General features: G+C 67.5%; 39 protein-coding genes and 3 pseudogenes (1 of these 42 running past the window's edge). 17 read left to right on the forward strand and 25 right to left on the reverse strand.

Annotation, left to right across the window (positions count from 1 at the left end):
- A pseudogene (locus BT264_RS39615) lies at window positions 1-311 on the forward strand (transposase); the annotation flags it as partial.
- Window positions 312-490: 179 nt separating this feature from the next.
- Window positions 491-1,486 (forward strand): NAD(P)H-quinone oxidoreductase, encoded by a 996-nt coding sequence (locus BT264_RS20575; RefSeq protein ID WP_072440634.1) that lies wholly within the window; start codon window positions 491-493, stop codon window positions 1,484-1,486.
- Between the two features lie 176 nt (window positions 1,487-1,662).
- Here the strand turns inward: BT264_RS20575 and BT264_RS20580 are convergent, their stop codons facing one another.
- Window positions 1,663-1,827, reverse strand: a complete 165-nt coding sequence (locus tag BT264_RS20580) for an FmdB family zinc ribbon protein (protein WP_072440632.1) — start codon at window positions 1,825-1,827, stop codon at window positions 1,663-1,665.
- A gap of 201 nt (window positions 1,828-2,028) precedes the next feature.
- Between BT264_RS20580 and BT264_RS20585 the strand changes: the two genes are divergently transcribed.
- A complete protein-coding gene (locus tag BT264_RS20585; RefSeq protein WP_072440630.1) occupies window positions 2,029-2,763 on the forward strand; it encodes an ABC transporter substrate-binding protein in 735 nt (244 codons plus the stop codon).
- A 74-nt stretch (window positions 2,764-2,837) separates the two neighbouring features.
- Here BT264_RS20585 and uvrA read toward each other — a convergent pair whose 3' ends face one another.
- From uvrA to BT264_RS20600, 3 genes are all read right to left on the reverse strand, one after another.
- Window positions 2,838-8,741, reverse strand: a complete 5,904-nt coding sequence (gene uvrA, locus BT264_RS20590; protein WP_072440628.1) for an excinuclease ABC subunit UvrA — start codon at window positions 8,739-8,741, stop codon at window positions 2,838-2,840.
- A gap of 251 nt (window positions 8,742-8,992) precedes the next feature.
- The gene (locus BT264_RS20595; protein WP_072440626.1) at window positions 8,993-9,655 is read right to left on the reverse strand and encodes an OmpA family protein; all 663 of its coding nucleotides are present in this window, start codon (window positions 9,653-9,655) and stop codon (window positions 8,993-8,995) included.
- 89 nt (window positions 9,656-9,744) lie between these two features.
- Complete coding sequence (locus tag BT264_RS20600; protein ID WP_072440624.1) at window positions 9,745-13,737, reverse strand: YadA-like family protein; 3,993 nt, start codon at window positions 13,735-13,737, stop codon at window positions 9,745-9,747.
- A gap of 1,468 nt (window positions 13,738-15,205) precedes the next feature.
- Here BT264_RS20600 and BT264_RS20610 point away from each other — a divergent pair.
- Window positions 15,206-16,039, forward strand: a complete 834-nt coding sequence (locus BT264_RS20610; RefSeq protein ID WP_072440622.1) for a response regulator transcription factor — start codon at window positions 15,206-15,208, stop codon at window positions 16,037-16,039.
- On the forward strand, window positions 16,032-18,383 hold the full coding sequence (locus BT264_RS20615; RefSeq protein ID WP_072440669.1) for a sensor histidine kinase: 2,352 nt from the start codon (window positions 16,032-16,034) through the stop codon (window positions 18,381-18,383). The genes BT264_RS20610 and BT264_RS20615 overlap by 8 nt, the downstream gene beginning before the upstream one ends.
- Before the next feature lie 185 nt (window positions 18,384-18,568).
- On the opposite strand, the gene BT264_RS20620 is transcribed toward BT264_RS20615, so the two are convergent.
- The 12 genes from BT264_RS20620 to BT264_RS20680 form a co-directional block, all read right to left on the reverse strand.
- Window positions 18,569-19,846 (reverse strand): NAD(P)/FAD-dependent oxidoreductase, encoded by a 1,278-nt coding sequence (locus BT264_RS20620; protein WP_072440667.1) that lies wholly within the window; start codon window positions 19,844-19,846, stop codon window positions 18,569-18,571.
- Window positions 19,847-20,248: 402 nt separating this feature from the next.
- Window positions 20,249-21,151: a GNAT family N-acetyltransferase gene (locus BT264_RS20630; RefSeq protein WP_072440618.1), complete on the reverse strand. Its 903-nt coding sequence runs from the start codon at window positions 21,149-21,151 to the stop codon at window positions 20,249-20,251.
- A gap of 373 nt (window positions 21,152-21,524) precedes the next feature.
- The gene (locus BT264_RS20635; RefSeq protein ID WP_072440617.1) at window positions 21,525-22,709 is read right to left on the reverse strand and encodes a M20 aminoacylase family protein; all 1,185 of its coding nucleotides are present in this window, start codon (window positions 22,707-22,709) and stop codon (window positions 21,525-21,527) included.
- Window positions 22,710-22,777: 68 nt separating this feature from the next.
- On the reverse strand, window positions 22,778-24,235 hold the full coding sequence (locus BT264_RS20640; RefSeq protein WP_072440615.1) for an aldehyde dehydrogenase family protein: 1,458 nt from the start codon (window positions 24,233-24,235) through the stop codon (window positions 22,778-22,780).
- Window positions 24,232-25,509 carry an NAD(P)/FAD-dependent oxidoreductase gene (locus tag BT264_RS20645; RefSeq protein ID WP_072440613.1) on the reverse strand — a complete coding sequence of 426 codons (1,278 nt, stop codon included), beginning with the start codon at window positions 25,507-25,509 and terminating at the stop codon, window positions 24,232-24,234. The genes BT264_RS20640 and BT264_RS20645 overlap by 4 nt, the downstream gene beginning before the upstream one ends.
- Window positions 25,510-25,642: 133 nt before the next feature.
- Window positions 25,643-26,968 (reverse strand): NAD(P)/FAD-dependent oxidoreductase, encoded by a 1,326-nt coding sequence (locus BT264_RS20650; protein ID WP_072440611.1) that lies wholly within the window; start codon window positions 26,966-26,968, stop codon window positions 25,643-25,645.
- Between the two features lie 2 nt (window positions 26,969-26,970).
- On the reverse strand, window positions 26,971-27,705 hold the full coding sequence (locus tag BT264_RS20655) for a cupin domain-containing protein (protein ID WP_072440608.1): 735 nt from the start codon (window positions 27,703-27,705) through the stop codon (window positions 26,971-26,973).
- A gap of 308 nt (window positions 27,706-28,013) precedes the next feature.
- Window positions 28,014-28,469 (reverse strand): helix-turn-helix domain-containing protein, encoded by a 456-nt coding sequence (locus BT264_RS20660; RefSeq protein WP_072440665.1) that lies wholly within the window; start codon window positions 28,467-28,469, stop codon window positions 28,014-28,016.
- A gap of 468 nt (window positions 28,470-28,937) precedes the next feature.
- A complete protein-coding gene (locus tag BT264_RS20665) occupies window positions 28,938-30,809 on the reverse strand; it encodes an ABC transporter ATP-binding protein (RefSeq protein ID WP_072440606.1) in 1,872 nt (623 codons plus the stop codon).
- Complete coding sequence (locus tag BT264_RS20670; RefSeq protein WP_072440664.1) at window positions 30,809-31,765, reverse strand: ABC transporter permease; 957 nt, start codon at window positions 31,763-31,765, stop codon at window positions 30,809-30,811. Before BT264_RS20670 ends, BT264_RS20665 begins: the two co-directional genes overlap by 1 nt.
- A gap of 30 nt (window positions 31,766-31,795) precedes the next feature.
- Window positions 31,796-32,749 (reverse strand): ABC transporter permease, encoded by a 954-nt coding sequence (locus BT264_RS20675; protein WP_072440604.1) that lies wholly within the window; start codon window positions 32,747-32,749, stop codon window positions 31,796-31,798.
- 79 nt (window positions 32,750-32,828) lie between these two features.
- Window positions 32,829-34,415 carry an ABC transporter substrate-binding protein gene (locus BT264_RS20680; RefSeq protein WP_072440602.1) on the reverse strand — a complete coding sequence of 529 codons (1,587 nt, stop codon included), beginning with the start codon at window positions 34,413-34,415 and terminating at the stop codon, window positions 32,829-32,831.
- Between the two features lie 495 nt (window positions 34,416-34,910).
- Here BT264_RS20680 and BT264_RS20685 point away from each other — a divergent pair, with 495 nt between their 5' ends.
- Window positions 34,911-35,255 carry a cupin domain-containing protein gene (locus BT264_RS20685; RefSeq protein WP_072440600.1) on the forward strand — a complete coding sequence of 115 codons (345 nt, stop codon included), beginning with the start codon at window positions 34,911-34,913 and terminating at the stop codon, window positions 35,253-35,255.
- 53 nt (window positions 35,256-35,308) lie between these two features.
- Here BT264_RS20685 and BT264_RS20690 read toward each other — a convergent pair whose 3' ends face one another.
- The 3 genes from BT264_RS20690 to BT264_RS20700 all read right to left on the reverse strand — a co-directional run bounded on the left by BT264_RS20690 (window position 35,309) and on the right by BT264_RS20700 (window position 38,147).
- Window positions 35,309-36,847, reverse strand: coding sequence for a methyl-accepting chemotaxis protein (locus BT264_RS20690; RefSeq protein WP_072440598.1), 1,539 nt, complete (start codon window positions 36,845-36,847; stop codon window positions 35,309-35,311).
- A gap of 209 nt (window positions 36,848-37,056) precedes the next feature.
- Complete coding sequence (locus tag BT264_RS20695) at window positions 37,057-37,725, reverse strand: haloacid dehalogenase type II (protein ID WP_072440596.1); 669 nt, start codon at window positions 37,723-37,725, stop codon at window positions 37,057-37,059.
- A 65-nt stretch (window positions 37,726-37,790) separates the two neighbouring features.
- Complete coding sequence (locus BT264_RS20700) at window positions 37,791-38,147, reverse strand: hypothetical protein (protein WP_072440594.1); 357 nt, start codon at window positions 38,145-38,147, stop codon at window positions 37,791-37,793.
- Window positions 38,148-38,169: 22 nt separating this feature from the next.
- Between BT264_RS20700 and BT264_RS20705 the strand changes: the two genes are divergently transcribed.
- From BT264_RS20705 to BT264_RS20740, 9 genes and pseudogenes are all read left to right on the forward strand, one after another.
- Window positions 38,170-39,030: a GNAT family N-acetyltransferase gene (locus tag BT264_RS20705; RefSeq protein WP_072440592.1), complete on the forward strand. Its 861-nt coding sequence runs from the start codon at window positions 38,170-38,172 to the stop codon at window positions 39,028-39,030.
- 12 nt (window positions 39,031-39,042) lie between these two features.
- Window positions 39,043-39,969: a 2-hydroxyacid dehydrogenase gene (locus BT264_RS20710; protein WP_072440590.1), complete on the forward strand. Its 927-nt coding sequence runs from the start codon at window positions 39,043-39,045 to the stop codon at window positions 39,967-39,969.
- Window positions 39,970-40,129: 160 nt separating this feature from the next.
- A complete protein-coding gene (locus tag BT264_RS20715; protein WP_072440589.1) occupies window positions 40,130-41,530 on the forward strand; it encodes an aspartate aminotransferase family protein in 1,401 nt (466 codons plus the stop codon).
- Between the two features lie 97 nt (window positions 41,531-41,627).
- Window positions 41,628-42,119 carry an Lrp/AsnC family transcriptional regulator gene (locus BT264_RS20720; protein ID WP_034182400.1) on the forward strand — a complete coding sequence of 164 codons (492 nt, stop codon included), beginning with the start codon at window positions 41,628-41,630 and terminating at the stop codon, window positions 42,117-42,119.
- An 88-nt stretch (window positions 42,120-42,207) separates the two neighbouring features.
- Window positions 42,208-43,680, forward strand: coding sequence for an NAD-dependent succinate-semialdehyde dehydrogenase (locus BT264_RS20725; RefSeq protein WP_072440587.1), 1,473 nt, complete (start codon window positions 42,208-42,210; stop codon window positions 43,678-43,680).
- A 46-nt stretch (window positions 43,681-43,726) separates the two neighbouring features.
- Window positions 43,727-43,903: pseudogene (locus tag BT264_RS38465) on the forward strand (succinylglutamate desuccinylase); the annotation flags it as partial.
- Window positions 43,904-44,066: 163 nt separating this feature from the next.
- Window positions 44,067-45,587: a sensor domain-containing diguanylate cyclase gene (locus tag BT264_RS20730; protein ID WP_072440585.1), complete on the forward strand. Its 1,521-nt coding sequence runs from the start codon at window positions 44,067-44,069 to the stop codon at window positions 45,585-45,587.
- A gap of 427 nt (window positions 45,588-46,014) precedes the next feature.
- On the forward strand, window positions 46,015-47,601 hold the full coding sequence (locus BT264_RS20735) for a methyl-accepting chemotaxis protein (RefSeq protein WP_072440663.1): 1,587 nt from the start codon (window positions 46,015-46,017) through the stop codon (window positions 47,599-47,601).
- Window positions 47,602-47,806: 205 nt separating this feature from the next.
- Window positions 47,807-49,765, forward strand: a complete 1,959-nt coding sequence (locus BT264_RS20740) for an autotransporter-associated beta strand repeat-containing protein (protein ID WP_072440583.1) — start codon at window positions 47,807-47,809, stop codon at window positions 49,763-49,765.
- Window positions 49,766-49,929: 164 nt separating this feature from the next.
- On the opposite strand, the gene BT264_RS20745 is transcribed toward BT264_RS20740, so the two are convergent.
- The 5 genes from BT264_RS20745 to BT264_RS20765 form a co-directional block, all read right to left on the reverse strand.
- Entirely contained in the window at window positions 49,930-50,805 is an 876-nt protein-coding gene (locus BT264_RS20745; RefSeq protein ID WP_072440579.1) for an amidohydrolase family protein, read from the reverse strand.
- Window positions 50,802-51,818: an aldo/keto reductase gene (locus BT264_RS20750; protein WP_072440577.1), complete on the reverse strand. Its 1,017-nt coding sequence runs from the start codon at window positions 51,816-51,818 to the stop codon at window positions 50,802-50,804. The genes BT264_RS20745 and BT264_RS20750 overlap by 4 nt, the downstream gene beginning before the upstream one ends.
- Before the next feature lie 73 nt (window positions 51,819-51,891).
- Window positions 51,892-52,839 carry an ABC transporter substrate-binding protein gene (locus BT264_RS20755; RefSeq protein WP_072440575.1) on the reverse strand — a complete coding sequence of 316 codons (948 nt, stop codon included), beginning with the start codon at window positions 52,837-52,839 and terminating at the stop codon, window positions 51,892-51,894.
- 38 nt (window positions 52,840-52,877) lie between these two features.
- Complete coding sequence (locus BT264_RS20760) at window positions 52,878-53,909, reverse strand: ABC transporter permease (RefSeq protein ID WP_072440573.1); 1,032 nt, start codon at window positions 53,907-53,909, stop codon at window positions 52,878-52,880.
- The gene (locus BT264_RS20765; RefSeq protein ID WP_072440571.1) at window positions 53,902-55,446 is read right to left on the reverse strand and encodes a sugar ABC transporter ATP-binding protein; all 1,545 of its coding nucleotides are present in this window, start codon (window positions 55,444-55,446) and stop codon (window positions 53,902-53,904) included. Before BT264_RS20765 ends, BT264_RS20760 begins: the two co-directional genes overlap by 8 nt.
- A 233-nt stretch (window positions 55,447-55,679) precedes the next feature.
- Between BT264_RS20765 and BT264_RS20770 the strand changes: the two genes are divergently transcribed.
- Window positions 55,680-56,381 carry a FadR/GntR family transcriptional regulator gene (locus tag BT264_RS20770; RefSeq protein ID WP_072440568.1) on the forward strand — a complete coding sequence of 234 codons (702 nt, stop codon included), beginning with the start codon at window positions 55,680-55,682 and terminating at the stop codon, window positions 56,379-56,381.
- A 10-nt stretch (window positions 56,382-56,391) separates the two neighbouring features.
- On the opposite strand, the pseudogene BT264_RS40535 reads toward BT264_RS20770, so the two are convergent.
- Window positions 56,392-56,739 (reverse strand): annotated as a pseudogene (locus BT264_RS40535) (3-(3-hydroxyphenyl)propionate hydroxylase); the annotation flags it as partial.
- A gap of 315 nt (window positions 56,740-57,054) precedes the next feature.
- Here BT264_RS40535 and BT264_RS20780 point away from each other — a divergent pair.
- Window positions 57,055-57,671, forward strand: partial view of a TonB-dependent siderophore receptor gene (locus tag BT264_RS20780; RefSeq protein WP_072440566.1) — the beginning only. Its footprint extends 1,489 nt past the window's final position; only the first 617 of its 2,106 coding nucleotides appear in the window; the start codon lies at window positions 57,055-57,057; the stop codon falls past the right edge of the window.

Here is a 57,671-nt window from a genome sequence, read left to right on the forward strand (position 1 = left end):
TCCCGCACACGTGGCGCAGCCGGCAAGATCCGTTTGAGCACACGTGGCCGACGATCCAGCAATGGCTCGAATTCGAGCCCGGCATCACAGCAAGGAAACTGCACGAGCGCCTCGTCGCGCTGGCACCCGCGATGTATTCAAGTGCTCAGCTACGCACCCTGCAGCGCCGAGTGAAGGCATGGAGATCGAACCGTGCACGAGAACTGGTGACCCGGATACTAGACGACGCCGATGTGATGAAGGCTGGCGCCGCTACGCAGCGCCAGCCTTCATCACAGAACAATCGGAAAACGACAATTAGGCTGGAGTAACATCTTCCCGTGAGGCAACACGCGCATGAAGAGCTCTCTGCGGCAATCACGCACCTCGCGTTCTATGCGGGGTTCCCCGCGGCCATCTCGGCATCGGCTGCGGCGCAGGCAACACTCGGCGCGCAAACGCAACCCGAAGATCACGCCACAAATCCATCTACGACGCAGGAAGGTTTGAAATGAAAGCCATCACATTCATGGAATTCGGCGAGGCCGAGGTCCTCCAACTCGCCGACGTTCCGGTGCCCGACGTTCGCTCGAACGATCTGCTGGTGCGCGTCCATGCCGCAGGCGTGAATCGCGCAGATCTTACACACCGGCGAGGAGGCTATGGCCGTCCGAACTTCGGCGACTCGACGATCATGGGGCTCGAAATCGCTGGCGAAGTGATCGAGACCGGAAGCGGCGTGCAGGGTTACAAGGTCGGTGATCGCGTGATGGGCGTGGTCGGCGGCGGGGCCTATGCAGAGCTCGCGCGTATCGACTGGCGAATGGCGATGCCCATTCCGGGCACACTCGACTATGTCCACGCTGCTGCGATACCGGAAGTTTTCGTGACGGCGCATGAAGCGCTGTTACACCTTGGGCGCTTGCAGCGTGGCGATTCGGTGCTTATTCACGCTGCGGCGGGCGGGGTAGGCTCCGCTGCTGTTCAACTGGCTTACGCGACTGGTGCGACGATTTTCGCGACAGCCGAAGCTTCGAAGCTGGAACGCATCGTTCAACTCGGTGCGGACCATGCGATCGACTACAAGACAGAAGATTTCGCAGAAGTCGTTGCCGGCAGGACGGACAAACGAGGCGTCGATATTGTTATCGACTTCGTGGGCGCGCCATATTTTTCTCGCAACGTCGCGTCCCTGTCAAACGGAGGCCGGCTGGTGCAGGTGGGCATCCTGGGCGGAGGCGGTGAAGTGAGCGTTGGTCTCGAACAGATCCTGTATCGTCATCTGCAGATCATCGGCACCGTGATGAAGTCGCGCGAGCAGGACGAGAAACACGCAATGGTTCGGCGCTTCCGCGAACATTGGCTCGAACGCTTTGCGGGCGGTGCAGGCCTGGAACCGGTCGTCGATAGTGTTTTTCCCCTGAAGAATGCCGCAGATGCGCATCGACGGATGGAGTCGTCCGTGAACGTAGGAAAGATCATCCTTACGATGAGCGAGCACACTTGAAGTGAAGCTTCCTCGATCTGTGCGCATATGCGTCGACGCACTTGGCTGTGACACGGGTCAAAGCGGCCATTCGCGGACGTTGCGCGAGTGACCGCATGTGAATCCCCCGGGCAGGCGTCTCTCGCTTCGGGAGGGATCACCGCACAAAAAAGTGAATTGATGCTGGCGAACCGTGCTCAACTCTTGCTCGACGTCTTAGCTACAAATGACGTGGGCGCATGCTGAACCTGTTCGCTTCCACATTTCGGGCATTGCGGGTGAGCGGTTTCATGCTCCGCGAGATGTTCAACATGTTCGAACGTCTCGCCACACTTCTCACAACGGTATTGGTAAGTAGGCACGGCATCCCTCCGGCACGAAGCTTGCAAGTGTCGCCACGGACGAAGCCCGGACGGCGTCCAGCACCCCAGATGAAGAATTGTAGTGCAGGACATGTGCAGACACTAATCCTCCATCACCACAACACGCTGCTCCCCGCACGGCCCGGTGATAAGCTCAACGTCGATGCACCATCGCCCATCCGCCCCCAAACGAGCCCCCTCATGCCCCTCGCCCCAGCCATCCTCTCCGCCTTCACCCCAACCGGCAAGCTGCGCGCGTCGATCAATCTCGGCAACCCGATCCTCGCGAACCGCGATCCGGCCACCGGCGAACCGTTCGGCGTGTCGATCGACCTGGCACGCGCGTTCGCCGAGCGCCTGTCCGCCGAGCTGGAACTCGTCGTGTTCGACACCGCCGGAAAATCGGTGCAGGCGCTGACCGAAGAGCGCGCCGATTTCGGTTTCTTCGCGGTCGATCCGCTGCGCGGCGAAATGGTCGCGTTCACCGCGCCGTACGTGCTGATCGAGGGTTTCTATCTCGTGCGCGACGCTTCGCCGATCCGCACGAACGAGGACGTCGACCAGCCGCACAACCGCGTGACCGTCGGCAAGGGCAGCGCATACGACCTGTTCCTCACCCGCGAACTGAAGGCCGCGCAGATCGTGCGCGCGCCGACGTCGCAGGCCGTCGTGCAGACGTTCGTCGAACAGCAACTGGAAGTGGCGGCGGGTGTGAAGCAACAACTCGAAGCCGACGCAGCGAAGACAACGGGCCTGCGCCTGCTCGACGAACGGTTCATGGTGATCCGGCAGGCGATGGGCGTGCCGAAGAGCCGCGGCGAGGCCGCCGCGGCGGCGCTGAACGAATTCGTCGAGGACATGAAGGCGTCGGGCTTCGTCGCGGATTCCCTGCGGCGGCACGGCATCACCGGCGCGTCCGTCGCACCGCCAGCCTGACCGAAAACCGCGTGAAATAAAAACGGCCCCGGTGTCTGAACCGACACCGGAGCCGTTCATTCGACACGCCGCATTCAACCGACCCGCGCTTCCCCCTGCCGCTCGGCTTCACGCTCATCCGCCGCCGTGCGCGCGAGCACCGGCTTCAGCGCCTGCCCCGTATGGCTCGCGCTCACCTTCGCGAGCGCCTCCGGCGGCGCGGCCGCGACGATCGTGCCGCCGCCCACGCCGCCTTCCGGCCCGAGATCGATGATCCAGTCGGCTTCCGCGATCACGTCGAGGTCATGCTCGATCACGACGACGCTGTGCCCCGCGTCGACCAGCCGGTGCAGCACGCGAATCAGCTTCGCGACGTCCGCCATGTGCAGGCCGACCGTCGGTTCGTCGAGCACGTACAGCGTGTGCGGCGCCTTCTGGCCGCGCCGCGTGATGTCGTCGCGCACCTTCGTCAGTTCGGTGACGAGCTTGATGCGCTGCGCCTCGCCGCCGGACAGCGTCGGCGACGGCTGGCCGAGCGTCAGGTAGCCGAGGCCGACATCCTTCATCAGCTGCAGCGGATGCGCGATGTTCGAGATCGGCGCGAAAAATTCCACCGCTTCGTCGATCTCCATCGTCAGCACGTCGCCGATGTTCCGGCCGCGCCACGTGACCGCGAGCGTCTCCGGGTTGAAGCGCTGCCCGTGGCACACGTCGCACGGCACCTTCACGTCCGGCAGAAAGCTCATGCCGATCGTGCGCACGCCTTGCCCCTCGCACGCGGGGCAGCGTCCGTCGCCGGTATTGAACGAGAAACGCGACGCCGTATAACCGCGCGCACGCGCTTCCAGCGTATCCGCGAACAGCTTGCGGATCGTGTCCCATACGCCGATATAGGTGGCCGGGCACGAACGCGGCGTCTTGCCGATCGGCGTTTGATCGACTTCGAGCACGCGATCGATCTGTTCCCAGCCGCTCAACGACTCGCAGCCCTGCCACGCATGCGTAACGTTCAGCGACGGCCGCGGCGCGCTGCGCGCGAGCACGCTCGAACGGCGGTTGGCCGCCGGTGCGTCCTGCTGCGCGGCCTTGCGCGCGCGCCGCGTGGCCGGCGACGACAGCACCGAGCGGCCGACCGCGTCGAGCAGGTTCGTCATCAGCACGTCGCGCGCGAGCGTCGACTTGCCCGACCCGCTGACGCCCGTCACCGCGACGAGCCGCGCGAGCGGAATGCCGACCGTGACGTCGCGCAGGTTGTGCAGCCGTGCCCCATGCACGGTCAGCCAGGCTTCCGGCACCGCGGCACCGCCCTTCTTGCCCGGCACGCTCACGCCGCGGCGCGTTTGCAGCGGATGCGCCATCGGATGCGCGAGCAGGCGCCCCGTCACCGAATCGGACTGCGCGGCGAGATCCGCGACCGCGCCTTGTGCGACCAGCGTGCCGCCGCGCTTGCCGGCGCCCGGGCCGACGTCGATGATGTGATCGGCGCGGCGGATGGTGTCTTCGTCATGCTCGACGACGACCAGCGTATTGCCCTTGTCGCCGAGCTTGCGCAGCGCGTCCAGCAGGATCTGGTTGTCGCGCGGATGCAGGCCGATCGTCGGCTCGTCGAGCACGTAGCAGACGCCCTGCAGGTTGCTGCCGAGCTGCGCGGCGAGCCGGATGCGCTGCGCTTCGCCGCCCGACAGGCTCGGCGCCGCACGGTCGAGGCTCAGGTAGCCGAGCCCGACTTCCTCGAGAAACGCGAGGCGGCTGCCGATCTCGCTGACGATGTCGCGCGCGATCTGCGCGTCGCGCCCGGTGAGTTCCAGCCCGTCGATCCAGCGCCGCGTATCCGACACCGTCCACTGCGCGACCTCGACGATCGGATGCGCGTCGAACGTGACCGCGCGCGCGGACGGATTCAGCCGCGTACCGCCGCAATCCGGGCACGGCTCGTTGCCGACGCCATCCGGTTCCTGCTCGTCCGACGGCAGCGTCTGCTCGCGGCCGCGGCCGTCCTCGGCAAGCACCGTGTCGTCGTACGCCGCGCGCTGTTCGCGCGTGAGCGTGACGCCGGTGCCGACACAGGTCGTGCACCAGCCGTGCTTGCTGTTGTACGAGAACATCCGCGGGTCCAGCTCCGGGTAGCTCGTGCCGCACACCGGGCACGCACGCTTGACCGACAGCACCTTGACCGCACCGACGCGCGCGGTCGAACGATCGTTCTGCATCGCATCGTGCAGCCCGTCGAGCGGCGCGAGCAGATGCATCACGCCCTTGCCGAGTTCGAGCGTCTCGTCGAGCACGCGCCGCAGCTCGGCCTCGTTGTCCGGCGATACGACGATATCGGCGACCGGCAGCTCGATCGTGTGCTCGCGGAAGCGGTCGAGCTTCGGCCACGGATCGACCGTGACGAACTCGCCGTCGACGCGCAGATGCGTGCTGCCGCGCGCCTTCGCCCACTTCGCGAGATCGGTATACACGCCCTTGCGGTTGACGACGAGCGGCGCGAGCAGCCCGACGTGCTCGCCGCGATGATCGCGCAGCAACTGCGCGGCGATCGATTCGACGGATTGCGACGTGACCGGCGTGCCGTCGTGGATGCAATGCTGCAGGCCGAGCTTCACATACAGCAGCCGCAGGAAATGCCAGACTTCGGACGTCGTCGCGACGGTGCTCTTGCGGCCGCCGCGCGACAGCCGCTGCTCGATCGCGACGGTCGGCGGAATGCCGTACACCGCGTCGACTTCGGGGCGCCCGGCCGGCTGCACGATCGAGCGCGCATACGCGTTCAGCGATTCGAGGTAACGACGCTGGCCTTCGTGGAACAGGATGTCGAACGCGAGCGTCGACTTGCCGGAACCCGACACGCCGGTGATCACGTTGAACTTGCCGTGCGGGATATCGACGTCGAGCGACTTCAGGTTGTGCTCGCGCGCGTTGACGATCCGCACGACATCCTCGCCTTCGATCGCGCGCCGTTCGCGCGCGGCGTTCAGCACGGCCTGCAGCGGCACGCCTTCGTCGCCGAGCGGTGCTTCGGCATCCATTGTACGATCGTACTGCAGCAGCGCCACGCCCGTATGCGACTCGGCGCAGGCCTTCACGTCGTCGGGCGTGCCCGCGCACAGCACGAGGCCGCCGCCGTCGCCGCCTTCCGGGCCGAGATCGATCAGCCAGTCGGCCGCGCGGATCACGTCGAGGTTGTGCTCGATCACGATCAGCGAATGGCCGGCTGCAAGCAGCTTGCCGAACGCCTGCATCAGCTTCGCGATGTCGTCGAAGTGCAGCCCGGTGGTCGGTTCGTCGAACATGAACAACTTCGCACGCGCGACGCGCGCCTCTTCCGTGACGACCCGGCGGCCGTTGACCGCCGCCGCGGATTCGGCGAGGAAACCGGCCAGCTTCAGGCGCTGCGCTTCGCCGCCCGACAGCGTCGGCACCGGCTGGCCGAGCTTCACGTATTCGAGCCCGACGTCGACGATCGGCTGCAGCACGCGCAGCACCTCGGCGTCGGTCGCGAAGAACGCGGCCGCTTCGCTGACGGTCAGGTCGAGCACGTCGGCGATGTTCAGCGCGCGGCCGTCGCGCTCGATGCGCACTTCGAGAATCTCGGCGCGGTAGCGGCTGCCGTCGCAGTCCGGGCAACGCAGGTAGACGTCGCTCAGGAACTGCATCTCGATGTGCTCGAAGCCCGAGCCGCCGCAGGTCGGGCAACGGCCGTCGCCCGAGTTGAAGCTGAACGTGCCGGCGCCGTAGCCGCGTTGCAGCGCGAGCGGCGCCTTCGCGAACAGCTTGCGGATCTCGTCGAACGCGCCGACATAACTCGCCGGGTTCGAGCGCGTGGTCTTGCCGATCGGCGACTGGTCGACGAACACGACGTCGCCCACCTGGTCGGCGCCCGTCAGGCTGCGATATGCGCCCGGCGACTCGGTCGCCTTGCCGTGGTGCCGCGCCATCGCCGGATAGAGCACGTCCTGCAGCAGCGTGGATTTGCCGGAACCCGACACGCCGGTCACGCAGACGAGCCGCTGCAGCGGAACCTCGACCGTCACGTCGCGCAGGTTGTGTTCGCTCGCGCCGCCGAGCACGATCCGCGGCGTATCCGCGTCGACCGGCCGGCGCGCCCAGTTCGACGCATGCGCGACATGCTTGCGGCCGCCGAGATACTCGCCCGTCAGCGTGTGTGCCGAACGGATGTCGGCCGGCGTGCCGTCGTAGACGATCGTGCCGCCGCGCTCGCCCGGGCCGGGGCCCATGTCGATCAGCCGGTCGGCCGCGAGCATCACCGACGGATCGTGCTCGACGACGACCAGCGTATTGCCCGCGTCGCGCAGCCGCTGCATCGCCTCGACGATCCGCGTGAGATCGCGCGGATGCAGCCCGATGCTCGGTTCGTCGAGCACGAACAGGGTTTTCGTGAGCGACGTGCCGAGCGCCGTCGTCAGGTTGATCCGCTGCACCTCGCCGCCCGACAGCGTGCGGCTCTGCCGGTCGAGCGTCAGGTAGCCGAGACCCACGTCGCACAGGTATTTCAGGCGCGTGCGCACTTCGGCGAGCAGCAGCTTCAGCGCGTCGTCGAGCAGCGCGCTCGGCAGGCTGACTTCGTCGAAGAAGCGGCGGATGCGCTCGATCGGCAGCAGCATCAGGTCGTGCACGGTCAGGCCCGGCAGCGCTTCGAGCTGCGCGCGGCTCCAGTCGACGCCGCGCGGCATGAAGCGGCCGGCCGGCGCGAGCACGCCGTCGGCATTCTCTTTCGAGCCGAGCCGCCATTGCAGCGATTCCGTCTTCAGGCGCGCGCCGCCGCACACGTCGCACGGCGTGTAGCTGCGGTATTTCGACAGCAGCACGCGGATATGCATCTTGTACGCTTTCGATTCGAGGTAGCCGAAGAAGCGCTTCACGCCGTACCACTGGCTCTGCCACTTGCCGTTCCAGTCCGGCGAGCCGTTGACGACCCAGTCGCGCTCGGCGTCCGTCAGCTCGGCCCACGGCACATCGCGCCGGATGTCGGCCTTCGCCGCGTAGCGCATCAGGTCGTCCTGGCACTCCTTCCACGCGGGCGTCTGCATCGGCTTGATCGCGCCGCCGCGCAGCGTCTTGCGCGCGTCGGGAATCACGAGGCCGAGATCGACGCCGATCACGCGGCCGAAGCCGCGGCAGGTTTCGCACGCGCCGTAGGCCGAGTTGAACGAGAACAGCGCCGCCTGCGGCTCCGCGTAGCGCAGGTCGCTGTCGGGATCATGGAGCCCGGTGGAGAAGCGCCACACCTGCGGCTCCGCGGGCGTGCCGACCGCGTTTTCCGGCTCGGCCGCGAGCACGTAGACGTTCACGCGCCCGCCGCCGCGCTTCAGCGACGCCTCGATCGCCTCGACGACGCGCACCTTGTCGGCCTGCTGCACGCGGAACCGGTCGGCCACCACGTCGAGCACCTTGCGCGGCCCGGTGGGCGATGCGACTTCGCGCTGCGCCTGCACGCGCGTATAGCCGCTCGCGGACAGCCATTGCGTGACTTCTTCATCGGATGCCGAGTCCGGCAACTCGACCGGAAACGTGACGACGACGCGCGGGTCGTCCGCCTGCGTGCGCGCGACGAGCTCCGCGTAGATCGTCTCCGGCGTGTCGTGCCGCACCCGCCGCGCGGTCTTGCGGTCGAACAGCTCGGCCGCGCGCGCGTACAGCAGCTTCAGGTGATCGTTCAGCTCGGTCATCGTGCCGACGGTCGAGCGCGAGCTGCGCACCGGGTTGGTCTGGTCGATCGCGATCGCGGGCGGCACGCCGTCGACGCGGTCGACCTGCGGGCGGTCCATCCGGTCGAGAAACTGCCGCGCATACGCGCTGAAGGTTTCGACGTAGCGACGCTGGCCTTCCGCGTACAGCGTATCGAACACGAGACTCGACTTGCCGGAGCCCGACGGGCCGGTGACGACCGTCATTTCGCCGGTGCGCAGGTCGAGATCGAGATTCTTGAGGTTGTGCTGACGTGCTCCGCGAATGCGGATCAGATTGCTGGATGACAATTTGCCTGCCCGTCGAATGAGTTAGCCAGGGTTCACGGTGCCGGAACGCTGCGGCGAATGCCCGCAGGCGCGGCGCGCGTGCCGCCCGGATCATGCCCGAGCGGCTCGAGTTCGACGGATACTATACTGTATATTCATACAGTTTTCCATGACGGGATCGCGATCCCGCCACCGGGCAGGCCGGCAAAGCAGCGGCGGCACGCGCGCCGCCGGTTGCGACGCTCGCGCGTGCCGATGCCGTGTCGCCGCGGCTACTTCTGCAGCAGGATTTCCACACGCCGGTTGCGCGCGCGCCCTTCCGCCGTATCGTTCGACGCGGCCGGATCGGCCTCGCCGCGCCCCGTCGCCGCGAACGAATCCGCCTTCAGCCCATGCTCGCGCAAATAGGCCGCGACCGCCTCCGCACGCCGCCGCGACAGCGACAGATTGTGCGCATCCGAGCCGGTCGAGTCGGTATAGCCGGTCACGTCCACGCGCGAGTAATGCTTGTCGCCCTGACGATTCAGCAACGCGTCGAGCGCAGCCTGCGCGGTGGGCGTCAGCGCGGCGGAGTCGGTCGCAAAGTACGCATCGCCCGTCAGGCTGACTTTCTCGGCGGCCGCCGGGGCGGCCGGTGCAGCTGCCGGGGCCGGCGCTGCCGGCGCGCCGCACTGGAACACGAGCGAGCGCGGGTCCGCGCCATCGCGGAACGGCGCCGCGGAATCGACCGTGCGCACGGCATCGCTGCCGCACATGCGCGTCGCGACTTTCATGCAGGTCTTCTCGCTCGACAGGATGCCGTGGCAGTCCACGCGGAAGGTTCGAATGCCGTCGCGCGGCTGCAGTTCGTACGCGTTGAACGTCGGCCCCGATGCGCTCGAACACGCAGCCAGGGAAACGACGGACGCCAGCAATGCAAGATGGTGTTTTTTCACTTGATGACTCCGAAAATGCGATGGGCGCAGCGAATGCGGTGCGCGCGGCGCAGCCGCATTCGCGTGCGTTCCGTGTGGTTCGCGCTCGATCACTTCCACTGATACAACATACCGGCGCCGACGACGCGCTGACTGCCGGCGAAACCGCCGTTCAACGTCGCCTTCAGGTTCTCCGTGATGCGCGCCTGCACGCCGACCGCCATGGCCTTCTGACCGAGGAACGTCGAAGTACCGACCCCCATCGCGAAATTGGAGTCGCGATCCATGTGCGGAATCGACGCGATCGCGGCGGTTGCGGCAATCCCTTGGCGCGCCATCGAGTCGGTCTGCTGGATCTGCTGCTGCATCTGCGTGAGCTGGTTGTTGACCGTGTTCAGCGACTGCGTGAACTGGTTCGATACGGCATTCAGCTGATTGACGTTCACCGCGTCGGTGCCCTGCGTGCCCGCCGCGACGTTAGCGACCTGCCGCGGCGCATCCGCCGAGCCGACCGCGACCACGTTCGACCGGCCGCCGTCGTTGCTGCCGGCGCCGATCGCGGTCGAGTTGTTGCCCGACGACACCGCGCCGACGCCGATCGCGGTCGAGCCGCTGCCGGACGCCGTCGAACTGTTGCCGACCGCCGTGCTGTTCGAGCCCGATGCCACCGCGCCCGAGCCGCCCGCCGACGAATTCGAGCCGGCCGGCAGCGGCGCGGTCTTCGTGCCGGTCGGATTCGTCGAATACGAGCCGTTCGCGGTGCGCTGATCGATCAGCGTCGTCAGCTGGTTGGCGACCGCATCGAGCTGCGACACGTTCACCGCATCGGTGCCGTTCTTGCCGGCCGCGAGGCTGGTGATCTGCCGGTTGCCGACGTTCACTTCGCCGGCCGACGATTGCGGGCTGCTCAGGCCGTACGCGATGTAGTTCGTCAGCGCGCCGACCGTCGTCAGCGAACCGGCGCCGAGCGCGACGCTGTTCGCGAACGTCGACGTCGCGCCGGCCCCGAGCGCGAGCGCATCGGTCGCCGAGCTGCGCGCGCCCGAGCCGAGCGCGACGCTGCCCACGCTGACCGCGACCGCATTGGCGCCCTGCGCGACGGACTGCGCGCCGGTTGCCGTCGCGCCGCTGCCGAGCGCGATCGCGTCGGCTTGCGCGGAATGCGCGGCCTGCCCGATTGCAACGCCGCCGGGAGCGGTCTGGTCGACGATCGCGCCGTTGCCGATGCCCACGCCGTTATCGCCGTTCACCACCGTCGTCGGCCCCACCGCGACCGATTCCGCGCCGACCGCGAGCGAATCCGCCGCAGTCGAATTCGCATGGAAGTACTTCTGGGGCGTGACCGCGAACGACTGCAACGCGCCGGTCAGCTGCCGCAGCGTCACCGCGTCGTGCTGCCCCGTGCCGTCCGCGACGTTGGTGATCTGGCGATAGGAATTGCCCGCCGCACTGCCGACGGATACCGCGCCGAGCAGCGTCGCGTCGGTCGTATCGAACGGAATCGACGCGCTGCCGTTGCGCATGATCCCGGATGACTGCACGATCGGACGATCGGACACCGAACCCGAGCCGAGCGCGATGCCGCCGTCCACCTGCGAGATCGCCTTCGGCCCGATCGCCACGCTGTCGAGGCCCAGCGCCTGGCTGTCCGGCGCGGTCGAGTTCGCGTGGAAGTACTTGATGCCGTTCGCGTTGATGTTGTCGATCGCCGAGCCGACGTTGTTGTTGATCGTCGTCGAGCCGTCGCGGTTGTACGTCACGTACGACGGCGCCGAGATCGTGCCGGTCGTCGGATCGTAGGTCGAACCGCCGCCGATCGCGCCGGCCGTGCTGTTGCCAAGGTTGTTGTTGTTCGACGCGATCGAGCTGAGACCCGTGGACAACGAGCTGATGCCCGTCGACGTGGCCGTCGACAGCGACGTCAGGTTGCTGTTGGTGCTGGACAGGCCGGTCGACAGCGAGCTGATGCCCGTCGACGTCGATGTGGACAGCGACGTGATCGTGCTGTTCGTCGAGCTCAGGCCGGTCGACAGCGAACCGATGCCCGTCGACGTCGACGTCGACAACGACGTGATCGTGCTGTTGGTCGAGCTCAGGCCGGTCGACAGCGAACCGATGCCCGTCGACGTCGACGTCGACAGCGACGTGATCGCGCTGTTCGTCGAACTCAGGCCGGTGGACAGCGAGCTGATCCCCGTCGAAGTCGACGTCGACAGCGACGTGATCGCGCTGTTGGCCGACGACAAGCCGGTAGACGTGGACGTCGACAACGACGTGACCGTGCTGTTCGTCGAGCTCAGGCCGGTCGACAGCGAGCCGATGCCCGTCGATGTCGACGTCGACAACGACGTGATGCTCGACAACGTCGACGTCGACAGCGACGTCACCGCCTGGTTCGTCGCATCGAGCTGCGAGCCGTTGATCGCGTCGGTGCTGGTCGAACTGATCCGCCCCGCGGCGACGTTGGTGATCTGGCGCTCGCTGCCCGGCGCGCCGACGCTGACGACGCTGGTCGGATTGACGCCGTTGAACGTGTACGTGACGCCGCCGATGGTGCCGGTCGCGGTCGGATTCGGCGCGGCCGTCACCGAGCCGGAGCCGAGCGCGACGTCGTTCGCGTTGTTCGCCACCGCCGACGCGCCGAACGCCACCGCGCCCGCTGCCGCCGCGGTCGACGTATTGCCGAGCGCGACCGAGCCGATGCCCTGCGCGTTGTTCGTGTTGCCGATCGCCACCGCACCGTCGCCGTTCGCGGTGTTGTTCGAACCGGCCGTCACCGCGCCGGTGCCGATCGCGGTGCTCGGATCGCCGATTGCCACCGCGCCGTTGCCGCTGACGGTCTGGCCAAACCCGAGCGCCACCGCACCGATGCCGCCCAGCACCTTCGAGCTGTTACCGCCGGCGATCGAGCCCGCGCCTGCCGCGGCGGCAACCGAATTGCTGTCGCCCAGCGCCACGGTGGAACCCGCCGCCGCGACACTGTTGATGCCGATCGCCGTCGCATTCACCGCCGACGCCGTCGCGCCAGGGCCCAGCGCCGTCGCCGATATGCCGGTCGCGAGCGCGAGATTGCCCAGCGCCACGCCGAACTGCTGCGTCGCGCTCGACTGAACGCCCATCGCGACCGAACTGAGGCCCGACGCATTGGCGCTCAGGCCGAACGCAATCGCGTTGTCGGCGCCGGCCGTCGTTTTCGAGCCCATCGCGATCGAGCTGGTGCCGAGCGACTGCGTGCCCGAACCGGGCACGCCTGCAACGCCGCCCCAGCCGATCGCGATCGACGACCCGCCCTTCGCGCCGCTGTTGACGCCCATCGCCACGGCCGAATTTCCGGAAGCCAGCGCGCCGCTGCCCACCGCGACGCCGGCCGCGCCCGAACTCGTCGACTGGTTGCCGAGCGCGACCGAGCCCGTATTGGTTGCATTCGACGCATAGCCGAGCGAGACGCTTTGCGCCCCCACCGCGCTCGCCCCGAGACCGAGCGCGGCCGCATACTGGCCGGACGCCAGCGCATTGTTGCCGAGCCCGACCGCCGACACGCCGGTCGCGGCCGCGCCGCTGCCGATCGCCACTGTACCGCTCTGGGTCGCGCTCGACAGATTGCCGACGGCAACCGAGTAAGCGCCGCTGCCGATCGCCTGCACGCCCAGCGCCGAGCTATTGACGCCGGTCGCCTGCGAGTTGATGCCGATGGCCGTCCCGCCGTCGCCCATCGCGTGCGCGCCCGGCCCGATCGCGGTGGACGACACACCCGCGGCCGTCGACAGGTTGCCGTATGCGGTGGAATTCACCTGCGTGGCAAGCGACCCGTTACCGATCGAGATCGAACTGGGACCCCCGGTCGCGGAGCCGCCGCCCTGCGAATATTGCGCATGCGCACCGGCCTGGAACAGCCCGAGATACGCGGCCGCCATCATCACGACGAGTCGCCTGGGCGACAGCGCCGGCGGCGTAGCGATGCCCGCGGCGGAGCCCGCCTCCGCCGCATGCGCGCACGCGCTTCTCGACGACGCAACCCGCTTGCCGCGCGCACGATCGAGCTCCGACGCCGCGACCCACGCGCCCAGTGCTTCGTTCCAGATCGACTTGAACGACTTGTTCATCTTGTTTTCCCTCGGTTCACATGTGCTGGATGACGCAACAGCGAACGCGGCCGGGCGAAGACTGTCTCCGTCTCCGTTTTCACCCGTCTCGCGACGCTCCGCAACCTACTTCGGACTTCTAACTTGACTGCCGGACGGCTCTGCACGACACACGCGACGCACGTCGCGATCACGCGACCGTACGCGGCCCGTGTCCGGACGACACGACGCACGACGACGATCGTGGTTTATCGAATCATCGAAACCGGGCTCCCGGATCAGGCGGCACGCGGCGCGCCGCACCGCGAAAGAACGCGTGCGCACGCCGTCGCGCCGAACCGCGGGCGACCTCGGATTTCATGAGAAAGCGTCGTTCAGACGCCGGATGGACGGATGCCGCGCCGAACCGCCGCGCGGTCCCGCTATGTCATTCGGGGGGAGGATGGCGTCGCATGGCCCCCGGAGCCGATGCATGCGCCGCCGGCCCGCGGCCGCTGACCGCCGACAACGGCTCGGGCGAACCGGTGCCTTGATCTGCCATGCTTTTGATGTTCATGTTTTTTCGCGCCCGCCTGATTCGAGAGTGCATCTCGCGCAACCGCCTCCCGAAGGATCGAACCGCCCGGCGATCGACGCGAACCCACTCACTCTTTCCATCCTGGCGCGCATCTTCGATTCCGGATTTCCGGAATGGAAGATGACCGCCGGATGACCCCTGCACTCAATTAATCTACTGACTTTGTTTGACGATTTTTTGTTGCCTGATGTGCCAAACTCGCATCTGCTTCATGATTCATCGGTAATTTTTCATATCGGTGCATTCGACGAACGATGAAGCTCGCATTACCTCGTGCCAACCTTCGCCGCATCGCCGTCGTCCCGAAAAGTGGGACCGCCAGCATTCAATGTCACATTGAATGCCGCATTCTCGGAAAGACGGCAGCGACAGGAATTTTCGCGCGGGACCGGGTCATGTCAAAGAACCGATTCCAGCCGCGTCCTGCCTAGTGTGCCGAGCTTCTTTCGATCGAACCTTTTCCGGAGCGGACAAATTGTTTTCCGGAGCGGATGTTATTTACATTCATACAATCCTGCGCGACGAGCCGGATATATGTGAAAGTATTTTTAACGAACCATAAAAAAACCTTAATCGTTGAGACAGTGAATCGATGAACCCGATCCGCCGCCGTGCCGACCACCTTCTCGATATAACGAACGTCAATTCATCGTCCGGGCCAATTCAATTCATCGGCCATTCGATCGGAAATAAAATCCGGTATTTAATATCGAAATCGGAATTTTTTTCCATCCGATTTTCCGCCCCCGGTTGCGGCGATCGCGACAGACCGTCGCGCTGTCAAACATGCCCACACGCGCCGCACGGAATCCCCACCGCCTGTGTCTTTGTCGGCATATAATTTTTTGCAACAATCGCGCACACAGATGCAGCGAGTCCGCCCCCCGGCCTACCCCCTAAGCTTTAGCAACCATGTCATCCCGCTCGTCCAGTCCGGCGTCGCTCCGCGCCACGCCGGATCTCGCTGGCGCACACATTCTCGTCGTGGACGACCGCCCGAACGACCTGCGGCTCCTGACGGAAATCCTGCGCGCCGCGCGGTGCCGGATCAGCGTCGCATTCGACGGCCTGCAGGCGTATCACCGCGCGCAGGCCATCGCACCCGACCTGATCCTGATGGATGTGCGGATGCCGCGCATGGACGGTTTCGCCGCGTGCCGGCTGCTGGCGTCAACGCCATCGACGCAGAACATTCCCGTCATCATCCTGACCGCGGCGGGCGATCTCGAGGATCGGATCGCGGGGCTCGAAACCGGTGCGCTCGACTACATCGTGAAGCCGTTCGAACCGGCCGAGGTGATCGCCCGAATCCGCAATCACCTGAAACGCGCGCGTCGCAGCCAGCCGTTTGCGCACCTGCCCGAACTGCCCGATCATCCCGACGCCGCGCTGGTGCGTGCGGCCAGCGAGATCCTGCTGCGCGAACTGCGCAACCCGCCGGCGCTCGACGAACTCGCGCGGCAGGTCGGCACGCACGAGAAGCGCCTGTCCCGCGTGTTCCGCGATCACCTTGGCCAGACCGTGTTCGAATATCTGCGCGATACGCGACTGCGCGCGGCGAAGCACTTTCTCGCGGAGACGTCGATGGGAATCGGCGACATCGCCGAGGAAATCGGCTTTTCGACGCCGGGCAATTTCGCCACGGCGTTTCGCGAGCGCTTCGGCATCACGCCGTCCGACTGGCGGCGCCAGCGCCCGATGGTCGACGCACCGCCCCCGTCGCATGAACACCCGCGCGATGCATAGGCACCGCGCGTCGGGCTGGCTCGCCGTCCTGCCGCTCCTGCTGGTGCTGGTGGCCGCGTGCGCGGCGCCCCGCGCCGACGCGACGGAGCCATCCGGACGCTCCGCGCGCGTGGAAGCGGTATCGATCGTCGAGGATCCGGGCGCGGCGATGTCCGTCGGCGAGGTGGCCGCGCGGCTTGAAGGTTCGCCACGCGGCGCGCCTGCGGCAGCGGCAGCGGAACCGTCTTTCAACATCGAGTTTTCCCGCTCGGCGTGGTGGGTGGGCGCGACGCTGGCCAATCGCGACAGCGTCGAGCGCGCGCTGGTGCTCGCGATTCGCGACGCACGCGTCGACCGGGCAGACTTTTATGTCGAACGCGGCGGCGCGTGGACGCTCGCCGCCCGATTCCCGGCGGATAACGGCGACGCGAACCGTGCGGCTTCCCGATATCCGGTGCTCGACATGACGCTGCGCGCGGGCGAACGGCTGCCCGTGCTGATCCGCGTCACGTCGCGCAAGGAAATGCGGCTCGCGCCGGCCGCGTTCACCCGCGACGCATGGAACGCGCAGGAACTTCGCGCCGCGATGTGGAACTTCGGCTTCTTCGGCGGGCTGCTCGCACTCGTGTGGTGCGCGCTGCTGATCGGTTTCTTTTCGCGCAGCGGCAAGTTCGTCGTGCTGGCGGTGCTGGCCCTGAGCACGACGCTGTTCGAAGCGACGTACCGCGGCTATACCGCAATGTATCTGTGGCCCGGCGCCTACGCGTGGTCCGCGCGCGGCGAGATGATCTTCGCGTATCTGTCGGTGGCCTGCTTCATCGCCTTCATCCTGATGGTGGCGCACCGCGAAAAGGCCGGCATGCCGATGCGTGCGGTCTACGTTGCGTTCCTCGCGCTCGAATGCGTCGGCATGGCCGGCGCGGCGTTCGGCGACCTGCTGACGTTCGCGTGGTTCTGCCTGCGGCTGAACACGGCGATGGGGATCGTGAACATCAGCGTCGCGCTGATGCTCGCGATCCGCCGCACGCCGACGAGCCGCGTGATGCTGATCGCCGTCACGTTCGCCACCTTCAACATCCTGCTCCGGATGCTCGACGGCATGAACGCGATGCCGGCCTGGCTGTTCTGGCTGAAATCCGACCTCTATCCGAACCCCGTCATCGCGATCATCGGGCTCGCCACGCATCTGCTGGTGCTGGCCGCATGGATCGACCACGTGGGCCGCCAGCGCACCGACGCGCGCAAGCGGCTCGAGCACTGGCAGCTCACCGAACAGGATCGGCTGCGCGACGAAGTGGCGAGACGCACCGTCGCGCTCAACGACGCGCTGCAGCAGGCGAAGACGCACATGCAGCAGAAGATCGAGACGCTCGGCTATGTCAGCCACGATTTGCGCGCACCGCTGTCCACGATCAACGGCTACGCAAAGCTGCTGCTGCAAAGCGCGACGCGCGGCCAGGCGCGGCTGATCCGGTCGATCGACCGCAGCATCCGCTACCAGCTCGCGCTGATCGACGAATTGCTCGCGTTCACCAAAGCCGAGCTTCAGCCGCTCGGCATTTCGCCCGACGTGACCGACCTGCCCGGCCTGCTGAACGATATCGGCGACTATGCGGTCGCGCTGTGTTCGCAGCAGGGCAACCGGTTCGACTATCGGCCGCTGACGCCGTTGCCGCGCAAGCTGTCGATCGACGGCATCCGGCTGCAGCAGGTGCTGCTCAACCTGCTGTCCAACGCATCGAAGTTCACGCGCGACGGCACGGTAACACTGTCGGTTCGTGCATCGCGGGAAGGCGATGCATGGCGCCTCGTGTTCGAGGTCGCCGATACGGGCATCGGGATCGACATCGCCGGAACGGCCGACATCTTCCGTGCGTACCAGCAGGTGCAGGCCGTCAACGGAGGAACGGGGCTCGGCCTGTTCATCGCGCAGCGTATCGTCGCCGCGATGGGTGGCGAACTGGCCGTCTCCAGCCGGCCGGGCGTCGGCACGTCGTTCTCGTTCCCGGTCGTCGCGCCGGCCGTCGGGCACGCGCTCGTGCCGGCGTCGTGGCTCGTCCGGCGGTTTCAGCCGGCGGGCGACGCCGAACCGGAGCTCGCCGCACCCGTACCGCACGGCCCGTCCGACGATGCGCTCGACGAACTGATCCAGCTCGCCGGCGAGGGCCGGCTCACCGATATCGAGGAATGGCTCGGCCGGTTTGCGGACGAGCCGGCCCATGCAGCCTTCGCGCAGGCGACGCGCGAGCACCTCGACGCCCTCGATCTGCACGCGATCGAGAAGCTCGCCGGCTCGCTGAAACGCGCGCGTATCGCGGATGCGTCGTTCGACGTCGAGGCGGATACGGCCGGGCCGACCCGATAGCAGGGCACGTCGTTCGACCGCCGTTCAACGCCGCTGACAATCGGCCCGCTCGACGAGCCGGGCGACGCAAATGATCCCGGTCAGCCCGGATTCGCCGGAAGCCGCGCGCGAACGGCCGCACGCCGGCTTCCATCAGCGTCTGTGCACAGCGCACGCGGCCGGCCCGGCGCGCGTCTTTTCATCGTTCAGTGCAGGATGTCCTGCAGCCGGTAATACGCGCCGACGAACGGCAGGAACCACGCGTGCCCGAAATGGCCCGGTATTGCCGGCCAGTCGAGCTCGCGCCACGGATTCGACGCGGCCGCGCCATACATCACGTCGGCCATCACGCGGCCCATGTGCACCGACATCTGCACGCCGTGGCCGCTGTAGCCCATCGAGTAATAGACGCCGTCGTGCTGGCCGGCACGCGGCAGGCGGTCGGCGGTGATGTCGACGAGCCCGCCCCAGCAATAGTCGAGCCGCACGTTCGCGAGCGCCGGGAAATACTCGGCCATCCCGGCGCGCAGGATGTCGCCGCTTTTCGCGTCGGAGCGCGGGCTCGACATCGCGAAGCGCGCGCGGCCGCCGAACAGCAGCCGGTTGTCGGGCGTCACGCGGAAGTAATTGCCGATCTGGCGCGACGTCACGTAGGCACGGCGGTGCGGCAGCAGCCGGTTCAGTTGTTCGTCGGGAAGCGGCTCGGTGACGACGATGAAACTGCCGACCGGCGCGATGCGCCGCCGGAACCATGCGAACGGCCCGTGCTGCGATGCGCCGGTCGCGACCAACACGCGATCGGCCACGATCGTGCCGCGCGTGCTGGTGATCGCGTGGCGCTCGCCATCGAGCCGCTCGAGTTGCGTGACGGCCGCATGCTCGTAGATGCGCGCGCCGGCCCGCGCCGCGGCTTGCGCGAGCCCGACCCCGAACTTGCCCATGTGCATCTGTGCGCCGTTGCGCTGCAGCAGGCCGCCGTAAAAGCCGTCGGAACCGACCTCGTCGCGAATTCGCGCCGGGTCGATCAGTTCGATGTCCGGATCGACGTCGCGCCGCAATGCGTCGAAGGTCTTCGCGAGCCCCGCGAAATGCTGCGGCTTCGCGGCAAGCTTCAGCTTGCCGGCGCGCCGGAAATCGCAGTCGATCGCGTGTTCGGCGACGATCGTTTCTACGGTTCGCACCGCGCTCTCGTAGGCGCGATAGAACTGCTTCGCCTGCGCGGCGCCGATTCGCCCGGCGAGCGACGCGTAGTCCTGAGCGACGCCGGTATTGCATTGGCCGCCGTTGCGGCCGGATGCCTCGGCCGCAACCTGTGCGGCTTCGAGCACCACGACCGACACGCCGCGCTGCGCGAGCGCCAGCGCCGCCGACAACCCGGTAAAACCACCGCCGATCACGACCACGTCGGCACGCCCTTCGACGGGCCCTTCGCTGCCGGCGCGAAAGTCGGGGCGGGTATCCAGCCAGTACGATTCGAATTTCATCGGATCCTTCGTGAGCATTCGGGCGCCGCGAATGACGTGCATGCGGAGCGCCGGCCCGCCTGTCGCCGCAGGTTCGTGATCGGGCGATGGCCGCCCGATGAATACCATTTAAGCATCGCCAAAAAGCGCAGTTGCCGCGTATTGGCGCATGGCGCGCGCATCATCCGCTGTTTTGCGCAGCCGCGGCAGCACAACATGCGCAAGCCGCGCGGCAGCCCGCGCACCGGCCGAATGCCGTCCGATCGCTTCATGGCAGGCGCCGGCGCCGTGCGTCACGCCCCCACCGACATGTCGATCAGGGCGCGCTTGAAGCGCGGGTCCGCGTCGCAAGCGTAGCGGCCGGGATCGCGATCGGCGGCCTGGCTGGACGTCGACCGCCGCCGCCGGGTGCGCGGCCGTGGCCTACAACATCGCCTGGCTGACGAGTCCGTATAGCCCGCATGCCGGATCGGGCGCTCCGCCGTGTGCCGCGGCGGGCGCGTTGCGAACCATCTTCGAGCAGGTGTCCACCCGCTTCAATCCCTGCATATCGAGCCAGTCCGGCAAGCTCGTTCCCGAAGGTACGTCGATGCGGACGAATTCGTTCTCCAAGCCGCTCAACCAATAGCCGATCAGCGCCCTCGCACGCGCGTCGCCGGTCGAACGCGGTGCGACCACCGGGCCGATCAGGTAGCCGCGGCCGAAGCGGCGCAGCACCGAAAATCCGACGATTTCCCCGTCGCGCTCGAGCACGACGCTTTCCCCGCGCGTCAGCAATGCCGACAAAAGCGCATCGCGCTGGAGGCCGGAAGCGCGCGCATCCAGTTCGACGAGGCGGCGCAAATCGGCAGGCGTCCCGGCCCGCAGCCGCTCGCCATCGGGCAGTGCGACCGCGGCAGGCCGGCTCACGTTCCCTTGATACTGGTCCAGCGATCCGCACACGTCGAAACCGAGCTTTTCGTAGAGCGGCTGGCCGGCCGGCGTCGCATGCAGGAACGTGATGCGCGGCCCCAGTTCCTCGAGGAGCGTCTCCATCAGCTCGCGGCCGATACCCCGGCCCTGGTGTGCGGACGACACGATGACGTGCCCGATGGACGCACGGTCCGCGCCGAACTTCCAGCACATCGCCGTACCGATGACCGCACCGCTCTCCTCGGCCGCGAACGCGATCGACGTGTCGGCGGAAAACTGCCAGTCTTCCAGCCTGAATGGCCAGCGAAGTGCCATGGAGAGCGCGTGGGCCGCGGGTATATCGGCCGCGGCGAACCTTCGATAGCGAAGCTCCGTCATCGAGCGAGAGTCGTTCATCACGTGTTCCTGTTTCATCAAGCGATCCTTCCAAAGGGCACCATTCCGCAACCGGGAGCGAACGCCGGCGCGACCCGGCCTCACCGGATGTTCGACGAGCCCGCATCGACGCCCGGGCGTTCGCGGCATACGCGTCGTACCGGCAAGTTCATGGAGTCGACTATAGGAAATAATGACTTCGTCATGCTTAACAACCCGTAAACCGGCTGTTAACGCGTCTTTAATGTTCAGCCCGCGCATTACCATTCGATGCGGCTCGGCGACCGACTTGTTCGGCATCGAGCATACGTCCCCGGCGAACGCCTGTCGTGACTGCTCCGCATGCGCGATACGGGCACCGCGCCCTGATCGCGCGACGAATCCGCCGGGCATGATCGATCGAACCGCCGCGTCATACGGTCGCGAAGTAATGCTGCGCCAGCGCGACCCAATACCGGACGCCGGCCGGAATGATGTCGTCGTTGAAATCGTATTTCGGGTGATGCAGCGCCGGCGCGGCCGTTCCGGCCTGCGCATTGCCGATCAGCACATACGCGCCGGGCCGCTCCTCCAGCATGAAGCCGAAATCTTCGGACGTCATGTTCGGCGGCACGTCGCGGTTAAGGCGTTCGGCGCCGAACGTCTCGCGAATGACCGCTTCGCAGAGTGCGGTCTCGGCCGCCGTGTTGACCGTCGCGGGGTAGTACTGGAAAAACTCGACGTCCACTTGCGCGCCGTAGGCACGGGCCAGCCCCTCGCACATGAGCTGGACGTCGCGCTGCAACTTCTGCTGCAATGTCGACGACAGCGTGCGAATCGTCCCGCGCAACTCGGCGCGGTCCGGAATGACATTGTCCGTCGTTCCCGCATGGAACATGCAGACGGAAATGACGGCGGGATCCACGGGATCCTTGTGCCGCGCGGCGATGGTCTGACACTGCAGCACCATCGAACACGCGAGCGGGACGGGGTCGATGCCCAGATGCGGCTGCGCCGCATGCGCGCCCTTGCCCGTTACCGTGATCCTGAATCGGCAGCCCGCGGCCATGATCGGGCCGGTACGCAACCCGAAATGCCCGGCAGGCAAACCCGGCCAGTTGTGCATGCCGAATACCGCCTCCGTCGGATAGTGCTCGAACAGCCCGTCGTCGATCATCTTGCGCGCGCCCGCGCCCCCCTCTTCGCCGGGCTGAAACACGAAATGAACCGTGCCCGGCAACTGCGGCAGTTCCTTCAGGATGCGCGCGGCCCCCAGCAACATGACGGTATGCCCGTCATGCCCGCACGCGTGCATGACCCCATGGGCGCCCGATGCATGCTCAAAGTCGTTGGCTTCCTGGATCGGCAACGCATCCAGATCGGCACGCAGCACGATGCCGCGGCCCGGGTCCGCACCGGGCAGGCTCGCGACGACGCCCGTGCGTCCGAGCCCGCGCGACACCGCATAGCCGAGAGCTTCAAGCTCGCGGGCGACGACGTCGGCCGTCCTGTGCTCTTCGAAGCGCAACTCGGGATGCGCATGCAGGTCGCGGCGCAACGTCGCCCAGTGCGCGTAATGGGCTTTCAGCGACGCGTCGGGGATCACGGGGTTTTCCAATTTCGGCACCTTTACAAGGCAAGCGGATTCAAATCAGGACTGCCGCCGCATCGCGCGCAGCAGCGGCTTCAATCATGAAAACCCAGGATCGACTTGATTTCCATGTACTCTTCCATGCCTTCGATCCCGTACTCGCGACCGTTCCCCGACTGCTTGTAGCCGCCGAACGGAGCCTGCGGGTCCCATGCCGGGTAGTTCAGATGCACCTGACCCGACCGGATGCGCGCGGCCACCGCGCGCACGCGCTCCATGTCGGTACCCTGCACATGTGCGCCGAGCCCGTAAACCGTGTCGTTCGCGATCGCGATGGCTTCCTCGACGGTATCGTAAGGAAGGATGGCGAGAACCGGACCGAAGATCTCCTGCCGCGCGATCGTCATGTCGGTGCGGACATCGGAAAAGACGGTCGGCCGCGCATAAAAGCCTCGATCGAAACCCGCGGGCCGGCCGGGCCCGCCGGCGATGAGCTTCGCCCGTTCGTCGATGCCCGCGTCGATCATCTGCCCGACGCGATCGAACTGCGCGCGATTGGCCAGCGGGCCATGCGTCGTCGCTTCGACGAGCGGATCGCCGACGACCATCCGTTCCGTTGCCGCGACGGCCAGCTCTTCGACGCGGCCCAGAACGCCGCGCGGGACGATCAGACGGGTCGGCGCGCTGCACGACTGGCCCATGTTCCGGAACGCGGCGGCCACGCCCGGCGCGACGGCACGCGACAGGTCCGCATCCGGCAACACGATGTTCGGCGACTTGCCGCCCAGCTCCTGCGCGACGCGCTTGACGGTCGGCGCCGCCGCTTGCGCGACCAGTACGCCCGCACGCGTCGACCCCGTGATCGAAACCATGTCGACCTCCGGGTGCGACGCGAGCGACGCGCCTACTTCCGTTCCGCTGCCGCTCACCAGGTTGAATACGCCCGCGGGCACGCCCGCATCGGCGATCACTTCCGCAAACAGCAACGCGCTGAGCGGCGACAGCTCGCTCGGTTTCAGGACCACCGTGCAGCCTGCCGCGAGCGCGGGGCCGACCTTCGCCGTGATTTGATAGATCGGCCAGTTCCACGGCGTGATCAGCGCGCACACGCCGATCGGCTCGCGCACGACCGCGGTCGTCCCCCGCCGCGTGACGAACGGGTAGCTCGCCAGGTTATCGCGCGCGACCCGGACATGTTCGGCCGCGAGCGGCACATGGGCACCGCGCGCATAGCTGATCGGCGCGCCCATTTCCATCGCGAGCGCGGCGGCGAACAGTTCGGCGCGCTCCAGGATCAGCGCATGAATGCGGTCGAGCAGCGCGGCGCGTTGCTGCGGCGACGTCGCGGCCCAGCGTTCGAAAGCATCGCGCGCGGCCCGCACCGCGCGGCCGGCGTCGCGTGCGTTGCCGAGCGGGATGTCGCAGAGTGTATCTTCGGTGGACGGGCAGACGACCGCGAACCGGTCGCCGCCGTCGGGCATGACCCAGTCTCCGTCGATGAAGAACCGGTCCAGCCTTCCGGCTTGCATCAGGTGACGCACAGGTGAATTCATTGCAGGGTGTCCTTGAGTCGGTACCACGCGCCCACGAACGGCAAAAACCATGGTTTGCCGAAGTGGCCGGGAATGGCGGGCCAGTCGAAACTTTTCCACGGGTTGAGATCGGCTCGCCCGTCCATGATCTCCGCCATCAGCGTGCCCATCAGCGTGGCCATGTGCGTGCCGTGGCCGCTATAGCCCATCGAGTAGTAAACGCCTTGTCGCTGGCCCGCGCGCGGCAGGCGGTTGGCCGTCATGTCGACCATGCCGCCCCAGCAATAGTCGATGCGCACGCCGGCCAGCTCGGGAAACACGCCGGCCATCTGTTGTCGCAGGATCAGCCCGCTCTTTTCGTCCGAACGGGGGTTCGACGCCGCGAAACGCGCACGCCCGCCGAACAGCATCCGGTTGTCGGGCGTGACGCGAAAGAAATTGACGAAGTTCTTCGTGTCGGTGACCATCCGGCGAGTCGGCAGCAACCGGTCCAGGAGCTCGCGCGGCAAAGGCTCGGTGACGATGATGAACGCGCCGACCGGCACGATCCTGCGCCGGATCCAGCCGAACGGCCCCACCTGCGAAATGCCGCTCGCGAGCAGCACCTGGCGCGCACGAATCTCGCCGAGCGGCGTATGCACCGCGTATGCACCGCCCGCCTCCCGCTTCAAGCCGAGCACGGGCGCATGCTCCAGGATGTGCGCGCCGCGCGCCTGCGCGGCGTTCGCCAGACCGCGCACATAGCGGCCGACGTGCATCCCGGCGCTCTTCCCGAAGATCAACCCGCCGTGATAACGGTTCGAGCCGATCTCGTCGCGCAGTTCCGCCTTCGTCACCACGCGCGTGTCGGGGTCCACGCTCGCGGCGAGCAGCGCCTGACTTCGCACCAGCTTGTCGTAGTGCCCCGGCTTCGCCGCGAGCTTGAGCTTGCCGCGGCGCGCGAAATCGCAGTCGATCGACTCCTCCGCGACCAGCCGCTCGACCGTGTCGACACCCGCATCGAACGCGAGATACAACCGGTTGGCCAGTTCGGTGCCGATGCGCTGCGACAGTGACGCGTAATCCTGCGCGAAGCCGTTGTTGCACATGCCGCCGTTGCGCCCCGACGCCGCCTGCCCCACGGTGCCCGCTTCGCAAACGACGACCCGTGCGCCTTTTTTCGACAGCGCCAGCGCAGCCGCCGAGCCCGTGATCCCGCCGCCCACCACGATCACGTCGCAACTTCCGTCAGGCAGCTCCGGCGAGCTGCCCGCGAATGGCTCGGACGTATCGAGCCAGTAGGAACTGAAACGCATCACACACTCCAAAGCTGACGTGCCAGACCGGAAAGCCGGCGGACATTCGCCGCACCGATCCTGCCGGCCGCGCGATCCGAACCGAAGCGCATCGTTCAAACGCCGCCACCGCCTTCCGCGTCACGGCCGTCAACTAAAAATCGGCGACCTTGCCCCACGCGGATTCGCCGAATCGGCCGGGCCGATACGGCAGCGGGTCCACGATCGGTTGCGCACCGGTGGCGAGATCCGCGATCAAGTGGCCTGCGCCCGGGCCGATGCCGAAGCCGTGCCCGGAAAAGCCGGCGGCCAGGATCAATCCCGGCAGGCCCGGCACTTCGCCGATACCCGGGACGCCGTCCGGCGTGCTGTCGACAAACCCGGCCCATGCGTGCGTGATCGTTGCTTCGCGAAGTTCGGGCAGCAGTTCGACGGCACGGCGGTACGTTTCGGTGACGGTCGGCATATCGGGTTTCGGATCGAGAATTCGCACCCTCTCCATCGGTGTCGGCGCATCGAGCCGCCACCGCTTCAGCGTTTCGTGGCCGCCGCGCATGCCTTCGAGGCCGCCCGGAAGAAGGCTGCGCCAGCGCTTCGCGAACATCGGCACGAAATACGGCGCGAATCTCAGGAACTGGGGCGTCACGTCCACGCGCGCGCGGCCGCTGATGGCCAGTGCATAGCGTCCGTCGCTGCGGCGCGTAATGGACACGCCGGAGGTGTACAGCGCATCCGGCAAGCGCTGCTCGACAGGCGACACGCTCAGGATCGACTGGCGGATCGACGCCTGGGGAAACCGGATGCCGAGCTGACGGCAGAACGACGACGCCCACGCGCCGCCGGCGAGCACGGCCGTCCTGGTCTTGATCACCCCGGCTTCCGTGACGACGCCGGAAACGCGCCCGCCCTCGCGTTCGATGCCGCGGGCCGCGCACTGCTGGATGACGCTGCCGCCGAGCTTCATCAGTGCAGCGGCCACGGCCGGCGCGGCCTTCGCCGGATCGGCGGTGCCGTCGGTCGGCGAAAAGACGCCGCCCTTCCACGAGCGCCCGGTGGGCTGCCCGCGCTCGCTCGCCTGCCGGCTGTCGAGCATGTAGGTCGTCACGCCCGCGGTCTTGGCGAACTCGCCCCAACTGGACCAACGCGACAATTCGGCTTCGTCATTGCTCAGATACAACAGCCCGCAACGATGAAAACCGGTGTCTTCACCGGATTCGGCGGCAAATCGTTCCCAGAGATCGAGGCTCTTGCTTGCCATCGGCAACTCGCGCTCGTCGCGGTTTTGCTGTCGGCACCAGCCCCAATTGCGGCTCGACTGCTCCGCTCCGATCCTGCCCTTCTCGACCAGCGCGACCGACACCCCGCGCCGGGCCAGGTAGTAGGCGGTAAAGACGCCGATGATCCCGCCTCCGATCACGACGACGTCGGCCGCGGCCGGCAGCGTGGGCGAAGTTTGTATGTGCTGCAGTGGAGGTGACATGATCAATGTTGCTCGGTTGAAACCTGGACGTTTTGCACGACGTAGAACTTCGCCACGCGATCGCTGCTTTCCCACCCGACCGGTGCGCCCCGCGGCACGAAAAGCGCGTCGCCGGCGCCGAGCGACAGCACGCTGCCGTCAGGCGCGGCGAAGCGTACGCTGCCGGCCAGCAGTTGCATGAACTCGTTCACGCGATGCGGGCGAACGATCCGATGATACGGCGTCGAATCCCACGTACCCGCGCAGTAATCCGCGCCGTCGTCGACGAAGACGTTGTCGCTGCGGCATTGCGGAGCGGGACCGAGCAGCACGTCGGCCGGCAGCGATGCGGACGGCTTGAAGTCGGCGTCGGCGCGCAGCGCGAAGAGGCCGCGTCTGGTCGGGTTCGTGCAAGCCGCCGCGCAGAACATCAAAAGCACGGGCGATGCCGCGCTGACGCGAACCGCCGTGCCGCTGCCGATGACCGCCCCTGCTTGCGGACCGAGCACCAACGGCGCCGCTCCGGGCACTTCGAGCGTCAGCTCGCCTGCCACGACGACGATGGTTTCAATGTGCGGAAAGCTCGCCGCGTCGAGTTCGCCGACGAAGCCGATACGGCCCGCGGCCATCGAGTCGGGGCCTTCCCATGCGATTTCACGATGTGGCCCGAACGGGTCGTTCTCGCCGAACGGCTTCCTGCGGAAAACAGTCGACAAAGGCGTGCCATCGGCACGGTGCAACACGAACGCTACGGTCATTTCTGCTCCTGCGCATGGCGCGACGATCTTGTTGAGTGTCCTGGGGCGGTCCCGGAAATCGCCGTTCTCGCGACTTCGCATCCGGTAACCGTCAGGAGTATTGATTTGTTCGATAACGCGTATTCGTTGCGAAATAATTGAATCGCGCCGCTGGTGGTTCGTGCCTCCAATTATGCGGTGCAGGTCTTACCGATTGATTAACCTCCAGCAAAGCGATCGTTAAGCACGGTTTAATGACCACGCCATGGCCGGCAGGCGTCTTCACCGGGCAGCCAGGGCCGGTCGCAACCGCGTACCCGCGCTTGCGCTTACGCGGCGTGACAGGACGCGTCCCGGCGTTCGGCGCGCGTACGCATCGACGTGGTTCGCCCCGGCGCCCCACCCGAGCGCGCGCTCACGTAATCGCGCGGCGTAATCCCGAGCACCCGCCGGAAATGCCGGCACAGATGGCTCTGGTCGAAGAACCCGACCTCGGTCGCCACGACCGACGGCGCCACGCCGCCGCGCAGCAAGTCCTGCGCTCGCCGAACCCGTACCAGACACAGATACCGATGCGGCGACAGCCCGATTTCGCTGCGAAAACGCGCGGTGAAACGCGACACGCTCAACCCGGCCACCGCCGCGAGCGTATCGAGATTCAGCGGCTGCGCGAACGACGCATCGATCGTGCGCAGCACGTCGTCGATGGCCGTCGATACGGGGCGCCCGACGCCGGCAGCGCGGAGCACCGCACTTTCGACCGGCTCGTGGAACAGATCGACCATGTTCGCCGTCCTCATGCGGCCGCCCGCGCGGTAGTGGCCGGCGCGACGAAGCGCGCGATCGCGAACGGCTCGATCGGCGTGCCGGCCGCGCCGGTGTCGATCAACCGCGCCATGGTGCCGCCGACGCCGGGTGCGAACCGGGAGCGATGTTCGCGGACCCCGAACGCACGATAGAGGCGACGGCCACGTCGGCCCGCCCTTCGGCGGGCCCTTCACGGCCGGCGCGACACGCGCGGCGAATATCCAGCCAGTACGATTCGGGTTTCATCGGATCCTTTCCAAGCCTTCCGGCGACGATGATCGGCGATCGCTCGTTGAAAACCATTTAATCACCATCAAGAAGCGCAGTTGCCGCGTATTCGGGTACGGCGCACGCACAATCCACCGTTTTTCGCGAGCGCCGCGGCAGCCTGTGCGGAAAGCCGATCGCCGGCGCACGCGAGCACGGTAAACGAATGGCGCGGCGCACTACAGGCGCACCGGCTGCACCGGCGGGACGACCGCCGCCGGCTCCGCCTGGAAGCGCGTCAGGTCGTCCTCGCTGCGATGGCACAGCACCTGCGCGCCGTTGTCGAGGGTGCGCAGCACGGGTGCCGTTTGATTGCATACGCCGTCGATCCGCATCGGGCAGCGCGACAGGAACGGGCACAGCCCGGTGTTGTCCGCGCTCGCACCGATCGGCACCAGCGGCCGGTGGCAACGCTCGGCCGCATCGTCGAGCCAGCCCGCGCGCAGTTCCGGCGCCGACGACACGAGCAGGTGCGAGTACGGGTGATAAGGCGGCGCGCACAGCGCGTCGCGGCTACCCGTCTCGACGCGGCGGCCCGCGTACAGCACGACGATGTCGTCGCTGATCGCGCGCACCTTGGCGATGTCGTGCGTGATGAACACGTACGACACGCCGAGTTTCGCCTGCAGTTCGCGCAGCAAGTCCATGATCGCGGCGCCGACCACGGTATCGAGCGCCGACGTCACTTCGTCGCACAGGATCAGGTCGGGCTCCGCCGCGAGTGCGCGCGCGAGGTTCACGCGCTGCTTCTGCCCGCCGGACAGCTCGCCGGTGCGCCGCCCCGCGACCGCCGGCGGCAGCCGCACGAGTTCGAGCAGCTCCGCGACGCGCTGCCGCGCACGCGCGCCCTTGATCCCGTGATAGAACGCGAGCGGCCGCGCGAGCGTGCGCTCGACGGTATGCACCGGATTGAGCGCGGTATCCGCGTTCTGGAACACGATCTGCACGCGGCGATGCTGCTCCTTCGTGCGCTTGCCGATATCGAGCGCGAGCGGCTCGCCGTCGAGCAGGATCTGCCCGCCGTCGGCCGGCACGAGGCCCGCGATCACCTTCGCGAGCGTCGTCTTGCCCGAGCCCGATTCGCCGATCACGCCGACCGTCTGCCCGCGCCCGATGCGCAGGTCCACTTCGTGCAGGATCACTTTCGCCGGCAGGCCCTTCGCGGTGCGGGCGCCGTATCCGGCGACCGCGCCGCGCACGTCGAGCAACGGCGCAGGCGCGGCGGCCGCGGGTTTCGCGTCGCGTTCGGCGCCGTTCGGCGTGACCGCCGCGATCAGGCTCTGCGTGTACGGGTGCGCGGGCGCATGCAGGATCTGTTCGGTATCGCCCGCCTCGCGGATCACGCCGTCGCTCAGCACGACGATCCGGTCGGCCATCTGCGCGACGACCGCGAGATCGTGCGACACGTATACCGCGCTCATGCCGTAGCGCCGGATCACGCTCTTGAACGCCTGCAGCACGTCGATCTGCGTGGTCACGTCGAGCGCCGTGGTCGGCTCGTCGAGGATCACCAGTTCCGGATCGGTGATCAGCGCCATCGCCGCCATCAGCCGCTGCAACTGGCCGCCCGACACCTGGTGCGGATAGCGCTTGCCGATCGTTTCCGGCTCCGGCAGCGCGAGCGCGCGGAACAGCTCGACCGCCTTCGCCTGCGCGTCGCGCTTCGACATCGTCCGGTGAATCAGCGCGCTCTCGATCACCTGGTCGAGGATCGTGCGCGACGGGTTGAACGCGGCGGCCGCGCTCTGCGCGATGTACGCGACCTTGCGGCCGCGCAGCGCGGTCAGCGCCGGCGCGGACAGCGCGCATACGTCGGTGCCGGCGAGCTTCACCGAGCCGCCCGCGATCCGGCAGCCGGCGCGCGCATGGCCCATCAACGCCAGCGCGATCGTCGTCTTGCCGGAGCCGGACTCGCCGATCAGCGCGAGCACCTCGCCGCGCTGGATCTCGAAGTCGACGCCGTGGACGATCGTCGTTTCCGCGCCGCCCGGGCGGCCGCCGACGACACGCAGCCCGCTGACCTCGACGAGCGGAGTCGATTCATGTCGCATCAGTGTTCTCCCGCGGCGGCGGCCGCGCCCTTGCGGCGGCCGCGATGCGGCAGGCCGTCGATCAACAGGTTGACGCCCACCGTCAGGATCGCGATCGCGACCGCGGGCATGATCGCGACGGCCGAGCCATCGCCGAGGCTCGCGATGTTCTCGCGCACGAGCGAGCCAAGGTCCGCGTACGGCGGCTGCACGCCGAGCCCGAGAAAGCTCAGGCCGCTCAGCAGCAGCACGACGAACGTGAAGCGCAGCCCCGTGTCGGCGAGCATCGGGTGAATCATGTTCGGCAGCATCTCGACGCACGCGATGTACAGCGCGCTCTCGCCGCGTGCCCGCGCCACCTGCACGAATTCGAGCGTGCTGATGTTCACGGCCAGCGCGCGCGCGATCCGGTACGAGCCCGGCATGTAGCTGACCGCGGCGGTCAGGATCAGCAGCGGCAGCGACGAGCCGAACGCGGCGACGAACATCAGCGCGAACATCTTCGACGGAATCGACGTGAGCGCGTCGAGCAGCCGGCTCATCGTCTCGTCCACCGCGCGGCCCGACACCGTCGCGAGCAGCCCGAGCGTCGTGCCGGTCAGTGCGGCGAGCAGCACCGCCGCGAGCGCGAGCAGCACGGTCAGCCGCGTGCCGTACAGGATCCGGCTCAGCATGTCGCGGCCGAGGAAGTCGGAGCCGAACGGCAGCTTCGCGCTGAACGGCGCGAACACGTCGGGCGTCACGATCGAGCCGACGTCGTGCGGTGCGAGCAGCGGCGCGAACACCGCGACGAACAGCATCAGGCCGGCCATCGACAGGCCGATCCAGCCGCCGGTGGTCAGTGCCGGGCGCATCGCGCGGCGCTTGCGCGGCTGCTCGGGGGACGGTGCGGCAGGCGGCGTGTCGCCCCACGACGGGCGCGGATCGCCGGGCGGCGGCAGCGCGCTGCTGCGTTGTACGGGTTCGGTCGGGTGCATGTTCGGCATCTCGGGAGAAGGACGGGACGCTCAGGTCCGCAGTCGCGGGTTCGACACGATCGAACACAGGTCGGCGAACAGCACGAGCATCAGGTACGCGACGCAGAAGATCAGCGTGCACGCCTGGACCAGCGGGAAGTCGCGGTTGCCGACCGCATCGACCATCAGGCTGGCGAGGCCCGGATAGTTGAAGATCGTCTCGACGACGATCACGCCGCCGAGCAGATACGACAGGCTCAGTGCGACCGCATTGGCAATCGGCCCGATCGCGTTCGGCAGCGCATGGCGCAGCACGACGCGCGCGGGGCTCGCGCCCTTGAGCACGGCCATCTCGACATACGACGCGCTCAGTTGCTCGATCACCGCGGCGCGCGTCATCCGCGCCATCTGCGCGATCACGACCGCGCACAGCGTGAGCACCGGCATCGCATACGCGCGCAGGAAATCGTGGACGCTTTCGATCGGGCCGCTGTACGACAGCGCGGACAGCCAATGCAGCTTCACGGCCAGCACGAGCACGGCGACCGTCGCGATCAGGAATTCCGGCGTCGCGACGAGCGACAGCGTGCCGAGGCTGATCACGCGATCGACCACCGACTCGCGCTTGACCGCCGCGAGTATCCCGAGCAACAGCGCGATCGGCACCGATACCGCGGTCGTGATCGCCGCGAGCGCGAGCGACTTCGGCAGGCGCCCGCCGATCATGTCCGACACCGGCATGTCGCCGGACAGCGAGCGGCCGAAATCGCCGTGCAGCAGCCCGGCGAGCCAGTGCACGTAGCGCACGTGCGCCGGCATGTCGAGGCCGAACTGCTGGCGCAGCGCGGCGATCGTTTCCGGCGTCGCCGACTGGCCGAGCGCGGCCTGCGCGGCATCGCCCGGCAGCAGGTTCGTGATCGTGAAGATGATCGCGGACACGATCAGCAACGTCAGCGCGGTGACCGCGATGCGCCGGCCGATCAGCCCGATGAGGATTCGGTTCATGCAGCGGCACTCCCGGAAAGGCCGCGCGCGGCCGGGGCGGTGGCCCGCACCGGCCGCGCGGCGGCGGCAGGCGACGGCGTCAGGCGTTCCACCATACGTGTTCGGCGAACATGCCGCCCATCATCGGGCCGGTCGGAATCGAGCCGAGGCCCGCGAGCCGCTTGTCGTACCCGTCGAGGAAACTGATGAACGCGGGGATGCCGACCCTGCCCTGCTGCGCGACGATCGCCTGCATTTCGCCGTACATCTGCTTGCGCTTCGCATCGTCGGTCTCCGAACGCGCGGCGAGCAGCAACTGGTCGAACTTCGCATTCTTCCAGCCCGACTCGTTCCACGGTGCGTCCGACTTGAAGAACTGCGTGAACAGCACGTCGGCGCTCGAACGCGGGTTGATGTTGCCGAAGCCGAGCGGGTGCTTCATCCAGTGGTTCGACCAGTAGCCGTCGGGCGACACGCGGTTCACCTGCAGGTTCAGCCCGATCTTCTGGCCGGCCTGCTGCAGCAGCACGGCCATTTCGATCGACCCGTTCGCGTCGGACGTCGCATAGACCGGCGGCAGCGCGACGCCGAGCGCGCCCGCCTTGCGGAACAGGAACTTGGCCTTGTCCGGATCGTACGACCGTTGCGGCAGCGACGCGTTGAAGTAGCGATGGCCCGGCGGAATCGGCTGGTCGTTGCCGATCACCGCGTAGCCGCGAAACACGGCCGAACGGATCTGCTCGCGATCGAACAGGTACTTCATCCCTTCGACGAAATCGGGGTTCGCGGTCAGCGGGCTTTCGCTGCGCATGATGAGGTCGGTATAGAGCCCCGACTTGGTTTCCTTCAGCGCATAGCCGGGCGTCGACGCGACGCGCTGCGTCGAGCGCGGATCGATCGCGTTGACCAGGTGCACGTCGCCGGACAGCAGCGCGTTCAGGCGCGCGGCGCTGTCGCTGATGCCGATCAGCTCGATCTCGTCGAGATACGGCATCCCGGGCTTGAAGTAGCTGTCGTTGCGCACGCCGACCGTCGACACGCCCGGCTTGAACGCCTTCAGCTTGTACGGGCCGCAGCCGATGCCGGTCGTGAAGTCGGTCGTGCCGTCCTTGACGATCACGAGTTGCGGCGTCGCGAGGATCACCGGCAGATCGGCGTTCGCGCTCGTGAGCGTCAGCGTGACTTCGTCCGGGCCGGTCGCCTTCGCGTCGGCGAACTGGTCGGCGAGCGGCTTGACCTTCGATGCGGTCGCCGCGTTCTTGTGGCGCATCAGCGAGAACACGACGTCGGCCGGCCCGACCGGTTTCCCGTCGTGGAACGTGACGCCCTTGCGCAGCTTGACGATCCAGGTCTTCGCATCGGTCGTCTGCAGCGACTCGGCGAGATTCATCTGCGGCGTCAGGCTCGCATCGAGCTGCGTGAGGCCGCTGTAGAACATGAAGAAGCGGACGTAGTCGGCGCCCGTCGAGCCCTTGGCCGGGTCGAGCGTATCGGCCGTCGAGCTGGATTCGTTGGCCACGCGGATCTTGCCGCCGCGCTTCGGCGCGGGCGCGGCGAACGCCGGCTGCGTGCCCATCAGCAGTCCGCCGGCGCCGGTGGCCATCATGCCGCCCGCCGCCATGATCCGCATCATGTCGCGGCGCGTGAAGCCGCGGTGATCACCGCCGTTGTCGATATCGTCGCTCATCCGAACTGCTCCTGACTGTGGAAAGTGGGTCCTGGGGTCCAGCGTGGTTCGAGTTTCCCGCCGCGCCCGCCTGCTGGTAGCGAGTGCAACGTCGTACGCATTGAGTTCATTTAAGCACCGCCAAAATGGCGGTTGTCGCGATTCGGGGCACCTGCACGACACGATTCGACCGTTTTGGGCCGTCCGCGCAGCATGAATTGCTGCGCGAGCGCGTGTGCCGCGTTGTCTTCCCGTCGCCCCGCGACACATGCGCGATGAAGAGAATCGTAAAGCGACGGCCGCCGCAGATTGCACCGACAAAATTGCCCGTTCGGCATCCGAAACGCGTTCGACGGCCCCAAACCGCATGTTTTGCGTCGATTGCACGCTCGCGGGGCGGCGCGGGTCGAAACGAGCGAAATGTCCCGGGCGCCGGCCGCGCGCGCGTGCGACCGTGAGCCGCCCTCGCAGCCGCCGCGCCGGGGCGATTTCCCACCACCGCGAGGACACCCGCCCATGAAAGTTCAGAAGATTTCCCGCTCCGTCGACACCGACTTGCCCGAAGACCGGGGCACGGCCGGATTGCCCGGCACCGGGCGCGCCCGCGTGTCGGGGCGGCAGGTCGTGATCCCGGGCAGCGAGGCGTTCGACACCGGCGTGTTCGAATGCACGCGGGGCACTTACCGGCGCGGAGTGAAGGAAGCGGAGGTGATGCATTTCCTCGCCGGCGCCGGCACGTTCGCGCCGGATGGCGAGGAAGCGATCGAGTTCGGCGCGGGCGACGCGCTGTTCTTCGCCGCGAACACCGAAGGGCTGTGGGACGTGCGCGAGACGATGCGCAAGGTGTATGTGATCTTCTGACGCGGGCGGGCCGCGCATGCGCGCCGCGCCCGGTTTCTCCCCCGGCAGGCCGCTCAGCCGGCCAGCCGGAACACCGCTACCGCGGACCTCAACCGTGCCGCCTGTTCATCCAGCGAGGAAGCGGCCGCGGCAGCCTGCTCCACGAGCGCGGCGTTCTGCTGCGTGACTTCGTCCATTTGCGACACCGCCTTGCCGACCTGTTCGATGCCGGTGCTTTGCTCGGCGGAGGCCGTGGAGATCTCGCCCATGATGTCGGCGACCCGGTCGATCGACCGGACGATCTCCGTCATGCGCGTCCCCGCCGCCTCGACGAGCCGGCTGCCGCTGCCGACCTTCTCGACCGACACCTCGATCAGCCCCTTGATGTCCTTCGCCGCCGCGGCGCTGCGCTGGGCAAGCGAGCGGACCTCCGAGGCCACGACCGCGAACCCGCGCCCTTCCTCGCCGGCTCGCGCCGCTTCGACCGCGGCGTTGAGCGCAAGAATGTTGGTCTGGAACGCGATGCTTTCGATCACGACGGTAATGTCGGCGATCCGCACCGACTCTTCGGAAATCTGCCGCATCGTTTCGACGACCTCCTGCACGGCGGCACCGCCGAGTTCGGTCGCCTCCTTGGCCGTGGTGACGAGCGCATTGGCCTGACGCGCATTCTCGGCATTCTGTCTGACCGTCGACGTGATCTGTTCCATGCTGGCGGCCGTTTCCTGCAGCGACGCGGCCTGTTCCTCCGTGCGTTGCGACAGGTCCAGGTTGCCTTGCGCGATCTCGCCGGTGCCGACGGCGATCGAGTGGGTCGTGGTCTGGATTTCGGCGATCGTCTCGGTCAGGCGCGCCTTCATTTCGCCGAGCGCCGCAAGCAGGCTGCCCGGCGCGGCCTTGGCCGCATCGAACTCGACGTCCAGTTCGCCGGCGGCGATGCGCGCCGCGATGTGCGTCGCGTGCGCCGGCTCGCCGCCCAGCATGCGCCTGACGCTGCGCAGGACGCCCCATGCGATTGCCGCCAGCGTCGCGGCGATGACGAGCGCGATGGCGCCCAGCACCATCGCGAGCCGGGTGAAGGCCGCGTCGATATCGTCGTAAAAGAATCCCGTGCCGATCCACCAGTTCCAGTCCGGAATGGCGACCACGCCCTGCAGTTTCGGCACCGCATCCGCGTCGGGGCTGCGCTTGACCAGCACGTCGACGAGCGCGAAATGCGCCTGCGCCATCCCGGCACGGTAAGCCTCGCTATCGGTCAGGCCGCCGGTCGTGCGGTTGCCCTTGGCCCGCGTGCCGACGAACTTCGCGTTCGGATGAACCAGGTTGACGCCGTCGGCAGTCGTGACCCAGTAGTAGCTTTTCGTATCCGCGTTGAGCGCCGACAGCGCGGCTTTTGCCTGCTGCTGGGCCTGATCCGCGGTGAGCGTACCGCTCGCCTGCAACGCGCGGTACGAATTGACCAGATGTTCGGCCTTCGTCAAGAGAATGACGATCTCTTCGCGACGGCTGTCGATCAGCGCGCCGCGCAGCGTGTGCAGCGACATCGCGGCGAGCAATACGACGCCGAGCAGCGCAGCCGCGACGAGCATCAGCAGTTTCGTGGACAACTTCATGCGGGAGCCTCGCGATATTAACCATTCGGTACATATATCGGCGCTGGCGGCTCTACCTTGAACGTCATCGCATCGGTAATTACCCTTGTTTCGTGCGCCGATCGTACGCGCACGACGAAGCGGCCGGGCCGGCCGCTCCTGGATTCGCCCCGGGTGTGCCAGGGTGGCTGCGCGTCGCACGGCACATTCGCGCGCAGCCGGCGCGGCGCTTACAGGCCGAGCTGCGTCGCGAGATGGCCGATGTCGGACACCTCGTAGTAGTTGTAGAACGGCGTGCCGGGCTCGTGGCCGCGATTGACGAACGCCTTGTGCTTGATGCCGAGATCCTCGGCCGTCATCAAGTCGTAGCGCAGGCTCGACGATACGTGCAGCACGTCTTCGGGCTTGCAGCCGAGCTTGCCGAACATATATTCGAAGCCCTGCATGCGCGGCTTGTACGACTGCGCCTGCTGCGCGGTGAACACAGCGTGGAACGGCGCGCCGAGCTTGTCGACGTTGCTCATGATCTGGTCGTCCATTGCGTTCGACAGGATCACCAGCTTGTACTTCTTCGCGAGTCGCGACAGGCCGGCCGGCACGTCCGGATGCGGGCCCCAGGTCGGAACCGCATGATAGAAACGCTCGGCCTCGGCTTCGTCGAACGTCACGCCGATCCGCGCGCAGGTGCGACGGATCGCGTTGACGAGGACGTCGCGGTACGGCTTCCAGGCGCCGAGCACCTCGTCGAGCCGATAAGCGGCGAACGCGCGCACGAAGTCCTCCATCGCGACCGGCGACAGCCGGTCCGCGTAAATCTCGCGCGCAAGCTCCGCCATCCGGAAGCGGGTCAGCGTGCCGTAGCAGTCGAACGTGATGAACTTCGGTTCAAATTGGATCATGATGACGTCCTGTCGGTGTGAAGCCCCGGCAGGGCCGGGGACGGGCTGGGTTCAACGAAATTGAATCAGGGCAAAAAGTCGTTCGCACATCGTTCGGCGCCGCCCAAAACGCACAATCGCCGCGAGTTGCCCGGATCGTGCAGCACGATGTGCGGCACGATCCGGCGAGCCTCGCGAAAAACCGGGCAGGCTGCCGGCCGACGCGGCTCGCCGGCAAGCGGCAGCGACACCGCGCCTTCATCGTAGTGGCATTCCCACAGCAGGAGTTGCCGGATCGGCAGCGCGCGCCGGCACGATACGCGTGTTCGTTCGCGCCGATCGAGCGGGTTTGCGTCGATCTGACGCGAGCGGCCGCTGCCGCCGGAAAACAGGCGAATCGTCCTATCCGCGCCGCGGCGGCGCTGGCAGAGTCGAGATGTCATTCCTACCCATCCGGAGTCCGGCGTGGCCGACCTCAATTCTTCCAGCACGCTTACCTATCGCCCGTTCGCCGAAACCGACCTGCCCGCCGCGCACCGGCTGTCGGAGGCGGTCAAGTGGCCGCACCGGCTCGACGACTGGCGCTTCGCGCTCCAGCTCGGCAGCGGCTTCGTCGCCGAAGACGAATCCGGCATCGTCGGCACCGCGCTCGGCTGGCGCTTCGGCGAGTCGCACGCATCGCTCGGCATGGTGATCGTGTCGCCCGAGCGCCAGGGCCGCGGCATCGGCCGCGAACTGCTCGCGCGCGTCGTCGACAGCCTCGGCCCGCGGACCGTGTTCCTGCATGCGACGCCGGCCGGCGAGCCGCTCTACGTGAAGTTCGGATTCGGTGCGATCGGCACGATCGACCAGCACCAGGGCGCCGCGTTCCAGCCGCCGCTGATTTCGCTGCCGCCCGGCGAGCGGCTGCGGCCGCTCGGCACCAACGACGGCCCGCGACTCGCGGCGCTCGCTGCGCGCGCGGCCGGCTACCCGCGCGATGCGGTGATCGATGCGCTGCTCGGCGTCGCCAACGGGATCGCGCTCGATCGCGACGGCGAACTGCTCGGCTTCGCGCTGTTTCGCCGTTTCGGCCGCGGCCATGCGATCGGCCCGGTGATCGCACCGGACGCGCTGCGCGCGCAGGCGCTGATCAGCCACTGGCTCGCGCTGCACGAAGGCATGTTCGTGCGCGTCGACGTGCCCGGCGACAGCGGGCTGTCGGACTGGCTGCAGGGGCTCGGCCTGCCGCGCGTCGATACCGTCGTCGCGATGGCGCGCGGTGCGGCGCCCGCGCGCGATCCGGCGCTGCGCGCGTTCGCCATCGTCAACCAGGCGCTCGGCTGAGCGGCACGCACGATGAGCTTCCTCTACAAGGCCGACCCGGTGCGCGGCGCACAATGGGCGCAGCGCTTCGCGCAACAGGCGCCCGATCTCGCGTTCCGGATCTGGCCGGACATCGGCGATCCGCGCGCGGTGCGCTACCTCGCCGCATGGCAGCCGCCCGACGATCCGGTCGCGCTGCTGCCGAACCTCGAGATCGTGTTTTCGGTCGGCGCCGGCATCGATCAATTCGACCTGTCGCGCGTGCCCGCGCACATTCCGGTCGTGCGGATGATCGAGCCCGGCATCGTCGACGGCATGGTCGAGTATGTGACGCAGGCCGTGCTGACGATCCATCGCGACCTGTTCGACTACGCGGCGCAGCAACGCGCGCAGGCATGGCACGAGCGGCCGGTGCGCGCGGCCGCATCCCGACGCGTCGGCGTGCTCGGGCTCGGCACGCTCGGGCAGGCCGTGCTCGACACGCTGCGGCGCTTCGGCTTCCCTTGCGCCGGCTGGAGCCGCACGCCGCGCACGCTCGACGGCATCGACTGTTACGCGGGCGACGCGGCGCTCGATGCGTTCCTGGCCCGCACCGACATCCTGATCTGCCTGCTGCCGCTGACGGACGGCACGCGCGGGCTGCTCGGCGCGCGCGTGTTCGACGCGCTGCCGGCCGGCGCGTCGCTCGTGCAGGTCGGTCGCGGCCCGCAGCTCGACGCGGCCGCGCTGCTCGCCGCGCTCGACAGCGGCCGCCTCGACAGCGCGATCCTCGACGTGACGGACCCCGAACCTTTGCCGGCCGGACACCCGTTCTGGGCCCATCCGCGCATCCGGATCACGCCGCACATCGCGAGCGCGACGCGGCCCGATACCGCGGTCGATGCCGTGCTCGCGAACCTCGCGCGCCATCGCGCGGGCCAGCCGATGATCGGCGTCGTCGATCGCATGCGCGGTTACTGACGCGCGCGCCCGGCCCGGCGGGGCGTGCAGCAGAAAATGCCGAAGCGCCCCGTGCAAACGCCGTATCCATACGTTTCAAGCGGGAAATTGAAGACGCGTGCGGATTTCCCGCCCGGTAGCATGAACTCACGCTGACACCCAACGAGAGTCCCGCCCTGCCATGACCTACTCCGCGCTGATCGAAGCCGATCGTCAACACCTGATTCATCCGGTCGTCAATTACCGTACGCACGAGACGCGCGGCGTCACCGTGCTCGACTCCGCCGACGGCGTGTTCCTGCGCGACGCGCAAGGCCACACGCTGCTCGACGCGTTTTCCGGCCTGTGGTGCGTGAACGTCGGCTACGGCCGCGACAGCATCGTGAAGGCCGCGGCCGACCAGATGGCGAAGCTGCCCTACGCAACCGGCTATTTCCATTTCGGATCGCAGCCCGCGATCGAGCTTGCCGAGCGGCTCGCGGCGCTCGCGCCCGCGTCGCTGAACCGCGTGTACTTCACGCTCGGCGGCTCGGACGCCGTCGATTCCGCGGTGCGCTTCATCACGCACTATTTCAACGCGACCGGCCGCCCGTCGAAGAAGCATATGATCGCGCTCGAGCGCGGCTATCACGGCTCGTCGTCGATCGGCGCCGGGCTCACCGCATTGCCCGCGTTCCATCGCCATTTCGATCTGCCGCGCGCCGACCAGCACCACATTCCGTCGCCCTACCCGTATCGCCACCCGCTCGGCGACGATCCGCAGGCGCTGATCGCCGCGTCCGTCGCCGCGCTCGAAGCGAAGGTCGCGGAACTCGGCGCGGACAACGTCGCCGCGTTCTTCTGCGAGCCGGTACAGGGCTCCGGCGGCGTGATCGTGCCGCCCGCGGGCTGGCTGAAGGCGATGCGCGACGCATGCCGGCGCCTCGGCATCCTGTTCGTCGCCGACGAGGTGATTACCGGCTTCGGCCGCACCGGCCCGCTGTTCGCGTGCGAGACCGAGCAGCTCGATCCGGACTTGATGACCGTCGCGAAAGGGCTGACGGCCGGTTATGCGCCGATGGGCGCGGTGCTGATGTCCGACGAAATCTATGAAGGTATCGCGGGCAGCCGCGCCGACACCGCGGTGGTCGGGCACGGCCACACGTATTCCGCGCATCCGGTCAGCGCCGCGATCGGCCTCGAAGTGCTGAAGCTCTATCACGAAGGCGGGCTACTCGCGAACGGCCAGGCGATGGCGCCGCGTTTCGCCGCGGGGCTCGATGCGCTGCGCGCGCATCCGCTCGTCGGCGACGCCCGTTCGGTCGGCCTGCTCGGCGCGCTCGAGCTGGTGGCCGACAAGGCTCGCAAGACGCGCATCGACCCGGCGCTGAACCTGCCCGACAAGATCGCCGCCGCCGCGTACGCGAACGGCGTGGTGTTCCGCGCATTCGGCGACGGCGTGCTCGGTTTCGCGCCGGCACTGAGCTTCACCGCGGGCGAGTTCGACCTGATGTTCGAACGCGTGCGCAAGACGCTCGACGACGTGCTGGCCGACGCGGGCGTGCAGCGCGCGCTCGACGCCGCCCACGCGCAGCCGGCATGACGCGGGCATGAAGCGGGCGAGGGAAAGCCGGACTTGTGGCGGCTACCGTTCGACTCTAAAGTAACCGGACATTCCATTTCTGCCTTCTCACGCGAACATGACGGACAGCAAGCTAGACCGGATCGACCTGCGCATTCTTTCCCAGTTGCAGAAGCGCGGGCGCATGACCAACGTCGAACTGGCCGATGCGGTCGGGCTGTCGCCGAGCCCGTGCCTGATCCGCGTGAAGCGGCTCGAAAAAGCCGGCTACATCGCCGGGTACGGCGCGCACATCCAGCTCGAGAAGCTCGGCGACGTGCAGGTGGTGTTTACCGAGGTCACGCTCGCCGACCACCGGCGCGAGGACTTCGACCGGTTCGTCGCGGCGATCCGCGATGTCGACGAGATCGTCGAGTGCCATCTCGCGAGCGGCGGCTACGACTATCTGCTCAAGTTCGTCACGCGCAGCGTGAGCCACTACCAGACGATCGTCGAAGGGCTGCTCGAGCAGAACATCGGCATCGAGAAGTATTTCAGCTACGTGATCATCAAGTCGCCGTTCGTCAAGCGGCACTACCCGCTCGAATCGCTGTTCGGCGAACGGCACTGACGAGCGGCGGGCGGCGGCCACGCCGTACGCCCGTCGACGCGACGCGCCCGCCTGCCGCCGTCGAGCCGCCCTCATCCAAGGATCTGACATGTCACTTACCCTCTCCCGCACCGAACTCGTTCGCAGTGCAAACCTGATCGACGGCGCGTGGCGCGACGCGCTCGACGGCCGTCGCTTCACGATCACCGATCCGGCGACGCTCGAACGCGTGGCCGACGTGCCCGACAGCGGTGCGGCCGACGCACGTGCCGCGACCGACGCGGCCGTGCGCGCGCTGCCCGCGTGGCGCGCGACGCCGGCCCGCGAACGCGCGGCGGTCCTGCGCGCATGGCATGCGGCGATCGTCGCGCACACCGACGATCTCGCGAAACTGATGTCGCGCGAACAGGGCAAGCCGCTCGCCGAAGCGCGCGGCGAAGTCGCGTATGGCGCGTCGTATGTGCTGTGGTTTGCCGAGGAAGCGACCCGCACCTACGGCGACCTGATTCCGCAACAGCAGCGCGGCAAGCGGCTGAGTGCGGTCAAGGAGCCGATCGGCGTCGTCGCCGCGATCACGCCGTGGAATTTCCCGCTCGCGATGATCGCGCGCAAGATCGCGCCCGCGCTCGCGGCCGGCTGCACGGTCGTCGCGAAGCCGGCCGAGGACACGCCGCTCACGGCACTCGCGCTGGCGTTCCTCGCGCAGGAAGCCGGCGTGCCGCCCGGCGTGCTGAACGTGATCGCCGCATCGCGCGAGCACGGCATCGACGCGGTGGCCGACTGGCTCGCCGACGGCCGCGTGCGCAAGATCACGTTTACGGGATCGACACCCGTCGGCAAGCTGCTCGCACGCGAATCGGCCGCGACGCTCAAGAAGCTGTCGCTCGAGCTCGGCGGCAATGCGCCGTTCATCGTGTTCGACGATGCCGAGCTCGACGCCGCCGTCGACGGACTGATGGCCGCCAAGTTCCGCAACGGCGGCCAGACATGCGTGTCGCCGAACCGCGTGTACGTGCAGGCCCGAATCTACGACGCCTTCGCCGCGAAGCTCGCCGCGCGGGTCGGCGCGTTGAAAGTTGCCCCGGCAACCGACCCTGCCGCGCAGATCGGCCCGATGATCAACGCGCGCGCGGTCGACAAGATCGCGCGCCATGTCGACGATGCGCTCGAGCGCGGCGCCCGCGTGCTGACGGGCGGCAGGCGCCTGCCCGAACTGGGACCGAACTATTACGCGCCGACCGTGCTCGCCGATGCGGCCGCCGGCATGCAGCTCGGTTGCGAGGAGACGTTCGGGCCGGTCGCCGCGCTGTTTCCGTTCGATACCGAGGATGAAGCCGTCGGCGCCGCGAACGACACGCCGTTCGGGCTCGCCGCGTATTTCTACACGCAGGACGTCCGGCGCATCGCACGCGTGTCGGCGCGGCTCGAAACGGGCATCGTCGGCATCAACGAAGGTGCGCTCGCGAGCGAGGCCGCGCCGTTCGGCGGCGTGAAGGAATCGGGCTACGGCCGCGAAGGTTCGCGCTACGGCCTCGACGACTACCTGTCGATCAAGTACCTGTGCCAGGGCGGGCTCGACTGATCGCGCACGGCCCGACACGACGCGCTTCGTCGACCTGGGCAACCCTACCGGGCTCGAACATTTCCCGGACGCCGGCACCGTGATCGGCCGGTCGAACGAGGTTCCCGTCGTGACGCCGTATCCCGACTGCGTGCTCGTGATGCCGTCGCTGCGGCAATTGCGGCCCGGCGTCACCGTCGTCCGGCTCGGGCGGCTCGTCGACGAATCCGCAGCGCCCGTCTGACGGATCGGCTTCAACCCGACCGGCGCGGCGGCCGCACACGTTTGCGGCAACGCCGCGCCGATTCGCTTCGCATGCAGACCTCCATTTCCTCGCATACCTGCCGTTAACCCGGATTTCAGCGCAGCCTCGGTCATCGCACCTGGCTTCCCCCACGAGCGCGAGCATGTCCGCATCCACTTCCATCGAGAAAATCGCCGACTGGGCGGGACGAAACCATCTTGTCGTCGGCGCGCTCGGCACACTGATGTCGCTCGCCGCGCTGAGCATCAGCGCGATGACGCTGTGGGCCATGAGAAGCGGCGTCGTCGAGCACGCGCACGAGACTTCGCGCAACGTCGCCGCCGTGCTGGTCAGCGAGATCGCGCGGACCGTCGAAACGTCCAACAACGCACTGAGCGCACTCGCATCCGATCTCGGCAAGCCGGAAGTCAGGCACATGGACGCCGGGCTTCGGCACGATCTGCTGTTCCAGCGCGCGGCCGCGCAATACGTGACCGGCATGGGCGTGACAGACCAGAACGGCCGCCTGATCGACGGGTGTTGCGGGCCGACTCACCATTGGGACTTCGGCGATCGCGACTACTTCAAGGTCCATCGCGACGCGGCGAACGTCGGCCTTTACGTATCGGAGGCCTATCGCGCGCGCTCGCGCAACGGCACGAAGTCCATCGCGCTGTCCCGGCGCGTCGAACGGCCGGACCACACATTCAACGGGATCGCGGTTGTCGCCATCGACCTCGCGTACTTCGATCAGTTGCTTGCCCGATTGAACGTCGGGCCGAACGGCATCAGCGCGATCCTGCGCACGGACGGCACCATCCTGGCCAGAAATCCGCCGCTGAGCGACCACCAGATGGTCCGCCTAAGCCGATCGAAGGTCTTCGATCGCATGCTGAACCAGGAATCAGGGTTCTATGCGGCCTACTCGCGCATCGACGGAACCTTGCGGCTCTATACGTTCCAGCGGGTGCCCGGCACCCCGCTGATTGCCGTCGTCGCCCCTGCCGAGCGCGACGTGCTGGCCGGCTTCACGCGCATGTCATGGTCGGTCGGCGTGTCGGCCTCGTTCATCTGCGCGCTCTTCTGCGCGGTCGTCTGGCTGCTCGCATTCGCATTGCGGGACAATCTTCGCAAGCAGACGTTGCTGACCGATCTCACCCGCACCGATCCGCTGACGGGCCTGCACAACCGCCGCGCGCTCGACGTCGCGCTGGCCGACGAATGGAAGCGACTCCAGCGCAGCAATGAAGGCAGCCTGTCGGTGCTGTTCATCGATGCCGACCACTTCAAGCAGTACAACGACAGATACGGGCATGCGCAGGGTGACACGGCACTGAGATTCCTGTCCGAATGCATCCGGACTCACACGCGGCGGCGCGCCGACATCGCCGCGCGCTACGGCGGCGAAGAGTTCGTCGCGGTGCTGCCGGATACGGATGAAAGCGGCGCCGCGAAGGTCGCCGAGGCCATTCGCGCCGAAGTGGAACGCAACCAGCTCGCCGGATTCGCCGAGACGGTTCCGGCTTTTACGGTGAGCATCGGATACGCGACCGGGCATCGCGCACGCCCGGCGTCCATCGACGCGCTCACGCATCAGGCAGACCTCGCGCTGTATACGGCGAAGCGTCACGGTAGAAACCGCGTGTGCCGCGGCGACACGGGATCGTTTGCGCAATCGGCGTGAGGGCCGTTGCGGTCGACCGCGGGCGCTTTTTCCTTTCGGCGTCCGTCTCGCCCGGTAATGCAGCACACCGATCGCCGGCCGCGCGATCGTACCGCTGCCGCCATTCACCGGTTCCGGCAATCCGGCGGCTTCGCGTCCGGAACGTGACACCTGCCGTTCCGGGCTTTCGGGCCCGCGTCGATCGACGACCTCATGGTTTTCCGGACGGATGGCGTCAATTTCGTGACGGCATCGCTTCCGAAATCACGCACTCGATAACGTCTGAAGTAAAAAACCTCTCGCGAGAACGCTCTAAATAGTGCGTTCTTGACCATTTCGAAGTTTCTCAACCCGCAAACGATTGCGTTCTTCAAGCCCCCTAAATCCTTCTTTAACCAATCCGATAATAAGGAACGCTACCCAATATCGACACAACGGATCCTGAATGATGCATAACAAACAGTTGATGGTTCGCACGAAACTCACCCTTACGTTTGGCTTCCTGACGTGCGTGGTGCTGCTCGTTTCGTTCCTCGGCATCGTATCGCTCAGCAACGCGAACGCGGTATTCGCGAATTATGTCAATGGCATCAACGCTCGCGCGGAACTGGCAGCCAAGGTACGCGTCGCCGTCGATCGGCGCGCCATCGCGGCGCGCAACCTGGTGCTCGTGACGACGCCACGCGACCTGGAGATCGAGAAGGAAGCAGCGCTGCAGGCCGACCGCGACGTCAGCGCACGAATCGCCGCACTCAAGAACGCCGTAGGTGAAGGCACCGACGCGACCGACAAGGCACGCGAGCTGGTGCGGCAGATCGACCAGATCGAGACAAGGTACGGCCCGGTGGCACGGGCCATCGTCGACGCCGCGCTGAACAACCGGCGCGATCAGGCCGTCACGATGATGAACGAACAATGCCGACCGCTTCTGGCGCAGCTGGTCGACGCATCGCAGGCCTATATCGTGTACACGCGCGAACGCGCCGTGCAGATGGTGCAAGAGTCGGAAGACCGCTATGCGTCGCGACGGGTGCTGCTCATCGTCATCTGCCTCGCCGCCGTCGCGGGCGCGGTGGCGGCGGGCGTCATCATCGTGCGAGGGCTGACCCGCTCGCTCGGCACTGAGCCGGCCACGCTCAGCGACATCGCGCAGCGCATCGCCGGCGGCGACCTCGCCGCCGGGTCCGCCACCGTCGACGCGCCGCGCGGCAGCGTGCTGGCCTCCATGCGCGAAATGCAGGCCAATCTGGTGCGCCTGATTTCGCAGGTCCGCATCGCGTCCGGCAACGTCGCGACGGGCGCGAGCGAAATCGCGTCCGGCAACCAGGATCTGTCGTCGCGCACGGAACAGCAGGCCGCGTCGCTGCAGGAGACCGCATCCAGCATGGAAGAATTGACGTCCACCGTGCGACTGAACGCCGACAATGCGCAGCAGGCAAGCTCGCTGGCCAATAACGCATCGGAAGTCGCGCAGCGCGGCAGCACCGTGGTCGGCCTGGTGGTCGAAACGATGACGGACATCAGCGACAGCTCGTCGAAAATCGCCGAGATCACCGGGATGATCGAAGGGATCGCGTTCCAGACGAACATCCTCGCGCTCAATGCGGCCGTGGAAGCGGCACGCGCGGGTGAACAAGGCCGCGGTTTCGCGGTCGTGGCCAGCGAAGTGAGAAGTCTCGCGCAACGTTCATCGACCGCCGCGAAGGAAATTCGGCAGTTGATCACGCAATCGGTCCAGAAGATCCAGGACGGCTCGCGTCTCGCGCACAATGCGGGCGACACCATGGGCCAGGTGACGCAGGCGGTGGCGCGCGTGACGGACATCATGGGCGAGATCGCGGCGGCATCGAGCGAGCAGAGCCGCGGCATCGAGCAGGTCAACCTGGCCATCACGCAAATGGATGAAGTCACGCAACAGAATGCGGCGCTCGTCGAAGAGGCCGCCGCCGCATCGAAGTCGCTCGAGGAACAGGGAAATCAGCTTGCCGAGTCGGTATCCCTGTTCCGGCTGGAGGCGAGCGCATCGCACGCGTAGCCGCGTCGGCGCGTCGGCGCGTCGCACCGTTGCTGACACACACTTTGCTTCCGACACCCGTCCCGTTTAGGAAAACAGACTAAACATCATTCCCCGAAAGCGGGACGCGCTCGATCGCGCCGAATGACGTGAAGCGGTTTCGTAACCGTCGCGTCACGATCGGCCACCACAATGCTCCGTCTTCTACCCTCAGGATGGAGTTTGCATGCTTGCGTCACCGAGCCGTCTCCCGCTGCACGTCGCAGCGCTGTCGACCGCGATCCTACTGGCTGCCTGCGGCGGCGGCGACGATGTCGTCGCAACGAGCTCGACGGACGCCGCGGTCCCGGCACCGCCGGCCGACCCCGGCTTCGTCGACAGCGCGCCCGTTCCGAGCGTGCCCGCGTTCGTCGACAACGTCGCGACCAACCAGCGCGGCGACGCCCGTTATGCAACGCTGTCGACCAACGCCGCCGTGCGCGTGGTGAGCCGCTTCCTCGACCTGTGGCAGCCGTCGACGATGCTCGTCGATGCCGGCGTGACCGCGCCGGCCAACGGCGCGTTTCCCGCCATCTCGCCTTCCCCCTGCACGGGGCTGCCCGGCAACGGCACGCCGTGCGGCACGAGCCTGAACGACGCGGTGCTGTCGGCGAACGTGCAATACGTGGTCAACGCGACGACCGCGCGCACGCCGCAGCAAGCCGACGCCGCCTATTACGACGACCGGCGCGGCAAGGGCTACAGCGTGACGGACGGCATGGGCCCGCTCACCGCGGCATGGCGCACCGCGGCCCAGCAGACGACCAGCATCACCAGCGTGCCGACCGATGCCACGACCGTGCTGTATAACGACACCGGCAACAACGTCGGCGTCGGCAGCAGCGGCAACGCGAGTTTCGGGAAAGTCGTCGACCTGCTCAACGAGATGGGCAACAACGCGTCGACCGAACCCGCGAAGCGCTTCTACAAGTATGCACGGCCGTATCGCTGGAGCTCGAGCGTCGTCGTCGCGCCGACACTCGTGCCCGCGGAAAGCGCGACGCCGGCGACCGACGGCGGCTTCATCAGCGGCCACCAGGCCGAAGCGATGCGCGATGCCGTGACGATGGCGTGGCTCGTGCCCGAGCGCTTCCAGGAAATGGTCGGCCGCGGCCTCGAGCTCGGCGAGAACCGGATCCTCGCCGGCATGCACTCGCCGCTCGACGTGATCGGCGGCCGCATGCTCGCGCTGGCCGTCAGCGCTGCCAACCTCGCCGCGTACGCGAGCGACGCGCAGGCCGCGTACGGCCAGGCGCACCAGACGCTGCAGCAGCTCACCGGCACGACCGATGCGACCTTCCCGGCATTCGCGCGCTCGGGCACGACGGCGACCGACCGGTTCGCCGACTACGCGACGAACAAGGCGGCGTTCACGCGCCGCATGACGTACGGCTTCGGCGCGATCGACGCGACCGGCGCGCCGCCGGTCGTGCCGAAGGGCGCGGAGATCCTGCTGCAGACGCGCTTCCCGTACCTGGGCGCGGACCAGCGGCGCGTCGTGCTGAAGACCACCGAACTGCCGTCCGGCTACCCGGTGATGGACGATGCGGAAGGCTGGGGCCGGCTGAACCTGTTCGCCGCCGCCGACGGCTACGGCGCGTTCAACGGCAACGTGACCGTCGCGATGGATGCGTCGAAGGGCGGCCTCAACGCCGCCGACCTGTGGCGCAACGACATCGCGGGCGCCGGCAAGCTGACGCTGCAAGGCAGCGGCACGCTGACGCTGGCGGGCAACAACAGCTATACGGGCGGCACGCAGGTCAGCGGCGGCACGCTCGCCGCCACTTCCACGATGGCGTTCGGCAACGGCGACGTGTATGTCGGCTCCGGCGGCGGCATCCGGATCGCGGCCGGCGCGCCCGTCACGATCGCGACCCGCTACACGCAGCTCGACAACACGACGCTCGAACTCGACATCGACGGCAACGGCGGCGGACGCCTGCGCGTGGGCGGTGCGTTCACCGTCGCGGGCGGCACGCTGCACGTGAAGTTCGTGAACGGTTATGCGCCGAAAGCCGGCGACACCATCGCACTGATCGAAGCGGCAGCAGGCGCCGCGAAGTTCTCGACGGTGACGGTCGACGGCTTCAAGGCGACGCCGGTCTATACGGCGACGGGTGTGTCGATCACGCTGTCGGCGTCATAACCGGCGCAGGCATCGATCCGCGCGACGGCGCCGGCCGCCGGTTCGCGCATCAGGGTTTGCATCGCGGGTTTTCCTTCGCAGCCCGATTGCGCGGGCGGCCGCACGCCGCCGCGAGTCGCGACTCGCGAATGGCGGATCAGCATTCGACGAGCGCCTTCACGACGTCATGCGCCGCCGCGCGCGGCGTCGATCCGGTAGAAGCGGCGCGCGTTGCCGCCGAACAGGTCGGCAAGCGCCGCGGAGCCGAGCAACTGCGCGCAGTCGTCCTCGCACGCGGCCAGCCAGTCGCCGTAGCCGCCGCACGCCGACGCGACACGCAGCACCGGCCAGTCGCTGCCCCACATCAGTCGCGCCGGCCCGAACAGGTCGGTCAGCGCATGCACATAAGGCCGCGTGCGCGCTCGCACGGCGTCCGGGCCGGCCGACGGCCCGGCCTCGGTCCACAGGCCGGACAGCTTGCAGTGAAGATTCGGCAGGCTCGCGAGGCCGCGCATCGCCGACAGCCACGGCTGCAGCTCGCCGCGTTCGATGAACGGCTTCGCGCCGTGGTCGATCACGATCTGCAGATCCGGGTGGCGCTGCGCGAACGCATGCAGCGCATCGAGATGGCGCGGCATCACCAGCGCATCGAAACGCAGCGCATGCTCGAGCATCGCGGCGACCGCGCGATCGAGCACCGGATCGTCGATCCACGCATCGTCGGGCAGATCCTGCAGCATCGGGCGCAACCCGCGCGCCTTCGGCGCCGACGCGAAGGCCGCGATCCGCGCCGGCGCGTCGGCGGCCTTCAGGTCGACCCAGCCGACCACCGCGCCGACCGTGGGGGTGTCGTCCGCGAGATCGAGCAGGAAGCGCGTGTCGGCGTCGCTCGGCAGCGATTGCACGAGCACGGTGCGGTCGATGCGCGCCGCGTCGAGCAGCGGCGCCAGATCGGCCGGACCGAAATCGCGGTGAATCGCATCGAGTTCGGCCGGCGGCCAGCAGCCGGCCCGCGCGCCGATCCGCCAGTAGTGCTGATGTGCGTCGACGCGTGCCGTCATGCGCGCGCTCCCGGCACCGGCGCGTGCGCCGCGATCAGCCCTTCGTCGCGCAGCGCGGCCCACAGTTCGGCCGGCACCGGGCGCTCGAACCATGCGATGTTCTGTTGCAGCTGGGCCACGCTGCGCGCGCCGACCACGCACGACACGACCGCCGGATGGCCGAACGGAAACTGCAGAGCGGCAGCGGGCAGCGGGACGTCGAAGCGCTTGCACAGCACGCCGAGCCGCGTGGCCTTGTCGATCACGTCGGCGCTTGCGTCCGCATAGTTGAACTTGCCGTTGCCGGCCAGCACACCGGAATTGAACACGCCGCCGACCACGATGCCCGTCCCCGCACGGCCGCACGCGTCGAGCAACGGTTCGAGCGCCGTCTGTTCGAGCAGCGTGTAGCGGCCGGCCAGCAGCACGGCATCGAGCGCCGCTTCGTTCAGCGCAGCGGCGGCGACTTCCCATTCGTTCACGGCGAGACCGAACCCGCCGATCTCGCCGCCCGCACGCAGCATGTCCAGCGCACGAAACCCGCCGCCGCGGGTCAGCTGTTCCCAATAGTGCGCGTGACGATCGCCGTGCGTCATCGCGCCGATGTCGTGCACGTACAGGATGTCGATCCGCGCGAGCCCGAGCCGCTGCCGGCTGTCGTCGTGCGACCGCATGATGCCGTCGTAGCTGTAGTCGTAGACCGGCCGGAACGGCAGCGGCTCGGCCCAGCCGTCATCGCCCGGGCGCACGCTCGCGTCGGCGCGCATCAAGCGCCCGACCTTCGTGCTGAGCGTGAACGCGCCGCGCTCGCGCGGCGCGAGCCCCGCACCCACGCGCCGCTCGGACAGCGTGTAGCCGTAATACGGCGCCGTGTCGAAGTAGCGCAGGCCGGCGGCCCACGCGGCGTCGACGAGCGAGCCGGCGTCGGCGGCCGACATCGGGCGATAAAGGCCGCCGAGCTGCGAGCAGCCGAGGCCGAGCGCGGACACCGTCAGCCCGCTGCGCGGCAATGCGCGCGTATCGTTTGCGTTCATGATTCGTGACAGGGTGCGGGAAAGAAGCATGGCCGGCAGCCGCCGCCCGCGCTCGGGCGGCTTGCGCGGCCGCTCAGTACAGGACGTTCCTGGCCGCCTCCGAATCGAGGTTCTGCTTGTCGACCATCACGACGCCGGTATCGATCAGCTTCGGCGCCGGCTTGCGTTCGACGACGTCGAGCGCCGTGCGCACGCCCTGGTTCCCCATCTGCCACGAGCCCTGCACGGCGATCACCTGCACCGTGCCGTCGCGCACGAAGCCCTGCAGATCCTCGTTGCCGTCGAACCCGATCGCCACCACCTTGCCCGCCTTGCCCGACTGCTTCAGCGCCCGGCCCATCCCGACCGCGGTCGGCTCGTTCGCGCCGAAGATGCCCTTCAGGTCGGGGTTCGCCGACAGCACGTCGGTCGTCTGGTTCAGCGCGTTCGCCATTTGCGACTGCGAGTAGTACGGGCCGACGATCTGCAGCTTCGAATGGCTCGCGATGTACTTGCGGAACCCGCCGACGCGGCTGACTTCGGAGCCCGCGCCCGGCACGTACGACATGATCGCGATCTTGCCGGACTGCCCGACGCGGTCGATCAGCGCCTTCGCGCACAGCGCGCCCGCCTTCTCGTTGTCGGTCGACAGGAATGCCTGGTAATACGGCTTGCCGGTGTCCGAGATCGCCGAGTCGATCAGCACGACCGGAATGTGCGCTTCCCACGCCTTCTTGATCGCGGGCACGAGTGCATCGGGATCGGACGGTGCGAGCACGATGCCCGCCACATGACGCGTGACCGCGTTGTCGACCATGTTGACCTGCCCGCTGATGTCGGACTCGGCCGCGGGCCCCTGGAACGTCATCGTGTAGCCCTTGGCGCCGTCGAGCGCCGCCTTCGCGCCTTTCTGCACGTTCTGCCAGTAGTTCGAGTTGACCGTCTTGACGATCACGGCGATCTCGCCGCCCGCCGCGTACGCACCGCTGTTGCATGCCGCGAACAGGCATGCCGATGCTGCCAGCAGGATGGATTTGTTCATGTCTCGCTCCGCTTCTCGTTGGTGGGAACTGCTGCCGGTCAGGGCCGGCGATTGCGCAACTGGTCGATCCAGACCGTGCCCAGGATCACGACGCCGATGATGATCTGCTGGATGAAGCTCGATACGCCGTTCATGTTCAGGCCGTTGCGCAGCACGCCGATCACGAACGCGCCGATCGCCGTGCCGGAAATCGTCCCGACACCGCCCATCAGCGACGTGCCGCCGATCACCGAACTGGCGATGGCGTCGAGTTCGTACATGACGCCCTCGTTCGGCTGCCCGGTGACGAGCCGCGACATCAGCACGCAGCCGGTCACGCCGGCGAGCGCGCCGGACAGCACGTAGGTGAAGAGCTTCACGCCCTGTACGTTCACGCCCGACAGCCGGGCCGCCTCCGCGTTCGACCCGACCGCATGGATATGGCGGCCGAGCGACGTTCTCGACAGCAGCACGGAAACCACGACGAACAGCACGACCATGATCACGACCGGATACGGAATGCCGGGAAACGTCGTGTCGGGGAACCCGTCCGCGCCAATGCGCGAGATGCGCAGCAGCGCGCCGTTGCCCAGCGCGCCGAACGCGTCGCCGAGATCCGATACCGGCCGTGCGCCCGTGATCTGGAGCGCGATGCCGCGTGCGACGAGCATCATGCCGAGCGTCGCGATGAACGGCGGCAGGCCCATGCGCGTCACGCACATGCCGTTGACGAACCCGCACAGCGCGCCGACCAGGATCCCGGCCGCCATGGCCGCCGGCACCGGCACGCCCGCCTTGACCAGCAGCGCGGACGAGACGCCGGCCAGCGCGAGCACCGAGCCGACCGACAGGTCGATGCCGCCGGTGATGATCACGCAGGTGGCGGCCACGCCGAGATAGGCGATGGAGGTCACCTGCAGGCCGACGGTCATCAGGTTGTCGACCGAGAAAAACGCCGCGCTCGATACGGAAAACGCGAACACGAGCACGACCAGGCTGCCCAGCGCAGCGAACTTCTGGATGAGGTCGCGCCGCCGCTGTCGCGCCGCCCGTTCGTCGGCCTGGCTTCGATCCGATGTCATTTCAAGCATGGGAACGCCCCGACGCATAGTGCATGATCTCCTCCTGACTGGTGTGTTGGGTGTCGAGAAACGCGGTCAATCGACCTTCGTGAAAAACGGCGATCCGGTCGGTCATGCCGAGCAGCTCCGGCAGCTCCGAACTGATCAGCACCACGCCGACGCCGTCGGCGGCGAGCCGGTCCATCAGCCCGTAGATCGCGAATTTCGCGCCCACGTCGATGCCGCGCGTCGGCTCGTCGAAGAACAGGATCTTCGAGCCGCGGTACAGCCATTTGCCGATGACGACCTTCTGCTGGTTGCCGCCGGACAGATTGCGCACGACCTGCTGCACCGATGGCGTGCGAATCGCGAGGTCCTGCACGTAGCGCCGCGCCACGTCGAGCTCGTCGTCGAAGCGCAGGAAGCCCAGGCGCGATGCGATGCCGCGCACGTTCGCGAGCGTGAGGTTCGCCGCGACGGGCATCGGCAGCGCGAGCCCCTCCTTCTTGCGGTCCTCCGACAGATACGCGATGCCGTGGTGGATCGCCTCGCGCGGCGAGCGGATCGTCACGGGCCGGCCGTGCAGCTCGATCGTGCCGCCGTCCGGGCGGTCCGCGCCGAAGATCGCGCGCGCGACTTCGGTGCGCCCGGCGCCCATCAGTCCGGCAAAACCCAGGATCTCGCCCTTGCGAAGCGTGAACGAAACCGGCCCGAACACGCCTTCGCGGCGCAGTTCCCGCACGTCGAGCAGCACCTCGTCGGTCGGCGTCGATTGCCGCGACGGATACGCGTCGTCGAGCGTCCGCCCGACCATGCGCGCGACGATGTCGTCGATGCTCACGTCGGCGAAATCGTCCGTCGAGATGTGGCGCCCGTCGCGCAGCACGGTCACGCGATCGACGATCTGCGCCATTTCGTCGAGCCGGTGCGAGATGTACAGGATCGCCACGCCGTCGGCACGCAATTCCTCGATGATGCGAAAGAGCTGCACCGTTTCCGACTCCGTCAGCGACGACGTGGGCTCGTCCATGATCAGCACGCACGCGTCGTGCGACAGCGCCTTCGCGATTTCGACCATCTGTTGCTGCGCGATCGACAGCACGCCGACCTTCGTCGTCGGTGCGACGTTCAGGCCGATCCGCGCGATGCAGCGTGCCGCATCCGCATTGAGCCGTTTCGTGTCGACGAACGGCCCGCGCCGCGGCTCGCGCGCGAGGTACAGGTTCTCCGCCACGCTCAGGTGCGGCACGAGATTGAGTTCCTGGTGGATGATCGCGATGCCGGCCGCCTGCGCTTCGGAGGCCGAACGAAACCGCACCGGCGCGCCGCGATAGTGGACGACGCCCTCGTCGGGCAGGTACTGACCGCTGATGATCTTCATCAGCGTGGACTTGCCCGCGCCGTTTTCGCCGCACACCGCATGCACCTCGCCGCGGCGCAGGTCGAGGCGAATCCCGTCGAGCGCGAGGACGCCCGGGAAGCGCTTGCGAATCCCCTCCAGGCGCAGGATCTCCCGGTCCGCTTCGCCCGGTGCGGCCTGACCGGGCAGATTGCGAGGCATTGCCATTGCGTCTCCTAGGGAAGGGCCGACCTCGCTTTCGCCTGGTCAGTCCAATTTCGATGAATTACATCAATCCAGCCACTTTTGGTCAAGCCAATTTATATATCCACATCCGATCTTACCAATGGTGAAAACCCGCACATCCGCACGAACGGGCTGCCGTCCGGGGCGACACGACGAGCGTGATAGACTTTGCGACGCGCGCTTGCGCGGAAAGTGCATTGACCAAGATCCATCGGATGAAATCGACAGAACCCAAGCGGCTTTACCAATCGGTCGCGGCCCAGATCGTCGCGTTGATTCGCCAGGGCGAATTCGCGGTCGGCGAACGCCTGCCGCCCGAGCGCGAGCTGGCGCTGACGCTCGGCGTATCGCGTCCGTCGCTTCGCGAGGCGCTGATCGCGCTGGAAATCGGCGGCCAGATCGAGATCCGGATGGGCTCCGGCGTTTATGTGCGCGACACGGCGGCCGACGGCGTCGGCACGATGGGCACGCTCGGCGACAGCCCGTCGGAACTGATGCAGGCACGCGCGGCCATCGAAGGCAGCGTCGCCGCGCTGGCCGCGGCGCGGATGACGGCCGCGATGCTCGATCGCCTGCGCCGCACGGTGCAGCGCATGAAGCGGCTCGCGGAGGCCGGCAAATCGCCCGTCGAAGCCGACCGGCAGTTCCATATGCTGATTGCGGAAGCCGCCGGCAATTCGGTGCTCACCCGCTTCGTCGGCGAGCTGTTCGACAGCCGCCACGACCCGATCGCCGCGGCCATGCGCGGCCACGCGGAGAATCCTCAGACCTGGACCGCCGCCGTGCGGGAGCACGAGGACGTGCTCCACGCGCTGCAGGCCGGCGACCCGATCGCGGCCCAGACGGCCATCCGCGCGCATCTTCGCGCGTCCGAAGCGCGATGGATCGACGGTGGCCTGAAATCGGACCCTGATTGACCGGCACACGGGCGCCTTTCGCGCGCCCTGCGCGGCCGGTCCCGCTGCGCGAACGGCTGACCTGCACGAACGTCGCGCCCAGCGCCGCCCAGTACGCACGATCGTCGTCGCTCAGGCACGCCTGCGGATCGCATTGCCAGCCGACGATCGAGAACCACGGGCCCAGCACGTCGTCGAGCTTGCGGCGCACGCCGTCGGCCGTTTCGACGTCGGGCTGCGCGATCATCCCGCCGACCGCATCGCCCAGCGCCCCCGGCAGCACGACGCCCCGCGTATAGCTCGGCATCGGCTTGAAACGCATCCGCAGGATGTAGTCCTTCAGGCCCGGCGCATACCGCGCGAGCCCGAGGAAACGATCGATTCGATCCTCGTTTACCCGATTCATATCCGAATTTTCCGGGAAAACCTCTTGTCTCCCGGCTCGCCACGCCTCGCGTAGGTTTTACGAAATTCCCTCAATTCGGGATTCATCGACATGGATGGTCATACGAGCGCCGACGGCCGACGCCCCGTTGCCGGCCGCTTCGCATCCCGCTCGGCAACACCACCAACTTACGATTGCAAATGCCTCTCATTTTCATTAAATTCCGGCGCGAATGTACTGTTTCGAACACAGCCGTCGGCGCGAGGCCATCCGCCATGCCCGGACGCAGACCACATCAAAGGACGGGGTATGAGCAGGAAGAACTGGGCGGCCGCACCGATGGCCATCGTCGTCGGCACGGCCGGCCTGGGCGCCGCCGATGCGCAGGAGTTGTCGCTGCCCGCCATCGAGGTCTCGGGGCAGCGCACGACCGCGCCGTTTCGCGCGCCTGAATCGACGAGCGCGACGCGCACCGAGACGGACGTGATGGAAATCCCGTTCGCGGTCAGCAGCGTCGACGCGAAACTGGCCCAGACCGTCGCCGCCACGCGCGGCGAAGACCTGTACGACTGGGTCGCGGGCGTCGCGCGGCAGAACAACTTCGGCGGGCTGTGGGACAACTACGCGGTGCGCGGGTTTGCCGGCGACGGCAACACGTCCGGCACCGACTACCTCGTCAACGGCTTCTCGTGGAACCGCGGGATCAGCGTGCCGCGCGACACCGCCAACCTCGAGCGCATGGAAGTGCTCAAGGGGCCCGCGTCCGCGCTGTACGGCCGCGGCGATCCGGGCGGGCTCATCAGCTACACCACGAAGCAGCCGCAGTTCGCGCGCTCGAACACCATCGGCGTGTCGGCCGGCAGCTACGGCGCGTTGCGCGAGACGCTCGATTCGACCGGGCCCGTCACGAAATCGCTCGCGTACCG

This window comes from Burkholderia sp. NFPP32 (assembly GCF_900119325.1).
GTDB lineage: Bacteria > Pseudomonadota > Gammaproteobacteria > Burkholderiales > Burkholderiaceae > Burkholderia > Burkholderia pyrrocinia_C.

Coding starts and splice junctions, on each gene's coding strand:
- BT264_RS20575 (WP_072440634.1), top strand. CDS start 491: ATGAAAGCCATCACATTCATGGAATTCGGCGAGGCCGAGGTCCTCCAA.
- BT264_RS20585 (WP_072440630.1), top strand. CDS start 2,029: ATGCCCCTCGCCCCAGCCATCCTCTCCGCCTTCACCCCAACCGGCAAG.
- BT264_RS20600 (WP_072440624.1), bottom strand. CDS start 13,737: ATGAACAAGTCGTTCAAGTCGATCTGGAACGAAGCACTGGGCGCGTGG.
- BT264_RS20610 (WP_072440622.1), top strand. CDS start 15,206: ATGTCATCCCGCTCGTCCAGTCCGGCGTCGCTCCGCGCCACGCCGGAT.
- BT264_RS20615 (WP_072440669.1), top strand. CDS start 16,032: ATGCATAGGCACCGCGCGTCGGGCTGGCTCGCCGTCCTGCCGCTCCTG.
- BT264_RS20620 (WP_072440667.1), bottom strand. CDS start 19,846: ATGAAATTCGAATCGTACTGGCTGGATACCCGCCCCGACTTTCGCGCC.
- BT264_RS20630 (WP_072440618.1), bottom strand. CDS start 21,151: ATGAAACAGGAACACGTGATGAACGACTCTCGCTCGATGACGGAGCTT.
- BT264_RS20640 (WP_072440615.1), bottom strand. CDS start 24,235: ATGAATTCACCTGTGCGTCACCTGATGCAAGCCGGAAGGCTGGACCGG.
- BT264_RS20645 (WP_072440613.1), bottom strand. CDS start 25,509: ATGCGTTTCAGTTCCTACTGGCTCGATACGTCCGAGCCATTCGCGGGC.
- BT264_RS20650 (WP_072440611.1), bottom strand. CDS start 26,968: ATGTCACCTCCACTGCAGCACATACAAACTTCGCCCACGCTGCCGGCC.
- BT264_RS20655 (WP_072440608.1), bottom strand. CDS start 27,705: ATGACCGTAGCGTTCGTGTTGCACCGTGCCGATGGCACGCCTTTGTCG.
- BT264_RS20660 (WP_072440665.1), bottom strand. CDS start 28,469: ATGGTCGATCTGTTCCACGAGCCGGTCGAAAGTGCGGTGCTCCGCGCT.
- BT264_RS20665 (WP_072440606.1), bottom strand. CDS start 30,809: ATGCGACATGAATCGACTCCGCTCGTCGAGGTCAGCGGGCTGCGTGTC.
- BT264_RS20670 (WP_072440664.1), bottom strand. CDS start 31,765: ATGCACCCGACCGAACCCGTACAACGCAGCAGCGCGCTGCCGCCGCCC.
- BT264_RS20675 (WP_072440604.1), bottom strand. CDS start 32,749: ATGAACCGAATCCTCATCGGGCTGATCGGCCGGCGCATCGCGGTCACC.
- BT264_RS20680 (WP_072440602.1), bottom strand. CDS start 34,415: ATGAGCGACGATATCGACAACGGCGGTGATCACCGCGGCTTCACGCGC.
- BT264_RS20685 (WP_072440600.1), top strand. CDS start 34,911: ATGAAAGTTCAGAAGATTTCCCGCTCCGTCGACACCGACTTGCCCGAA.
- BT264_RS20690 (WP_072440598.1), bottom strand. CDS start 36,847: ATGAAGTTGTCCACGAAACTGCTGATGCTCGTCGCGGCTGCGCTGCTC.
- BT264_RS20695 (WP_072440596.1), bottom strand. CDS start 37,725: ATGATCCAATTTGAACCGAAGTTCATCACGTTCGACTGCTACGGCACG.
- BT264_RS20700 (WP_072440594.1), bottom strand. CDS start 38,147: ATGACATCTCGACTCTGCCAGCGCCGCCGCGGCGCGGATAGGACGATT.
- BT264_RS20710 (WP_072440590.1), top strand. CDS start 39,043: ATGAGCTTCCTCTACAAGGCCGACCCGGTGCGCGGCGCACAATGGGCG.
- BT264_RS20715 (WP_072440589.1), top strand. CDS start 40,130: ATGACCTACTCCGCGCTGATCGAAGCCGATCGTCAACACCTGATTCAT.
- BT264_RS20720 (WP_034182400.1), top strand. CDS start 41,628: ATGACGGACAGCAAGCTAGACCGGATCGACCTGCGCATTCTTTCCCAG.
- BT264_RS20725 (WP_072440587.1), top strand. CDS start 42,208: ATGTCACTTACCCTCTCCCGCACCGAACTCGTTCGCAGTGCAAACCTG.
- BT264_RS20730 (WP_072440585.1), top strand. CDS start 44,067: ATGTCCGCATCCACTTCCATCGAGAAAATCGCCGACTGGGCGGGACGA.
- BT264_RS20735 (WP_072440663.1), top strand. CDS start 46,015: ATGCATAACAAACAGTTGATGGTTCGCACGAAACTCACCCTTACGTTT.
- BT264_RS20740 (WP_072440583.1), top strand. CDS start 47,807: ATGCTTGCGTCACCGAGCCGTCTCCCGCTGCACGTCGCAGCGCTGTCG.
- BT264_RS20745 (WP_072440579.1), bottom strand. CDS start 50,805: ATGACGGCACGCGTCGACGCACATCAGCACTACTGGCGGATCGGCGCG.
- BT264_RS20750 (WP_072440577.1), bottom strand. CDS start 51,818: ATGAACGCAAACGATACGCGCGCATTGCCGCGCAGCGGGCTGACGGTG.
- BT264_RS20755 (WP_072440575.1), bottom strand. CDS start 52,839: ATGAACAAATCCATCCTGCTGGCAGCATCGGCATGCCTGTTCGCGGCA.
- BT264_RS20760 (WP_072440573.1), bottom strand. CDS start 53,909: ATGCTTGAAATGACATCGGATCGAAGCCAGGCCGACGAACGGGCGGCG.
- BT264_RS20765 (WP_072440571.1), bottom strand. CDS start 55,446: ATGGCAATGCCTCGCAATCTGCCCGGTCAGGCCGCACCGGGCGAAGCG.
- BT264_RS20770 (WP_072440568.1), top strand. CDS start 55,680: ATGAAATCGACAGAACCCAAGCGGCTTTACCAATCGGTCGCGGCCCAG.